31 protein-coding genes and 2 tRNA genes are annotated in these 44,431 nt (G+C 62.5%); 11 read left to right on the forward strand and 22 right to left on the reverse strand.

Features of this window, described 5'->3' with window-relative positions:
* Nucleotides 1-126 precede the first annotated feature (126 nt).
* The 6 genes from ACVOK8_RS11315 to ACVOK8_RS11340 all read right to left on the reverse strand — a co-directional run bounded on the left by ACVOK8_RS11315 (nt 127) and on the right by ACVOK8_RS11340 (nt 7,814).
* Complete coding sequence (locus ACVOK8_RS11315; RefSeq protein ID WP_481566885.1) at nt 127-1,062, reverse strand: TraB/GumN family protein; 936 nt, start codon at nt 1,060-1,062, stop codon at nt 127-129.
* Complete coding sequence (locus ACVOK8_RS11320) at nt 1,059-2,000, reverse strand: DUF1684 domain-containing protein (RefSeq protein ID WP_481566886.1); 942 nt, start codon at nt 1,998-2,000, stop codon at nt 1,059-1,061. The genes ACVOK8_RS11315 and ACVOK8_RS11320 overlap by 4 nt, the downstream gene beginning before the upstream one ends.
* Nucleotides 2,000-3,865 carry a DNA mismatch repair endonuclease MutL gene (gene mutL, locus ACVOK8_RS11325; RefSeq protein ID WP_481566887.1) on the reverse strand — a complete coding sequence of 622 codons (1,866 nt, stop codon included), beginning with the start codon at nt 3,863-3,865 and terminating at the stop codon, nt 2,000-2,002. The genes ACVOK8_RS11320 and mutL overlap by 1 nt, the downstream gene beginning before the upstream one ends.
* Before the next feature lie 318 nt (nt 3,866-4,183).
* Entirely contained in the window at nt 4,184-5,773 is a 1,590-nt protein-coding gene (locus ACVOK8_RS11330; RefSeq protein WP_481566888.1) for an N-acetylmuramoyl-L-alanine amidase, read from the reverse strand.
* Nucleotides 5,774-5,853: 80 nt separating this feature from the next.
* Nucleotides 5,854-6,333 (reverse strand): tRNA (adenosine(37)-N6)-threonylcarbamoyltransferase complex ATPase subunit type 1 TsaE, encoded by a 480-nt coding sequence (gene tsaE, locus ACVOK8_RS11335; RefSeq protein WP_481566889.1) that lies wholly within the window; start codon nt 6,331-6,333, stop codon nt 5,854-5,856.
* Nucleotides 6,334-6,341: 8 nt separating this feature from the next.
* Nucleotides 6,342-7,814: an NAD(P)H-hydrate dehydratase gene (locus tag ACVOK8_RS11340; protein WP_481566890.1), complete on the reverse strand. Its 1,473-nt coding sequence runs from the start codon at nt 7,812-7,814 to the stop codon at nt 6,342-6,344.
* A gap of 23 nt (nt 7,815-7,837) precedes the next feature.
* Between ACVOK8_RS11340 and queG the strand changes: the two genes are divergently transcribed.
* On the forward strand, nt 7,838-8,920 hold the full coding sequence (queG, locus tag ACVOK8_RS11345) for a tRNA epoxyqueuosine(34) reductase QueG (RefSeq protein WP_481566891.1): 1,083 nt from the start codon (nt 7,838-7,840) through the stop codon (nt 8,918-8,920).
* 108 nt (nt 8,921-9,028) lie between these two features.
* Nucleotides 9,029-10,399: an exodeoxyribonuclease VII large subunit gene (gene xseA, locus ACVOK8_RS11350; protein ID WP_481566892.1), complete on the forward strand. Its 1,371-nt coding sequence runs from the start codon at nt 9,029-9,031 to the stop codon at nt 10,397-10,399.
* 245 nt (nt 10,400-10,644) lie between these two features.
* On the opposite strand, the gene ACVOK8_RS11355 is transcribed toward xseA, so the two are convergent.
* Nucleotides 10,645-11,559 carry a M48 family metallopeptidase gene (locus tag ACVOK8_RS11355; protein ID WP_481566893.1) on the reverse strand — a complete coding sequence of 305 codons (915 nt, stop codon included), beginning with the start codon at nt 11,557-11,559 and terminating at the stop codon, nt 10,645-10,647.
* A gap of 66 nt (nt 11,560-11,625) precedes the next feature.
* Nucleotides 11,626-13,575, reverse strand: coding sequence for an SUMF1/EgtB/PvdO family nonheme iron enzyme (locus ACVOK8_RS11360; protein ID WP_481566894.1), 1,950 nt, complete (start codon nt 13,573-13,575; stop codon nt 11,626-11,628).
* An 84-nt stretch (nt 13,576-13,659) separates the two neighbouring features.
* Between ACVOK8_RS11360 and rnd the strand changes: the two genes are divergently transcribed.
* On the forward strand, nt 13,660-14,739 hold the full coding sequence (rnd, locus tag ACVOK8_RS11365; protein WP_481566895.1) for a ribonuclease D: 1,080 nt from the start codon (nt 13,660-13,662) through the stop codon (nt 14,737-14,739).
* A 103-nt stretch (nt 14,740-14,842) separates the two neighbouring features.
* On the opposite strand, the gene ACVOK8_RS11370 is transcribed toward rnd, so the two are convergent.
* From ACVOK8_RS11370 to ACVOK8_RS11405, 8 genes are all read right to left on the reverse strand, one after another.
* Nucleotides 14,843-16,039: an ABC transporter permease gene (locus ACVOK8_RS11370; protein WP_481566896.1), complete on the reverse strand. Its 1,197-nt coding sequence runs from the start codon at nt 16,037-16,039 to the stop codon at nt 14,843-14,845.
* A 47-nt stretch (nt 16,040-16,086) separates the two neighbouring features.
* Nucleotides 16,087-17,397, reverse strand: a complete 1,311-nt coding sequence (locus tag ACVOK8_RS11375) for an ABC transporter permease (RefSeq protein ID WP_481566897.1) — start codon at nt 17,395-17,397, stop codon at nt 16,087-16,089.
* Between the two features lie 68 nt (nt 17,398-17,465).
* Nucleotides 17,466-18,329, reverse strand: a complete 864-nt coding sequence (locus ACVOK8_RS11380; protein WP_481566898.1) for a hypothetical protein — start codon at nt 18,327-18,329, stop codon at nt 17,466-17,468.
* Nucleotides 18,322-19,569, reverse strand: coding sequence for a hypothetical protein (locus ACVOK8_RS11385; protein WP_481566899.1), 1,248 nt, complete (start codon nt 19,567-19,569; stop codon nt 18,322-18,324). Before ACVOK8_RS11385 ends, ACVOK8_RS11380 begins: the two co-directional genes overlap by 8 nt.
* Nucleotides 19,570-19,646: 77 nt before the next feature.
* The gene (locus ACVOK8_RS11390; RefSeq protein ID WP_481566900.1) at nt 19,647-19,952 is read right to left on the reverse strand and encodes a hypothetical protein; all 306 of its coding nucleotides are present in this window, start codon (nt 19,950-19,952) and stop codon (nt 19,647-19,649) included.
* Nucleotides 19,953-20,174: 222 nt separating this feature from the next.
* Nucleotides 20,175-20,546 carry a helix-turn-helix domain-containing protein gene (locus tag ACVOK8_RS11395; protein WP_481566902.1) on the reverse strand — a complete coding sequence of 124 codons (372 nt, stop codon included), beginning with the start codon at nt 20,544-20,546 and terminating at the stop codon, nt 20,175-20,177.
* Nucleotides 20,547-20,950: 404 nt separating this feature from the next.
* A tRNA-Phe gene (locus tag ACVOK8_RS11400) sits at nt 20,951-21,026 on the reverse strand.
* 250 nt (nt 21,027-21,276) lie between these two features.
* Nucleotides 21,277-21,352 (reverse strand) — tRNA-Ala (locus tag ACVOK8_RS11405).
* A 706-nt stretch (nt 21,353-22,058) separates the two neighbouring features.
* Here ACVOK8_RS11405 and ACVOK8_RS11410 point away from each other — a divergent pair.
* From ACVOK8_RS11410 to ACVOK8_RS11425, 4 genes are all read left to right on the forward strand, one after another.
* Nucleotides 22,059-22,469, forward strand: coding sequence for a hypothetical protein (locus tag ACVOK8_RS11410; RefSeq protein ID WP_481566903.1), 411 nt, complete (start codon nt 22,059-22,061; stop codon nt 22,467-22,469).
* Nucleotides 22,470-22,736: 267 nt separating this feature from the next.
* Nucleotides 22,737-24,404 (forward strand): hypothetical protein, encoded by a 1,668-nt coding sequence (locus ACVOK8_RS11415; protein ID WP_481566904.1) that lies wholly within the window; start codon nt 22,737-22,739, stop codon nt 24,402-24,404.
* A gap of 104 nt (nt 24,405-24,508) precedes the next feature.
* Nucleotides 24,509-27,739: an RHS repeat-associated core domain-containing protein gene (locus tag ACVOK8_RS11420; RefSeq protein WP_481566905.1), complete on the forward strand. Its 3,231-nt coding sequence runs from the start codon at nt 24,509-24,511 to the stop codon at nt 27,737-27,739.
* A 147-nt stretch (nt 27,740-27,886) separates the two neighbouring features.
* Nucleotides 27,887-28,207, forward strand: a complete 321-nt coding sequence (locus tag ACVOK8_RS11425; protein ID WP_481566906.1) for a hypothetical protein — start codon at nt 27,887-27,889, stop codon at nt 28,205-28,207.
* 818 nt (nt 28,208-29,025) lie between these two features.
* On the opposite strand, the gene ACVOK8_RS11430 is transcribed toward ACVOK8_RS11425, so the two are convergent.
* From ACVOK8_RS11430 to ACVOK8_RS11450, 5 genes are read right to left on the reverse strand one after another with little or no spacing between them, the layout of a single operon-like run.
* On the reverse strand, nt 29,026-30,468 hold the full coding sequence (locus ACVOK8_RS11430; protein ID WP_481566907.1) for an amidohydrolase: 1,443 nt from the start codon (nt 30,466-30,468) through the stop codon (nt 29,026-29,028).
* A 17-nt stretch (nt 30,469-30,485) separates the two neighbouring features.
* A complete protein-coding gene (locus ACVOK8_RS11435; protein ID WP_481566908.1) occupies nt 30,486-32,297 on the reverse strand; it encodes an amidohydrolase family protein in 1,812 nt (603 codons plus the stop codon).
* Nucleotides 32,298-32,311: 14 nt separating this feature from the next.
* Nucleotides 32,312-33,316 carry a FecR family protein gene (locus tag ACVOK8_RS11440; RefSeq protein WP_481566909.1) on the reverse strand — a complete coding sequence of 335 codons (1,005 nt, stop codon included), beginning with the start codon at nt 33,314-33,316 and terminating at the stop codon, nt 32,312-32,314.
* On the reverse strand, nt 33,300-33,887 hold the full coding sequence (locus tag ACVOK8_RS11445; RefSeq protein WP_296253322.1) for an RNA polymerase sigma factor: 588 nt from the start codon (nt 33,885-33,887) through the stop codon (nt 33,300-33,302). Before ACVOK8_RS11445 ends, ACVOK8_RS11440 begins: the two co-directional genes overlap by 17 nt.
* A gap of 52 nt (nt 33,888-33,939) precedes the next feature.
* A complete protein-coding gene (locus ACVOK8_RS11450) occupies nt 33,940-37,293 on the reverse strand; it encodes a TonB-dependent receptor (protein ID WP_481566910.1) in 3,354 nt (1,117 codons plus the stop codon).
* A gap of 185 nt (nt 37,294-37,478) precedes the next feature.
* Here ACVOK8_RS11450 and ACVOK8_RS11455 point away from each other — a divergent pair, with 185 nt between their 5' ends.
* From ACVOK8_RS11455 to dxs, 4 genes are all read left to right on the forward strand, one after another.
* Nucleotides 37,479-37,955: an LEA/WHy family protein gene (locus ACVOK8_RS11455; protein WP_481566911.1), complete on the forward strand. Its 477-nt coding sequence runs from the start codon at nt 37,479-37,481 to the stop codon at nt 37,953-37,955.
* 37 nt (nt 37,956-37,992) lie between these two features.
* Nucleotides 37,993-39,783 (forward strand): acyl-CoA dehydrogenase C-terminal domain-containing protein, encoded by a 1,791-nt coding sequence (locus ACVOK8_RS11460; protein ID WP_481566912.1) that lies wholly within the window; start codon nt 37,993-37,995, stop codon nt 39,781-39,783.
* A 340-nt stretch (nt 39,784-40,123) separates the two neighbouring features.
* A complete protein-coding gene (locus ACVOK8_RS11465) occupies nt 40,124-40,789 on the forward strand; it encodes an HNH endonuclease (protein WP_481566913.1) in 666 nt (221 codons plus the stop codon).
* 166 nt (nt 40,790-40,955) lie between these two features.
* Nucleotides 40,956-42,866 carry a 1-deoxy-D-xylulose-5-phosphate synthase gene (gene dxs / locus ACVOK8_RS11470; RefSeq protein WP_481566914.1) on the forward strand — a complete coding sequence of 637 codons (1,911 nt, stop codon included), beginning with the start codon at nt 40,956-40,958 and terminating at the stop codon, nt 42,864-42,866.
* Nucleotides 42,867-43,199: 333 nt separating this feature from the next.
* On the opposite strand, the gene ACVOK8_RS11475 is transcribed toward dxs, so the two are convergent.
* Nucleotides 43,200-44,222: a TraB/GumN family protein gene (locus tag ACVOK8_RS11475; RefSeq protein ID WP_481566915.1), complete on the reverse strand. Its 1,023-nt coding sequence runs from the start codon at nt 44,220-44,222 to the stop codon at nt 43,200-43,202.
* Nucleotides 44,223-44,431: the final 209 nt, after the last annotated feature.

Raw genomic sequence — 44,431 nt, forward strand, 5'->3', positions numbered from 1 at the left:
CCGGAGCCCATTAGGCTGGGGGCCGGATACACTTGTGGTTGCGCGCCGCTCCGGCCCGGAGCGCCGTCCGAAACCATCCCTCGGTGCCGCCGGCCTCACCGCCGCTCCTACGACAAGACAAGGCACTCAGCGCTTGCAGGCGCTGCAGACCCGCTCGACCTTGTAGCCTTGCGCGCGCAGCTTCTCGACCACTCCATCGCTACCCAGCAAATGCAACGCGCCGACCACCACCAAGGTATTGCCGCGCCCGGGTTGCAGCCACTGCTGCAGGCTGGGCAGCCAGGCATTGTTGCGGTCCACATTGATCCGCTGATACAGCCCCGGGTACTCACGCTTCATCTGCGCAGCCATGTCCCGCCATAACATCACGTCATCTCCACGGCGCCAGGCATCGTGCAGCTGACGGCTCTGCTCGTCGCCCTTGTCGACCTGCTCCAAGGCTTCGCGCAGCAACTGACGCTGCTCGTCGATGCTCATGCTGTCGAGCATGGTGATCTGCGAGGCAGCGCTTTCAAGTCCGGATGCCGGTTTGTTGGCCTGCGCGGCGCGATCCATCAGGTGCCGATCCAGCCCGGACTTCGGGTCCAGGCCCTGCTGGGTCATCTGCGCGATGCTGACAGTCAGGCCCACGAACCAGGGCTTGAGCCCGGCCAGACGATCAATCGGCATGTTGTTGGCCGCACCCCATCGTTCAAGTCGCTGCCAGGTGGCCGCATCAAGATCATCCTTGAGTTGGCGACCGTCACGACGCAGCGCCGCCTGCATCATCTGCGTGGCCAGCTGCGGCGAGTTCATCTCCTCCGGCGACAGCTCGAACAACAAACGCTGTGCGCCGGTGAATGCGCGATCCACGTCGCTGGACAACGGATAGTCATCCGCCTTGAGCAGATGGAACGAGCCCAGCAGGTACAGTTCACTGCCCTGTGCTCCGCTAACTTTCCACAGCAGCGGTACCGGCGGCTGCTTGGCCGCAGACTTGGGCGCTGCTGCACTTGCCAGCAATGGGCTCGCCACCAGCAGGCTGGTTGCCAACAACATTCCTATGCGCTTGAACCAACTCATGCCGAAGGCTCCTGCTTGGGTTTGGCATAGGCCTTTTCACCCGCGGTGATCTCCATGTCCAGACGGTTCTCCGGTGGTGGCAAGGGACAGGTAGCAAACGGAGTGAATGCACACGGCGGGTTATAGGCGCGATTGAAATCGATCACCACCTGGCTTTTCGCATCCGGCACGTCCACATCGATGTAACGCCCGGCCGCGTAACTGCCACGACCACTGGTGCGATCAGCGACGATCACCTGCAACGGACGACCAACATCACCCAATGCCTCCAGTCGCCAGGTGCGTCCATTACGCTCGAACTCGATGGCGCCTGCATTGGCCAGCTCGCTGGTCAGCCCAGTGATATCGACAATCGGCATGGTTTTATTGACGTCGTGCGGCACGAAACGCGCAGTGATACGCCAGCTTGGATCCGCAGGCCAGTAATCCAGATGCGTGAAACCTACCCGTGCCGGAGCATCGGCGTGCTTCACCCGCAAGCCGAAACGCGGTCCACGCTCGATCAGGCTCAAGGTGCCTTTGTCATCGTCGAAATGAATCAGCGTCGGTGTTTCGGCATGGTCGCTATGCAGTGGAATACGCCCCTTCACCACCTGCCCATCAACCTTGACCGAGATACCAGGCTCAGGCGCAAAGAACCATGCGTCGCCTACCCGCGCGACCATCCCCATACGCGGCGGCCCTGCCGCCAGACGGATGCCGCTGGTACTGCCGCTGCCGATGTAATGCGCTTTCAGATCCAGCCAATGCAGGCCGACCAGGCTGGTCCAGCCGTCCGGGGCCAGCAGTTCGGTCAGGCGTTGCTCACGCCATAGCTCATTGTCATGCGCAAACGCCGGATCCACCTTCGCTGCCGGCGCCGCGTTCTTCGCATCGTCACCGCAGCCACCCAACAGCATTGCGGCGATCAAAGCCACGCTCCCCAATACGTGTTTCATCAACGCCCCCGCAGGAACCAACGATCAATTTCAGCCAAGGAAAAGCGCGCCCAAGTCGGACGGCCGTGATTGCATTGCCCGGAGCGCTCGGTGATTTCCATATCGCGCAGCAAGGCATTCATTTCGGGAATGGTCAGGCGCCGGTTGGCACGCACCGCGCCGTGGCAGGCCATCGTCGACAGCAGCTCATCACGCGCGGTGGCGATGCGGCGGCTCTGGCCGTGCTCGCGCAGATCACCGAGCACATCACGCAGCAGGCCTTCCGGCTCGGCGTTGGCCAGCAGCGCAGGAATGCTGCGCACATGCAGCGAGCCGGGGCCGGAACGGGTGACCTCGAAACCCAGCGCAGCCAAGGTGGCGGCCTCACGCTCCGCGGTATCGGCATCACGCTCACCCACCGCCAGGGTCATCGGCACCAGCAGCGGCTGCGCGTGCAGGCCGATGCCGTCGTGGGCGTTTTTGAGCCGCTCGTAGCCGATACGTTCATGGGCGGCATGCATGTCCACCACGATCAGACCTTCGGCGTTTTCGGCCAGGATATAGATGCCATGCAGCTGCGCGATGGCATAACCCAGCGGCGGCACGCCGGCATCATTGGACGTTGGCGGCAATGACGGACCGCTATCGACCTGACGCAAAACCTCAGCACCACCCTCGACCGGTGAATACAGCGCGGCATACGCCGATGGCGCGTCAGCGACCTGCAGGCCCAGCGGCGATTGCCGCGCCTGCCAATTGCCATTGCCACCGCCGCCGCCCGCACTACCGCCTGGTCGCGATAACAGATAGCCGCCGGCACCTGCATAGCTTGGTGCGGCCTGTGCCTGCGGATCGGCCGGATGTGCCTGCCCTGCAGACGGCTCCATGCCGGCGCGGGTTTCAGCCAGCGCGTCCTTGAGTGTGCGATAGACAAAATCGTGAATCAGGCGCGAATCGCGGAAGCGCACCTCGTGCTTGGCCGGATGCACGTTGACGTCGACCCGGGTCGGGTCCAGTTCCAAAAACAGGACGTAGGCCGGCTGCCGGCCGTGGTACAGCACATCGCCGTAGGCCATCTTCACCGCATGGCTGACGCTGCGATCACGCACCGAGCGGCCGTTGACGTAAAGGTACTGCTGGTCCGCGCTGGCGCGCGAATACTGCGGTTGCGCAATCCAGCCGTGCAGACGCAGGCCGGCCGCGCTGTGATCCACGCGTAACGCTTGGCGTGCGAAATCCTCGCCCAAGGTTTCGCCCAGACGTGCATCCGAATACAGATCACCGGGCTTGTAGCGGCGCGAAGGCTTGCCATTGTGCGAGACACGCAGCTCCACGTCCGGACGGGCCAAAGCCAGCGAGCGCAGCCATTCTTCGATATGGCCGAGCTCGGTGCGCTCGGCGCGCAGGAACTTGCGCCGCGCCGGCACGTTGTAGAACAGCTCGCGCACTTCCACGGTGGTGCCTGGTGCGTGCGCACGTGGCGCCACTTCGCCGAGCTTGCCACCTTCGATCTGCAGCGCGGAGCCGTGCTCGTCATCGGCACGCCGCGAGGCCAGAGTGAAGCGGCTGACCGAGGCAATCGATGGCAAGGCTTCACCGCGGAAGCCCAATGTAGCCACCGACTCCAGATCATCCAGGCTGGCGATCTTGCTGGTGGCGTGACGCGACACCGCCAGCGGCAACTGCTCGGCAGCGATGCCACCACCGTTGTCGCGGATGCGGATCAGGCGTACACCACCCTCTTCCAGATCGATATCGACACGTGTGGCGCCGGCATCGAGCGCGTTCTCGACCAGCTCCTTGACCACCGAAGCGGGACGCTCGACCACTTCGCCAGCGGCGATCTGGTTGATCAGGATTTCCGGCAGCGGACGGATCGCGCTCATGCCGCACCGCCAGAGGATTGCAGCGTCTTGGCGGGCCACGGAAAAGAGGATTGGAGGGGGATCAGGCTGACTTCATGCATGCCGACGATGATAGCCGAGCATGGGCCGATCACCGAGAGCAGCCGATACAGCCCGGGGACTTTCTTTTGTGGGAGCGGCGTAAGCCGGGAAGCCAAAACGGCCTGACGCTGCAGGAGCTTCGCGGCTTACGCCGCTCCCACAAGAAGCAAAAAATCCGACACCAGCGCTCTGGTATCGGATTCAAGGTGTCTGATTGCCAGAAGCTCCGCCAGCGGCGGGCTTCAAGCCTGTGCTGCTTTACTTGCTACCACCAGCAACGGTGCCAGCGGCAGCATCCATCTCGGCCTGAGCGCGGGCGGCAAACAAGGTGCCCGGAGGCGGCTGACGGCTGAAGAAGGTATGCACGCCATCGAGTACGGCGCCGGCAATGCGACGCTGATAGGCCGGATCAATCAGGCGGCGCTCTTCATCCGGGTTGGAGATGAACGCGGTTTCGACCAGCATCGCCGGCATATCGGAAGTGCGCAGCACGGCGAAGTTGGCACGCTCAAGGTTCGGCTTGTGGTTGTTGCCGATGCGCTTGAGGCCGCCGAGCACGTGCCCGGCCGCATCTTCAGAAGCCTTCATGTTGCCGCTCTGGGCCAGATCCAGCAGCACGTTGGCCAAGGTACCTTCGGTACGACTGAGGCTGACGCCACCGATGAGGTCGGCGGCATTTTCCTTGTCCGCCAGCCAACGCGCACGCTGCGAGGACGCGCCCTTGGTCGACAGAACGTAAACCGAAGAACCCGTCGCCGAACGGTTTTCGGCCGCATCGGCGTGGATCGAGATGAAGATGTCAGCCTTGGCCGCACGCGCACGCTGGGCGCGCATCGGCAGCGGGATGAATACGTCGGTGTCGCGCGTCAGGTAGGCACGCAGGCCCGGCGTGGCATTGACCTGGCGGGCCAGCTCACGTGCGACGGCCAGCGTGACATCCTTCTCGCGCTTGCCGGTAGGCCCGACGGCACCCGGATCCTGGCCACCGTGGCCCGGATCAATAGCGACCACCAGATTGCGCATGCCCGGCGCCATACGAATTCGTGACGCGTCACTTGGCATTGCTGGGCGCGGCGCAGGCGTTTGCGCCGCTGCAACAACCGGCTCAGCTGGGCGCGTGATCGGAGCCGGCACACCAGTGGCGATCGTCGTACGAACCGGCGTGCTTTGGCCGCTGAGGATGGCTGCTGCTGAAGACGTGGACGACGCTGCCGACGGAATGGCAGCGGCGACAGTCGTTACCGGCGTCGGCGCTGTTGCGGGATTCGGAGCAACCTGGACAGGCGGCGGCGTGCTCGCCTGCTGGCGCACCGCTGCAGTCAACGCCGCGGTAGCGCGGGCAGCCTCGGCACGGGCCTGCGCAGGATTCACAGCAGGAGCGGCCTGCGACACGGATGCCGGCGGCGCACTCGTAACAGATGCGGCCACAGCAGCGGTCGCACGCGGCGCGGTTTCACCCGGCCATTCGATCAACAACTTGGATTCGGCACCCTGCCCCTGCATCTGTGGCTTGAACGCGGCCACTGATTCCGCCAGGTCGAACACGATGCGGAACGTGCCCGGCACCGGGTTACCGGTGCGCACGGCGGTAACAACACCTACGGCTGCGGGCAACTTGAGGCCGCGCACGCCGGTGGAGTCAGGAAAATCGATGACCAGACGGTTGGGAGCAGCCAGGCTGATGGTCTTGTAGCTACCACCACCGGCCAGCTGGATCTCGGCGCGGGTACCGGTTGCACCGGCACTCAAGCCCAGCCCACGAACCTCACCCGCCCACGCGGAAGCGCTGGCCAGGCACAGGCCGGCGACGGCGACAGACAATGCAAACAGGCGGTTTCCCGTAGTCATGAGCGGATTCAATCACCGGATTTCGGTAATTGCAACATTTTTTCCCTTAATAATCCGCAACCTGCCGTAACTTCCTGTTGTTACAGGGCAGAAAGCCCCTGCAAGTGTCCCGCTTTGCGCAGCCGCTGCAGCCACGCCTCACCGGTCGGGCTATGTGCCTGCAGACGCGCACGGCGGCCATGGCCGTCGATCTCCAGCGCCACCACCAGGTCCAACGGCGGCAATCCGCCTGCCCCGCGCTCGGGCCATTCGATCAGCCACAGGTCGGCGCTGGCATCGTCCAGCCCCAGGAAATCCAGCTCACCGGCGTTGCCAATCCGGTACAGGTCCAAGTGCCAGGCCTCGCCGGTATCCAGCGGATAGCGCTCGATCAAGGTGTAGGTCGGGCTGCGGATCGGCCCCTGCACGCCCAGCGCGCGCAACAGGGCGCGGGCCAAGGTGGATTTTCCGGCGCCAAGATCACCTTGCAGGTGAACCACCGCCTGCGCGGGCCGGGTCTGTGCCAAGGCCTGACCCAGCAGGTCGGTGCTCTCGGCTTGGGGCAAAGACAATTCGATCATGGGAGACATTATGGATTGGCCAGCGCCCGCAGGTGCGGCAACAGATCGCGCGGCAACAGCCCACGCTCACCTTCGGCGGCCGCTGCGTCGCCAGCCAGGCCGTGCAACAGGGCGCCAGTGCTGGCTGCATCCAACAGCGACAAGCCTTGTGCAAGCACTGCAGCAACCGCGCCGGTCAGCAGGTCCCCCATGCCGCCGACCGCCATGCCCGGATTACCGGCGGCAATGACCCGCGGCAACTGCCCCGGCGCTGCGATCACGGTACCCGCTCCCTTGAGCACCACCACCGCCGCATAGCGCGCAGCCAACGCATGCGCTGCGCCGAAGCGATCACGCTGGATGCTGGCGGTATCGGTGCCGAGCAGGCGCGCGGCCTCGCCCGGATGCGGGGTGAGAATCGCCTGCGGAACGGGCCGGGGATCAGCGGCCAACAGGTTCAAGCCGTCGGCATCAAGCACCAGCGGCTTGCCACTGGCCAATACTGCCGACCACAGCGCATGCGCCCAATCGTCCTGGCCAAGACCCGGCCCCAACGCGATGACGCTGGCGCGCGCGAGCAGTGGCCCGAAGTCTTCCGAGCTGTCCACAGCATGCGCCATCGCTTCTGGGCAACGCGCGAGCAATGGCGCCACGTGCAAGGCGCGCGTTGCAACGCTGCACAGCCCGGCACCACTACGCAGCGCCGCTTCGGCACTGAGCAACACCGCACCGCCGCTGCCATGGTTACCGCCCACACACAGCACGTGGCCGGATTCACATTTATGGGTATTGAGCCGCCGCGGCGGAAAAAATTCCAGCAACTGTGGCCGGGCCCAACGCAGCGCGCTTGCGCTGACGCCCTCAAACGCCGCGGCTGGCAACTCCAGATCGGCAAGCAGGCGCTGTCCCGCATGTTCCAGCGCTGCACCAGTGTGCAAGCCTTGATGCGGCACGATGAACTGCAGCACGCGTGCCGCACGCACCGCCGCGCCGGCCACGTTGCCGCTGAGCGCATCAACGCCACTGGGCACATCCAGCGCGAATACCGGCGCCAATGCAGCGTTGATCGCCGCGATCAAGGTCGCGTCATCGGCCTGCGGGGCACGATTGAAACCGATCCCGTATAGGGCATCGACGATCAGATCGGCCTGCTGCAGGCAATGCTGGGCAATCTCGACATGGCCACCAACAGCCAGATAATCGGTACAGGCGCGCTGCGCCAAGGGCGTGCGTGGCGACGCGTCCGGCAGGTGCAGCACGCTGACATCGCGTCCGGACTGGCGGGCGTGGCGGGCCAGCACATAGCCGTCGCCGCCGTTGTTGCCTGGTCCGCAGACCACCACGATGCGCCGGGCCTGCGGCCAATACTGCAGCGCGGTCTGCCAGGCGGCGTGACCGGCACGCTGCATCAGCAGGTAAGCATCACCGCCCAGTGCGGCGGTCGCTTGCCCATCAATCTGACGGGCAGCGGCGATATCGAACAGTTCGACGGGCTCTGACATGCTGGCAATTCTATACTTGCACCATGTCTGAAGCCGTTACCGCCGCAAATCCGGCGCAGTTGTCGCTGCGCATCCGCCAGCTTGCCCGTGAGGCAGGCTTCCAGCGCTGCGGGGTCAGCGGCATCGAGCTGGGCGAGGATGAGGCACACCTGGCCGATTGGCTGGGCAAGGGTCTGTACGGAACGATGGACTGGATGGCCCGCCACGGCACCCTCCGCGCGCGCCCAAATGAACTGCTGCCGGGCACGCTGCGGGTGATCTCGGTCGGCATGGATTACGGACCCAAAGAGGATGCCGAAGCCTGGGCGACGTTGAATGACAGCGAACGCGCCTATGTGGCGCGCTACGCGCTTGGCCGCGACTACCACAAGCTGATGCGCAACCGCCTGCAGAAACTTGCCGAGCGCATCGCCAGCGAGATCGGTCAATTCGGCTACCGGGTCTTCGTCGACTCGGCGCCGGTGCTGGAGCGTGCGCTCGCGCGCAATGCCGGGCTGGGCTGGATCGGAAAGCACACCTGCCTGATCGACCGTAACGGGGGTTCGTGGTTCTTCCTCGGCGAGATTTACGTTGACTTGCCGCTGCCGGTGGATGTCCCGGCCACCGCGCACTGCGGCAGCTGCACGCGTTGCATCGATGTCTGCCCCACCGCCGCCATCATCGCCCCGCATCGGCTGGATGCACGCCGCTGCATCTCCTACCTGACCATCGAACACGAAGGCGCGATTCCGCTGGAAATGCGCCCTCTGATGGGCAACCGCATCTATGGCTGCGATGACTGCCAATTGGTGTGTCCTTGGAACAAGTTCGCCCAGCGTACCGACGAGCCGGACTTCCGCGCCCGCAACAATCTGGATACCGCCACCCTGCCCGAGCTTTTCGCGTGGGAAGAGGAAGATTTCCTGCGCCGTACCGAAGGCAGCCCGATCCGCCGCAGCGGCCACGAACGCTGGCTGCGCAATATTGCCGTGGCGCTCGGCAATGCAGCACCCTCGCCCGCCGCGCAACAGGCGCTGCAAAGCCGCCAGGCGCATGTTTCCGAGGTGGTCCGCGAGCATGTGCAATGGGCCTTGCAGCGACATACCGACGCCACGCAGAAGCCCTGAACCTCCCCGATTTCCCCGGCCGGCGCAGTCGCTCCCGTAAGATAGCGGCCGTCAGCTCGCCTGCGCCGTCGGCGCGGACGGGCGCCCTACCGGCATAGCAGTTGAACCATGACTTCCAGCAACGACGTCCTCACCCCCAACCAGCTCAACACCTTGGCGCGCGACCTTCTGGAGAGCGCGTTCCCGATGGTCTGGGTGGAAGGTGAGCTGGGCGGTGTCAGCCGACCTGCCTCCGGGCACCTGTACTTCACCCTGAAAGATGCCCGCGCGCAGGTGCGTGCGGCGATGTTCAAGCCCAAGAGCCAGTGGCTGAAGTTCATCCCGCGCGAAGGCATGCGCGTATTGGTGCGAGGCCGCCTGACCCTGTACGAGGCACGCGGCGACTACCAGCTGATCCTCGACCACATGGAAGAAGCCGGCGAAGGCGCACTGCGCCGCGCCTACGACGAGCTCAAGGCCAGGCTCGAAGCCGAAGGCCTGTTTGATCCAGCACGCAAGCGTCCGCTGCCTGCGCATGTACGCCGCCTGGCGGTGATCACCTCACCCAGCGGCGCCGCCGTACGCGACGTATTGAGCGTGCTGGAGCGGCGCTTCCCGATACTGGAAGTCGAGCTGCTGCCGTCACTGGTACAGGGCGCAACCGCCGCTCCACAGATCACCTCGTTGCTGCGCCAGGCCGATGCCAGCAACCGCTACGACGTGATCCTGCTGACCCGTGGTGGTGGCTCGCTGGAAGACCTGTGGGCATTCAACGATGAGCAGCTGGCGCGTGCCGTCGCCTCCAGCAACACGCCGGTGGTCTCGGCGGTAGGCCACGAAACCGACTTCAGCCTGAGCGACTTCGCTGCCGATCTGCGCGCGCCGACGCCATCCGTGGCCGCCGAGTTGCTGGTCCCGGACCAACGCGATCTTGCGCTGCGGGTACGTCGGTTGGCGCAACGCCTGCAGCAGCTGCAGGTACACGCAATGAGCCAGGCCATGCAGCGCGCCGACCGTGCAGCCTTGCGGCTGCAGGCGCATAGCCCGCAAGCACGACTGAACCTGCTCAAGCATCACCAGGAAGCCGCCTTCACCCGCCTGCACGCCACCTGGCAGCAGCAACAGGAACGTCGAGCGGCCCGGCTCCGCCACGCTAGCACCGTGCTACGCAGCACCCAGCCGCAACGCCGCTTGAGTGCATTGGCCGAGAAGCTAGCGACCTTGGCGCCACGTGCCCATGCAGCCATGGCGCGCCAGTTGCAGCGCGATGCATTGCGCCTGCGCGGCATCGCCCGCTCGCTGGAAGCGGTGAGCCCGTTGGCTACCGTGGCACGTGGTTATTCGATACTGACCACGCTTGAGGACGGTGCTCTGGTGCGTAGCGCCGAGCAGGTCAAACCCGGCGAACAAATACGCGCCCGTCTGGCCGAAGGCGAACTGCAATTGAGGGTTGAACAGATCAGCGCCAAGCCAGCGCCCGGCGATTCCACACAGGGCTGAGCCGGTGCCGCATCCCAACTATCGACAATGATCCGTGCCAGCCTGCCCGGATCATGATCGAAGCAGCTGCCAGCACAACCAACCGCTTGCTGCCTGCAACCGATAATTCCACCAAGGGCGGCACCAGCCGCGCTGCCACGCACCAAGCCAGTACATCGCATCCGTAACCTCTGGCCACAAGCAAGAACGCCAGCGAGCATCCACCGGCGTTCATCAGGTCTCCTGTGCAGCCCCGGTGATGTTTGCTACCGGGCCGCCGCTCCAGCGGTACAGAAGCGCTGCTTGTACTCCTGCGCCTTGGGCATCAGGGCCTGCAGGTTCTGGATGCGGGTGCCGGGATTTGGATGGGTGGAGGAGAATTCCGGTGGCGCTTGCCCACCACTGGCCTCGCTCATGCGCTGCCATAGCGGCACGGCCTCTTCCGGGTTGAAGCAGGCAGCGGCAGCCAGCATCAGCCCGACTTCATCGGCCTGGGTTTCATGCGAGCGCGCATACGGCAGCAGGTAACCGTAGCCCATGGCCGACATCATCATCTGCTGTTGCTGGCCATCCATGCCGCTGGCGGCGCCGGCCATCTGCCCGATCTGAGTCAGCTTCTGCTGGGCCATGCGCTGGGCACCGTGGCGCAGCAGCGCGTGGGCAATTTCGTGACCCATCACTACTGCCAATGCATCGGCGTTCTGTGCGACTGGAATCAAGCCCGTATAGACCGCCATCTTGCCGCCTGGCAGGCAGAAGGCATTGGCCTGATCGGACTGCAGCACGTTGACATCCCACTCGAAGTCCTTGGCGAAGTGCTGCGGTTGCAGGCCGTGCTCCTGAGCCAATGAGGTCTCCACCACGTCGACCTTGGCGATCAGGCGATTGGCAATCTCGCGCACCTGGCGGGCGATCTGCGAATTGGGGTCGACCGGACGCTCCTGCGCCAGGATCTCCTGGTAGGCCTGCAGGCCCAGCGCCTTCTCTTCAGTGGCATTGAGTGAGCTGTCGATCAGCACCTTCTCGCCGGTATAAGGGTCCACCGAGCGATTGCCGAAGTAATAGCAGCCGCCATAGACCGCGAAGCCCAGCAGGATCACCCAGCGGATATTCCCGAACAGGCCGCCGCCACGCCGACGTTGGCCGCCATTGCCTTGGTTACCGAAAGGATCTTGTCGCATGGTTGGATTCCGTCTTGGCCGGGCTGGCCGTGGCCGATGGTAACGCTAGCGTACGCCGCGGCAAGGTCAAATTCCGCGTACCAGACGGAATCCAATGCGCGCCGAGGTGACATCCGAGTCCTGTGACTGCCGCCACGCCGCGCGGGTCTGCTCCGGCGCATTGGCCCAGTTGCCGCCGCGGATCACCCGTTGCCGGCAACCCGGGTTGTACCAGGCCGCGCCATCGGCCGGTGCACGCCGGTAACTGGCATGCCAGCAATCGGCCACCCACTCGCTGACATTGCCGCTGATGTCGTGCAGGCCCCAGGCATTGGCGCGGAACATCGCCACCGGCGCGGTGCCCCAGAATCCGTCGCCATAGCCGATGAAGGCATTGTTCCAGTGGCGGCCGCTGGGCGATACGTCGAGGCTGCCGGTGAAGTTGCCGCTGTTCTCAGGTGGCGTCATCGAGCGCCCCCATGGGAAGCGCCCCTGGCTGCCAGCACGCAATGCATACTCGAACTCCGATTCGCTGGGCAGCCGGTAATAGCGCCCCGTCTGCTCGCTCAGCCAGGCCGCGTAGGCCTCGGCGTCGCGCACGCTGACATGCATTACCGGGCTGTTGGGTGCGGCCTTGACGCCGTTGTAATCGGACTGCCAATCCACCCCACTGCGGCGGATGAAGTTGCCGCTGCGCTCGTCATAGACAATGGAATGGCCGCGCCGGGTCGCACGCGGGCGCGCCTTGGCCGCTTCCACAAAACGGCGAAAATCAGCCACGGTAACCTCGGTGATCGACATCGCAAAGCCGCGTTCGAAGTTCACCCGATGCTGCGGGCGCTCGGCGTCGCTGCTGCCGATCTCGCCCTCGGTCGCCCCCATCTGGAAGCTGCCATACGGCACCACCACCATCTGTGGACCACGACTACCGTCGCCCAGCGCATCACTGAACACCTGGCCCGGGCGGAAGCTGCCGTAATGGGTGACCAGTTCGATGCGTTCACGCAGCAGGGCCACGGTACGGTCGCCGGGCAGCGCGATGCGTTCGGCCTGGGCCAGCTTCAGCCGCGCATCCTTCAAGCCCTTGGACGACACCAGATCACGCAGCCCGCCTTCGCGCAGCGCATCGAGTTGGGCGGTGCGAATGCCCTCGATGCGCGCCCGGGCGTCCTTCAAGGTCACCGCTTCGCCGCGGATGGTGGTGGCCTTGTCCAGCCAGCGCGCGGCCGCAGCGAAATCCGACTCCATCGCGGCGGCATGCTCAGCGCGGCGGATCAGGCCACTTTCCACTGCCGCCAAGCCCTGCCTTGCACGGCTGTTGAGCGGGTCGGTAGCCAGTACTTCGCGGAACGCCGCTTGCGCGCCGCCGCCGTCCTCACCAAACTGGTGCTGGCGCAGTGCCTGCTCGCCGGCGCGGTTCAATGCCAGCAGCCGCCGCGCCACTGCAATGCGCTGTTGCAAGGCCTGCTCGGCCTTGCCCTCGGGTGCCAAGGCAACCGCTACGCCAGCGATCTCGGCGGCCTGTGCCAAGGCCTGCCGCTGGTTCTCCGGTTGTGCCATCAAGGTAGTGGCCTGCGCGCGCAGGCGTTGCCGGGCCTTGTCCAGGCCGCGCTGCGCAGCCCTGTCGTTCGGCTGCTGGGCCAGGATCGCAAGGTAGAGCGGAATGGCGTCCTCGGCCTCGCGGTACAGCCTGTCCTCGGCCAGCGCCTTGTCGGCCGCCTTGCGTGCTTCGGCCGCCTGCCCGGGCTGCAGGCTGACTTCCGGCGCGTCCCAGACCGGCAGCGTGATGTCCTCAACCTGCGGCGTGGGATCGGGCGTTGCAGGCTCCGCCTGCGTAGCCGCGGCCGCCTCGGCCTTGGCTTCGGCGCGTGCTTCAGCCCTTGCTTCCCGCCGCTCGCTCAAGCTGGGTTTCTTTGCAGGCTCCGCATTTGGCGCAGCCGACGCCGGCTGCGGCGCACTGCCGCTGCACCCCGCCAACGCCAACAACAGCGCCATCAGACCCAACAATTGGCCGGTTTTACCCAAAAACGCCTCCATTACCTTGCACACTTTTCCGGGAGCGGCCCGACGTTAGGCTATTCTCGCCTGCCTGAGCAAACCCTGCAGTTGACGGAACCCCACGTGGCTTACTGGATCAAACACCCGGCGGAGTTGGAAGAACGCTACCGCCAGCGCCCGAGCCGGATCGGGCTGGACACCGAATTCATTCGCGAACGCACCTATTGGCCGCAGCTGGCCCTGGTGCAGATGGCCGTTGGCGATGAAATCCTGCTGATCGACCCGCTGATACCCGGCATGTGCGAGGCGCTGAAGCCCTGGCTGACCGACACCTCGATCACCAAGGTCATGCACAGCGCCAGCGAAGACCTGGTCGCCTTCAAGTGTGCCTGCGACGCGCTGCCGCGGCCATTGTTCGACACCCAGATCGGTGCCGCACTGGCCGGCATCGGCGGCGGCATGGGCTACCAGAAGCTGGTCGCCGAGATCACCGGCGTTACCCTGCCCAAGGGCGAGACCCGCTCGGACTGGCTCAAGCGCCCGCTCAGCGACGCGCAGCTGGAATACGCCGCCGACGACGTCGAGTACCTGTTTGCCATGCACGACGCCATCAGCGCCAAGCTGCAGGCCACAGGCCGCATGCAGTGGCTGCAGGACGATGGCGAGCGTCTGTTGGCCAGCGTCGAGGGTGACCAAGGCGAGCACTGGCCGCACCTGTCCATGCGCTCCTCACAGGTACTGGAGCGCGACGCCCAGCTGCGCCTGTTGCGCCTGTTGCGCTGGCGCGACCAGCAGGCCCGCAGCAGCGACAAGCCGCGCAGCTGGATCCTGGACAATGAACTTGCCAACGTGCTGGCGCGCACCCCGCCAACCGACTACGACGCCATGCTGAAGCTGTTCGGCCGCTTCCCCAAGGCCCCGCGCAAGCTGGCCCAGCAGGTATGGGAAGCACTGAACACCCCGCTTGCCGACGAAGCCGACGCACCGATGGCCCTGCCGGCCACCGACAGCAACAAGAACACACTCAAGCGCCTGCAGGACGCCGTCAGCAAGCGCACCGCCGAGCTGGGACTGCCGGACGGCCTGCTCGCCTCGCGCAAGCACCTTGAGGCCCTGCTGGAAAGCGGCAACTGGCCAACCGCGCTGGCCGGCTGGCGCCGCGAACAGCTGGAGCCGGTGCTGCGGCCGTTGTTGCCCGCCTGATCCTCCGCGCCGGGTGCAGCCCGCTGCACCCGGCACCTTGTCGCCGATCACCAATCGCCGATGGCATGGGCGCCGGGCACCTGCGGGCACTGCAAGCAGGGGCTCAATCACCGCGAAGGGACACGACAGGATCATCCTTGACCGCACGCCAGGTGGGCAGGAACGTCGCCACCTGCCCGACCAGCACGACCACCAGAACACCGCCCAGCAGATAGGCCGGCTGGAGCACAGGCACTTCGTAAAAGCGCGCCAGCACCAGATTCAGCAGTACCCCAGCAGCAGCGCCAAGCAGCCCGGCAAAGACCGATATCATCAGGCTCTCAGACAAAAAGTACTGCAGCACATCGCGCCTGCGCGCACCCAGCGCCCTGCGTATGCCCACCTGTGCATAGCGCTGCCGCACCCAGAAACTAGCCAGCCCATAGACGCCTATCCCGGTGACCAGCAGTAGTGCACAACCTGCACCGATGAACAGCGCAGCCATCGTCATGTCGTGCCTGAAATAGTTTCGACGCAGGTCTGGATAGCCCATCGATCGCCGCAACACCCGATTGCCCTCCACCCGCTTCATCGCAACGCCCCCCTGCGCCAGAACGGCCTGCAGATGCGAAGGCTCCGTGCGGACCGCATAGATCACACGTGCAGCATCGGGTACCAACGGAAGCAGCACGCTGACGTCGTTGTCGCCCCCGGCGCTCAACACCGGCCGCGCAAGATGCGCCACCACACCGACGATCTGCAGCGGATGGCGACCATCGGCGTACATTATCCGGCCCACTGCATCCTGACCTGGAAACAAGAGATCAGCAGTCGCTCTGGAGACAATCACTTCCCCTGCCTGGTAAAGGCCCGAGAAGTAATCATCGGCGCGCATTGGAACGTAGGCATCGGCGCTGAAATCGCGACCGGCCTCAAGACGCAAGCCCAGCGCTGCCAATCCGCCGTTCGATACCGCAAACACAGAAACACTGGTATCGACCAGACCCACCGCATCGGCTCCATCACTGGGCAGATTGGTCACACCTATCGTCCAACCGCTCTGCCCCAGCGGCAATGATGAAACCGCCGCGACCGTTGAGACACCAGGCAGCTCGCGCAACGCCTGCAGATCTGCCTGGACTGCGCTTGCAACACGGCCCACCGCCTCACCGACAAATTCTCCCTCGATGATGGCCAGCCCGGGTTCCTCCAGGCCGGTCTGGTAAGAAAGTACGCCCAACCGCTGCACGAACAAGAACGCGATATTCGTCACCACCGCCACGGTCACGATGACCTGCAACGCGACAATGGCGACGATCAAACGGTGTCGACGTAACGCTCTTGCAACCAAGGGCAACTGCGATACATTCATTGCGCGGCCTTCATCTGCATGACGATACGGGTAGACGCGGCGCGTAGCGCGGGCAGGCTGGCAGCAATAAAGCTGCACACGCACGCCATCACCAGCGTGACCAGCACCATGCTCCAATCCATCACCGCCAATGCAGCGTAGCCATCGGGCTGCGTGCGCAGGAACCACAATCCCGACTCTGCCACCAGCACTGCAAAGCCCCCCCCCAGCGCACCGATCAGCAACGCTTCAATCACCAACTGCAGCACGATATCCACGCGCCGGGCCCCCAATGCACGGCGGATCGCGATTTCATGATTGCGTCGACTCAAGCGCGCGTAAAGCAGCGCGCAGATGTTGACCACGCATACAAACAGGAAAGCCAGCGCCAGCGATAGCTGCAGCTTCACCTCGGCAGGCACGATATGGCGTGCCTGCAGGTAGGCGCGCAAGGGCAGGATGGCGGGCGCCTGCGGCCGCTGGAAACGCCCTGAATCGGTTTGGCTCTGTGCGTAGTTCTGCAGGAATTGACTGTACTCATCACGCTTACTGTCGCTGTCCAGCTTTATCCAGAACTGCAACCAGGTCGCCGATGGTCCTTGCAGATTGCTGGAGTTGGCAACGTCACCCCAGGAGAAAATCGCATTGCGTACTTCCAGCCCCAACGCAATGGCCGTTTCAAGCGGAATGTAGAAGTCATCCTTGCCGGCAAACACATCGCGCATCATATCGGTGTGGAAGCGAGGCGCCGGCACCCAATCGGCTGCAATGCCAACTATCCTGAAACCATGCCCGCTCAACGTGATCTGCTGGCCGACCAGGGGCGCTTGGCTGGCCAAGCGCCGCGCAAGGCTGGCGCTGAGCACGATCACATTGGCGTGATCGGCGTCATCGGCGTCGGTCCATCCGCTGCCTTGCAGCAGTTGGATACCAAACAGGTCAAATACCCGTGACGTCGCGAACTGGCCCTCCACATAGGACAGATCATCACCCGGCGACTGTGCGGGAAGCAGCACCCTACCACTGGCCAAGGCCACTTGCCCGTCCGCGGGCCCGCCATCCAACAAAGCCTTGGCATCCACCCAGGTCAGGGAGATGCGCGGATCGGAGCCCTCTCGGGGCTTGGCCGTCAGCGGCAATGGATCAATGAACGGGTGGTACAACTGCGCACTGCGCCCGGGCAGTGGATCCCAAGACATCACCCTGACCACGGTGAGCATGGTCATGCTTGCTCCAACCCCCAACGCCAATGCGACCAATAGCGCAGCACTCATCATTGGCGACTTGGACAGGTTGCGCAGAGCCAACGCAAAATAGTGGGCAATCATTACCTATCCTCGCTACGTCAAACAATTTCCCGGAAACCCATCGTCTTGTTGCTGCAGAAAGCAGCTTGTCAGCAGGCCAGTACCGACCCTCGCGCCGATGACAGCGCTTGCAGCCATGCAATCGCATCCAGCTCGAACTGTGGAAGTACCTGTGCGGACCGCATGTAGGGGGAGAACGCATGGAACACCAGCCGTTGCGCTTGCTGGTACAACAGCAACTCACCGGCCTCGGCGCGGAAAGCCTTGCGTGCCGCCATGCATATCCGCTGCAGCTCAGCGTCGTCGGCGGCTCCTGCCCCGCCAGGTTGATCCGAGCGACCCACACTGTCGCCGAAGAAATATGCAATCAACGGCTTGCCGACGGGACGCTCAACGAAAAACTGGTGCCGTGATTCTTCTGCCGCTGGCAGGTGGCGTTCATCCTTCCAGTCGAACAGTGACCAGACTGACTTCTGCATGGGGTTGTCGAGCCCTGCAATATCCGGCCTTTGATAACCAAATCCATAGCTGAAACGAGGGACGCTGATGGAGGGAAGCGTCTGTTGAATCGACAACCATTGCGCGTTCAGCGGCAGCAATGAGCGCGACACACCACGTACGCCCTGGTCGTAAGCAAGGCTCATCGCACCTGCAAAATAGTTCTGAAGGCGCACATGCAACCACCGCTCATCACGTAGGTTCGCCTTGAGATAACGCCCTATTCCGGTCCCGGAAAGGCTGAACAACCTGTTGATGACTTGACCCGGGCCAGAGGCACTGCCTTGATCACCCTCGACGGCCAAGTGCAGCATCTGTGGCCAAGCTCGGACTTCTACACAGGGCAGCAATGCATCCACCTGCAAGATCTCCACATCGAGACTGTCGCGAAGTGTGGCGGCAATCCTGGCCACCGGATCTTCTGCATCGGCGTGAAGGATTGTGATCTTATTCATGAGCAGCTCCAACGCGATATTCGCTACGGATATCTGCCTGCATTTCATCAAGCAACGCGCCAAGCTCAGGATTCAACGGTGCGCGACCGAGGAAAAGCGTGCTCAACCGCTGCTGCACGAGAAACCCCGCAGCGCATACCGCCAGCCTTTCCGTGAGATATGCATGCACCTGGCCGTTGAGGCCCTCGGCGATTCCAAGTCGCTTCCGATGCATCCGGTGACATACGTAGTAGACGAATGCGGCATGGATGAAGGAAGAGCCTGGTATCGGATTGCCCGACCAAGGCGATACAACCCGGCAGCTGTCGTCATTGGCAGCAAAAAAACCGTTCGCCAGTTCCCACGCCCCCAAAAAACTGTGCGTACTTTCGTGCATGACTGATTCCATGCAGGCTTCAATGCTCACCTGCTGGCGGTGCACATTCAACAGACGCAGCGCCCCTGGATGACGCACGGCATGTTCGGAACCATGATGCACGGATGTCTCACTTTCTTCCTGAGACTTGCGGACAATGATCCGCCGCACAAACGTGCGGACGATCTGGCCATAGACCGGCTCGGCCTGGTCGATCATCTGCAACGCCTGCTCCAGCTTGCAAACGAGCGCCGTACGCTCGTCTGCAGTGAACGCAATACAGCGTTGACTCAGCACACCCGATCTACTTTCATGGAACCTCGCAGCGGGACTCTCCAGATCGATCGCCACGCAGTCTCCAATTGTCGGCAATGACCGGATAGCCCAATCACCACGATCATCCTTGGCTGCCAGGATGTCTCCTGCAGGGCTGTACACCTCCCACTGCAGGGCCTGCTGCAGATACGGACTGTCAATCCCTGACGCCACCTGCGCCAGCGCCAGCTCCCGGGAAACCAGATCATGGATGTCCAACAACGGATTAATCTGATCGAGAAGTAGCAGCTCACTCACACCATCCTTCGCGGACGACCCTCTTCTGAACGCGTGCTCCCATGCCATGCCTCTGTCGCAGAATTCGGGACTCAGCAGGACCCGAGCCTGGTGTCTTGGGGACAGCCGCGCGTAACTCGCGCGCAGGTTTTCCACCAGCAGCTGGCCCTGACCGGCTGCAAACAACGCCGACAAACGCTGCCGCATCGTGTCCAATCTGGCCCACAACATGGTGTCCGCAACGGCTGCGGCATTGCCTGCGGCTCGCGCCATATCCAACAATCCGCGTACCGCATCCGTACTACTCACTGCCCGATTGATCGCCGCACCCATGTTCACGCTCAGTCCTTGTCAGCTCCGCATCGCACACGACAGCCCCGACCATGCGGGGCTGCCGGACCATCACCGCGTCAAACGTTGAATGTGGCCGCGTCGGAGCCCAAGCTTGCGTCATCTTCCAGCGCAGCCAGCGACACCACGCCGTGGTGATGGATCTCATCAACGTGCTTGGGTTCGTCTTCAGCTTGCGCGTTGTCACCCACCACTGCCGTAAAGCCAGCTGTACCTGTGGCCGGGCTGATACGTGTTGCTGCAACCAGTTGCTGGTCAAGCGACGGAGAATCAACCGTGTTTGCGAATGCACCGCCGGCCGCACTACCAGCTACAACCATTGCCAGCGCGGAGAGGGCTTTTGGAAGCGTACGATTGTCAGACATTGCAGTACTCCTTCTTGGGGGAATGGAACCACTACGACCGTCATGAGCAATGGATATCGCGAGCAAGCGCCTTTCGCGCCTTGTAACAACACCTGCCATGACGATCGGCGGCAGGGGCTGCGTTGCTGCACCGTCCGCACCCTCAATAGAAACAATCCCGGCCTGCGCTGCAAACGCTTTGCTGCGCTATGCACAGCAGCGATTTCCCAACCTGATGGCAACTCAGAAATAGGCTTTCATGCTGGCCATCAGCGCTACCACGTGGGCGACAAACGACATCGGCAATTGTCGTGACAGTTCCAGCATTTCCTCTTCAGCCATGGCGCGGGATGAAGGTGGCCCGGCGGTATCCACCACCGCAACCATGCGCCCTTGTTCGCCATTGGCAAGCCAATCCAGGCTCACTTGCAACGTCGTGCTGAGTGCATGCAGATGTGCGCGACTCGGCGCGAATGCACCGCCGCGTTCCCAATGACCAACCGTTGCCCGGTTCACGCCAATTGCCTTGGCGAGCTCGGTCTGCGACAAGCCCAAGTTCACTCTGGCCGAGCGGATGCGCTCGGATATCGCCCAGGTATCCTCACCACTGTCCATGCTGCCTCCATGGCCGACACAAGCACCAACAAGACGGAAAGAATTCCGAGCGCAGACGCCCGCGTCCAATCATGTTTGGTTCTATACCTCACCGCAGCCAGCGGAGAGCCTCTGCAAACAGCAGCACCAGCAAACAGACCCTGCGTGCTGAGCGGCACAGTGGCAAACATGCTGCCCATTCTGGTTAACCGTGCCCTGTGCGACAGAGGTAAACCTGTCCAAGCCAGCGAGCACCCCAGACGCTCAGGACGACGCCCCCCGGGCAGAGGGAGCGCGCACCCACCGCCACCGTCACCGCCATACCAGCCTGTCATCCCCAGAGATCCGCACCTGGGATTGGCACACAAGACGAGCAATTCTGAAAACAAAAAAAACTCGCATTTCTGCGAGCTTTTTGAAATTTTTGGTGGCCGAGGACGGAATCGAACCGCCGACACGGGGATTTTCAATCCCCTGCTCTACCAACTGAGCTACTCGGCCACTTTGTTTTGTTTTCGTCGGCGTTGCTGCCGTCGAGGAGGCGTATATTACGGAGCTATTTCGGTTTCGGCAAGCCAATTTCACAAAAATTTTCACATCTGCCGAAAATTCCCCGAAATGCCTTGTGTAGCGAGGCTTCAGACGCAGAAGCCGCGCCGCCACATGGCGAAAAATTCGCCAAGCCGCCTCTTCCCAGCGCAAAAAAGCAAAGAAGCCGCATCTTCCGATGCGGCTTCTTTGCTTGAAGACTTGGTGGAGCGGAGGAGGATCGAACTCCCGACCTTCGCATTGCGAACGCGACGCTCTCCCAGCTGAGCTACCGCCCCACGCGGCGAACCGAGCATAGCGCTGTTGCCCGCGTCACGCAAAAGCCCCTCACTGGACTGGCAGGACAGTTCGCCGAGCGAGGGGCTCGGTCAGCCTGCCAACGGCGCGCTGATCTGCCATCCAAAACCGATGGCGGCACGGCAATACCGGGTTCTGCAGCAGAAATCCAAAGTCACGTTGCGGGCGACACCCAACGCCCGCATCACTTCGAGGTCGTAAGACGTTCACCAAAGCGGCACTGTTACGCATGCGAATCACAACACGGCCCGCCCAGATGACTCCGCAAGCGCGCCGATCATCGTAGCCAAGCGGCTGATTGGGTGCATTTGCCCATGTAAAGCCCAATCCAAACGCATGCTAGATATATGCAGCGCGCTGCATGTGGGCCGCGGTGGCTTGGCGGATGCCTGTAACAGTGCGGGTTGCGGGGTATGTATGAAGTGCTGTGGTGGGTTTGACTTTGTACCTGCGGCAAAATCAGCCGCTTCCACAAGCGACAACCGCAGTACGCAAGCCAAGCTCGCCCTGCAATGACATCAAGATTACGCGGAGCGACTCGAAGCATCGGGACTATGTGACACACCGCGCAAATGTCGCCGCGAACCTGCGGCATTGCGTCATGCAACCAATCAAAGCCATGGCTACACTCCGTTCATGTCCAAGGATGCGGCGTTGGACGGTAGTGGGGACTTCCGTGATCGGAGCTTGGCCGTAGCCATCTCTGTGGCGTTGCATGTTGCCGCTGTTACATGGATTTGGTTCGTAGGCGATCTAGCAGGCAGCGGAAAACCAGAGGCGCAAGGTCACTCAGGAGGCGACGGGATGTCGGCGAGCTTCATTTCGACGGATGAATTTCGTCAGCGCATCGAAACCAAGTCGACTCTTGCAAGTCCGGAATTAGCCGCAGCATCCGAAAAATCGTCGGAAAGTGTGCTGAGCACACCTACCGAGGCGGCTGTTGATTTACAGCATAGTACGGATCATGCGGATTCCGATGCCTCCTCCATGCAACAAGCAATAACAGCCGAAGAAAAAGAAACAGCTCCGACTGAATCCATGGAAGCAGGTCTGACTCAAGGGGAGATAGTACTGGCGGCAGCAATGACGATGGCCTAAGTGCAGCATATCTGGCTGTTTTACGCGCAGCGATCCGTCAGCACTGGAACTACCAAGGACCTCTACATCAATGCAGCCTGACCATCAAGCAATCCCCTGGCGGCTCGGTACGCAGCGCCGTCGCGGGCGAATGCCCACTCTCCACCGAGGACCGTCGCGCGTTCGAACTCGACTCATTGGTATTAGATATCGCACAGCATTAAACCAAAAGCGAAAGTCTTGAAATCCGCATCTTGGTCGAAAACAAAATATCAAAGGATGACAACGGTGAAACGGAAACTCCCAGTTGTTCTGCTCGGCATCTGCCTATCTGCTCTGACACCACAACTGGCTGCACAAGCAAACTACGGCCTTCATGAGAAGGGGATTGAACGTTTAAATGCAGCCCGCGAGATCGCACCCATTTCAATCGACAACGCTTTCGGCGATTCAATCAGCTTATTCAATGGCGGCGGTGAGTTTTCGAATACGGATATTTCGATCCCAGGAAACTCCGGACTATCAGTGAGTCTTTCGCGATCACTAGTGATTGACGACAGGTCTCGACTCAATGGCTTGCATCGTGGAGGGTTTGGCGAGTGGGACCTTGATCTTCCGAACATCCACGCCGTGATAGGCGTTGGCTTGGGCTGGAGGCCCGCTGGTGGGACGGTGGCACAGCGATGCAGCCTTCCAAGTGAACTCCCTTACAGCGCAACAATCGCGCCGGAGGACTATTGGGACGGTTACAAAATGCACATCCCTGGCGCAGGAACGCAAACAATGCTTGCGGCGTCCGCATCGGCCATCCCTTCACCCAGCGATGGCACGATATATCCATGGATAACAAAGAGCTTCTGGCGTATCGGATGTAAGGCGTCATCAAAAAATGGATATGCAGGCCAAGCCTTCGTTGCGCTTTCCCCCACCGGGGAAAAATATCATTTTGATTGGGCCGCAGTCAGAAGTCACTCCGGAGTTAAGAGCGAGATCAATTCCGGAATACTCAGCAGGCAGGCGGTATTTTTCCTAGTATCCAGAATAGAAGACAGGTCTGGCAACTGGGTGAATTACACGTACTCAGGCGAAAAGCTGACGGGAATTACCTCGAATGATGGAAGATACATAAATCTATCGTGGTCCGGAAATAACATCACTTCGGCATCGTCGTCCGTTGGAAGCTGGAGTTTCGGCTACTCCGGCACAAAGTTAGCCAATGTAAACCTGCCAGACGGAAGCAGATGGACTTATGCCTCCAGCGGCGCACTAGCCATCTATCCGGGCGCTCCTTCAGGCAGTTTCGAGGACCCAAGCGGATGTCCCGAAGTTGCCACCGATCCAACTGGCGCATATGGACTGACCATCTCAAACCCGTCCGGGGCCACAGCCACCTACAACTTCGGCATCATCTTTCATGGTCGCTCGAACATTCCCGAGCATGCCTGCTATATCAACAGTCCGCAGTACTGGTTTATGAAAGTGCCAAGGAGCTATTCAAGCCTTACACTGCTCGCAAAAAGCGTTACCGGGCCAGGGCTATCAACCATGAACTGGACCTATTCCTACGGGCAGTACGATCCTCTTGGCGATGGCAACACTACTGTCAACACAATCTCCGGCCCCGCGAATTCCTACACCCGGCGTACGTTTGGGATCGGATACAACCTGAACGAGGGCCAGCTTCTTCGAGTTGAACAAGGCAGCGGACCCGCTTCGATCCTGAGCGTCGAAGAAACCAGATACATGACCAGTCAGGAAGTGGTCGGCCAACCCTTCCCGAGCAGCGCAGGGGAGGATCCCCGCCTTTGGGGTGACCTCCTATCAACCCAGTGGCTCCGCCCGATCAAAGTTGTGGAAAAAAAACAAAACGGAACGACTTACACGCGAACGACCACAGCATTTGACCAACTTGCTCGCCCTTTGACCATCACATCCAATAGCACCCCAGGCCCGTAGTCATTTGTCATAACCCGAACCACGACTGATCCGCTATAAACCGGTTGCTTCGTAGCACCGTGACGGATTACCCAACTCGATGACTACCAATGGAATTGCAGCTAATGAAACGGAATCTTATACGGGGATGTTCGAAAGGATTGCAAGCAACATTGATTTCACTTCTTGGCATTGGCTTTGCACAAGCCCAAAGCTATAGCCGTACTGAGACCATCACCTACCACGACAACACCGCGAAATGGGTACTGGGCCAAGTAGCCAGCCGCACCATCAATGGCGTGGTCGCCGAGCAGACGACCTACGACGCCAGCACAGCATTGCCGCTGCAGTCCCGTTCGTTCGGCAAACTCAAGCAGACGCTGACCTACAACGCCGACGGCACGGTTGCCACGGTCAAGGATGGCAACAACAACGTCACTACATTGTCCGGTTGGAAGCGTGGTATCCCGCAGCTGATTACCTTCGCCGATGGCAAGACCCAGTCAGCAGTCGTGAACGACAATGGCTGGATCACTCAAGTAGCCGATGAAAACGGCTTTGCCACCAACTATGGCTACGACGCCATGGGGCGCTTGGCCAGCACGACCTATCCGACTGGCGACAGTACGACATGGGCGACGACCACTCAGGCGTTCGTCCAGGTGGCCGCTGCGGAGTACGGCATTCCGACCGGTCACTGGAGACAGACGGTTACCACCGGGAACGGCGTCAAGGTCAGCTACTTCGATGCCCTGTGGCGCCCGTTGCTGGTGCGCGAATATGATGCTGGAAATGTCGCCGGCACCGAGCGCTTCGTCGGCTACGAATACGATCACGATGGTCGTGTCGTATTTGCGTCCTATCCCTCTGCTGTCAGCAATCCCGACAAAGGCGTCTGGACAACCTACGACGCACTTGGGCGAACCCGCTCGGTTACACAGGATTCCGAGCAGGGCTTGCTGACAACGACCACAAGCTATCTAAACAACACCTCCGGCGCGTATACCCTTGTGACCGTACCCGGCGGCGGCCAAACCCGCACCTGGTACCAGATGTTCGATCAGCCCAGCTATGACGCACCGGTCAAGATCACCCATCCGGAAGGGGCGGTCACCACCATCACCCGCGATGTGTTTGGCAAACCGACATCCATTGCTCGGGGGAATAGTGGGAATACGGTGCAAGCCACTCGTTCCTATACCTACAACGCCAATCAGGAGTTGTGCCGTGTAATTGAGCCAGAGACCGGCGCAGCAATCATGGGCTATGACGGCGCGGGCAATCTGTCGTGGTCGGCAGGTGGTTTGGGCGCGGCGACAACCGTATGCCACGAGACTGGCCTTGTTACCGGCGTCCAGAACCGCCGAATCGCGCGCACCTATGATGTCCGGAATCGCCTCAAAACCATTACTTTCCCTGATGGCAACGGAAATCAAAATTGGACGTATACGGCCGATGGGTTACCACTGAGCGTCACCACACTCAACACTGAAGGTGCCTCCCAGGTTATTAACAGCTATGTCTACAACAAGCGACGTCTTCTTACGCAGGAAACCCAGAACCAGCCCGGTGAGCTGGTCAGCACCTTCAGCTACGGCTATAACGCCAACGGGCATTTGAGCAGTCTCAGTTATCCCTCTGGCACCTTGGTTGACTATGCGCCCAATGCCTTGGGGCAACCCAGCAAAGCGGGAACATATGCCACCGGCGTGAGCTATTTCCCCAATGGTGGCGTCAAGCAGTTCAACTATGGGAACGCTATCACGCACACCCTGAGTCAGAATGCTCGTGGCCTACCCCAGCAGAGCTGCGACAGCTATGGTGCATGTGGTGCCGCAGCGGTGCTCAACGACACCTATGCGTACGACGCCAATGCGAACGTCAGCAAGATCACCGACGGTCGTACGGGCGGACGCGCCACACGCACCATGACCTATGACGGGCTAGATCGGCTAAAGACGGCTACGTCCACGATGTTTGGCAACTCTGCCTACACCTACGATGTGCTGGACAACCTGACACGGGTAACGGTAGGGGCGACGCCAAATTTGGCTGCGCGCGATCATTACTACTGTTACGACACCAAGTGGCAGCTGACCAATGTCAAGACAGGCGGATGCACTGGCGCCTCCGTGATTGGTCTGTCGTATGACATGCAAGGCAATCTGGCAAACAGAAACGGCACCACGCATACGTTTGATTATGGCAACCGGCTGCGCATTGCACATTACGCGGGTGCGACGGTCGAGAGCTACCGTTACGATGTCCATGGACGGCGAGTACGCTCCTGGAATGCAGGAGGGTCGTTGCGGTCGGTGTACTCGAACGCGGGCGAGTTGTTGTACCAACGCAATGACCGCACTGGGAAAGCGACGGACTACATCATGCTCAATGGCGACCTTGTCGCCACGATTGAGCGGCCGTTGGCTGGCGGCACCGCAACAGTGACCTATCAGCACACGGATGCGCTGGGCAGTCCGGTGGCAGTGACGAACGCTTCGCGCACGGTCATTGAAAGTAGTGAGTACGAGCCATTTGGTCGGGCAGGTAATCGCGCTGCGCGCGATGGCGCAGGCTACACAGGGCATGCAGAAGATGCTGCGACCGGCCTGACCTACATGCAGCAGCGCTACTACGATCCGCAGATCGGACGGTTCCTGTCGGTGGATCCGGTGACAGCGTATAGCAATCCGGCTGGGGCGTTTAACCGGTATTGGTATGCCAACAACAATCCGTATCGATTTACGGATCCGGATGGCCGTCAAACTATCAACGAAGAAGCTCGCAAGGCTGCGAATTTCGTTGTAAACATTGCCAAGGGTGTTCAACACGATGTCAATACGTTGGTGAGTACTCCGGGCAATGAACCGTTACCCATGGGGCCCCTACTCCGCACTGCCACGTTGCCCCTGGCTTTTACTGGCGGAACGGCTACCCGAGCTGCAACTGCAAGCATAGATGCTGGAAGTGCCGGGGCAAGTACGCTGGCAACTAACGCAGCACGCACGGCCGCTAGCGCTGCAGGGGAAGCCGGTGCTACAAGGGGAGCTGCAACAGGAATCGCCACAGGATCTGGCCAAATTTTCACCGGTCTAAGCAGCAGAGCCGGCGGTCCTGGCATTGCAACCAACCCCGTCGTACAGAAAGTCATGGACTCACTCTCGCCCAGCTTGCGTTCATGCTTCCATGGTGGATGTGGAGAGGTCAATGCTGCAAGTAACGCTCTAAATGCAGGAGCCAAGCTTGAGGGTAGTACAATGACGACCATAAATTTGAGTACCAGGGAGGTCATGGCCCCCTGCCCAACCTGCGCCCAGGTTGCCGACCGACTTGGAATCAATACGATTCCAAATTAAAGGAACATAGATTTGATTCTTCCGTGCCCAAGCAGAGATGACCTAAAACGGATCACGAAATTAATCGGTACAGAGGACTGTTCAGGCGAATACATTTATAAACTAGCCCTAGATATTACCGGTAGCGAGAATGTTACCAAACGTGCATTGGACTGGATCCCCGAGGTGTTCGGCCTCATCTTGGCTTCTCGCATTCCTGATGTTGTACCACCGAAGACCTTCCAAGTAAGAGACTCCAAAGATGTCTGGCATGAACTTCCGTTGGCAGCGGAACCACTGGTCCAGGAGATAACCAAGTTAGCGGAGGAAATAATCTCTACCGGGGAAGTATCTCTTTTCGCGAAGGTATCGAAAAAAAGCTCTATCGTCGCCGCACTAAATTCAGCACTTAATGCTGATGTCGCGACCGCCGACATAAATCTGTCTGGACCTGCCTTTATTAATCTGCCCGCAGATATATATATATGAGTAGATACGGAATGAATCGCGCAGGTTTTGGGGGTGATCAACGCTCGTTTGGTGACAGAAATGGAGCCAAATCTGGCTTGACCGCGCCACGCCGGTTTTTTTCTTGTGAGGTTGCAATCCACTGACTACTCCTCAGCATCCAACTAATTCATTGTTTCGCAAAATAGTAATTTAATTTTTAACTTCGCATGCCTTTGTCTTCATGATGAACCACTACGAAGCCTCGGCAGTGCAGCAACGCGCTTCAACGCTACTGGAGACCCAGCCTACCGGCTTACCACCGGCTTCCCTTTCCCCGCATATAGGCCAACCTGCTGATCCGCAAGGATGCCCACTCACTCGCCAGACGCATGGCACATGCGACGTTCTGAGGTTCAAGCGATTAACGAGACCAGCCCATGCCAATGAGGCTGGTCCTCGTTCTCGTCCGCATTGATCCCGTACCGTAGAAGTCGGCGCAAGTGTCGGCGACTCCGCCCGCCCTCCCCGACCGCCTTACCCAAAACGCCCGCTGATGAGCGGGCGTTGGTCTAATTCTTAATCGGTGAGGCGATTCCGGTTTTTACCGGCCAGCTTGCGAACGCGACGCTCTCCCAGCTGAGCTACCGCCCCACGCGGTGAACCGGGCATAGCGCTGTTGCCCGCGTCACGTAAAACGCCCCGCCCCAATCGAACACGAGCGACGACCCGATGGAGGGGATCGGGTCGCCGCCCGAGGGCGCGATGGGCTACCCAGCAACATCACTCCGGCCGCCACCTTGCCCACGCAGCGGTGAAGCCCGCGTAGAACCAAGATTGCAATCGCGCGACAGCGTGCCTCAGTCCTTGGTCTTGCGCCGATAGTCCAGCGGCGGTGCTTCCCGCTGCAGCAGCGGCACATAGCGGAAGCCTGCGCCGCGACGCTCGTCGAACTCCTGCTTGGCCTTGACTACCAGCTCTGGCGACTGCAGCAGTTGCACCCCGGCCAGTGCCATTACCTTGGCCGCGTTCAACGCGCCTTTGGCACCGATCGACATGCCCGATGCCGCTACTGCCTGCCAGCTGTGCGCCGGGGTTCCTGGCACCCAGGTTGCGGTGCTGACGCCAGCCGTGGGGACGCTCCAGCTGACGTCGCCAACGTCGGTGGATGCGCTGCCGGCCTGGTCTGCCCGATAGGGCTGCAGCTGTGTTGCCACCTGCAGGTCCGGGCGCTTTTCCAGACTCTCCTGCAGCTTCTTCGCAAATGCCTGCTCGGCCGGATCGTATTGCACGCCGCCAACCTGCTGCAACGCTGTCTGCATCACCTGCCCAAGCGTGTCATTGGGCAACAGCGAGTACACACCACCGGTCGGCTCGAATTCGACCGTGGTACCCGTGCCCATTGCTGCGCCTTCGGCTGCCTTCTGCAGGCGCTCGATCACATCGCGCACCACTGCGGGGTCGGTATGTCGCACGTAGTAGTACGCCTCGGCCGCATCCGGGACCACATTGGGAGCGGCGCCGCCGTTGCTGATGACGTAGTGGATGCGGGTGTGGTCGGGCACGTGCTCGCGCATCAGGTTGGCCATGTAATTGAAGGCTTCCACGCCGTCCAGCGCGGAGCGGCCGCGCTCTGGGGCGATGGCGGCGTGGGCGGCACGCCCGTGGAAACGGAACTTGCCGCTGATGTTGGCCAGCGTCGTGCCTTGCGCAGCTGAGTTCTCGGCGGACGGATGCCAATGCAGCACCACATCCACATCATCGAACAGCCCCGCCTTGGCCATGTACACCTTGCCGGAGCCACCCTCCTCCGCCGGCGTTCCGTACAGCCGCACTTCGCCGGGCGTTCCGGTCTGCTGCATCCACTGCGCCAAGGCGCGGGCTGCGCCCACCGAAGCCGCACCAAACAGATTGTGGCCGCAGGCCTGGCCGGCATCCTGGCCGGCGATGAGGCTGCGCACCGGCTCCGCTGCCTGGGCCATGCCGGGCAGCGCATCCATCTCTGCCAGCAGCCCGATCACCGGGCCCTTGCTGCCATTGCGGAAGCTTGCGACGAAGGCCGTCGGCATGCCTGCGATATTGGCCTGGATATGGAAGCCCGCCTGCTGTAGTTCCTTCTGCAGCAAGGCCGAGGATGCATGTTCCAGATAGCCGAGCTCGGGCTGCTGCCACAACTGCTGCCCAAGCTCAGCCTGCCGCTGCGCGTAGCTGTCCAACGTACTGATCACGTCCGCGGCAAGTGTGGTTCCTGCAAAAGGAAGCAACGCTGCCAGCAGAGCGGCACGCAGATAACGGGTCTTCATCCAGCCAGCCTCACGCATCAATAGAAACTGACGTTGTCGATCTCGAACCACAGCTTGCTACCGGGTTCGCCGCTGCCGGAGACAACCAGCTGCTGCAGGTCATCGCCCTTCCACACCGCCACGGGTGCCTTGGCGCGATACGGCGGCTGGCCCTGCAGTGCGGAGAATGGAATCTCCACCGTCTGCCATTGCGCCCCGGCCTGTAGTGGTGCGATGAAACGACGGTTGCCCAAGGCCCGCACTTCCAGTCGCAATTCCGGTGCGCTGCCGCGCAGCTCCAAGCGGACGCCGCGATAGGCACGCGCATCCACCGGCGCCACCGAACCACGGCTCAGCGGCAGGATTGTCGCAGCGAAGGCGGTGTCCTTGCTGGACAGCTTGGCCTGGGTCGCCAGTGCATTGCCGCCAGTTTCGCGTGCGACGATCTCGGTTACCTGCGCGGTGCGGTCATTGCCGCCGTCAGCCTCGTCTACGCGCAGCGTGTCCAGAGCGGTACGGCCATCGGTGCGCTCGAAGTCATCAACCAAGGCCTGCACCGGCTGCGCTGGCAAGGCCAAGGCCTTGTTGCCGGCCGGCAACACCGCGCCCTTGCCTTGCACCTGGCGACCGGCCACGTACACCTGCTGCGTATTGCGAACGTCGCCGATGCGCTCCCACGGGCGACCACTTACCAGCAACAGATCCGCACGCTTGCCAACTTCGATGCTGCCGCGGTCATTCACGCCCAGCGCCTTGGCGCTGGCCGAGGTACCAGCCAGCAGCGCCTCGCTCGGGGTCAGCCCGGCCTGCACCAGCAGCTCCAGTTCGCGCAGGGTCGATGTGCCATGCGGCGTACCGGTCATGCCGGCATCGGTACCCACCACTACCGGGATACCGGCATCGTGCAGCGTCTTGACGTTATGCAAGGCGTTGGCGAAGTTCTGTTCGCGCTGGGCCAACACATCCGGCTTGCCACTGTTGCGCCCGCTGCCATCGACGCGCTCGGGCAGATACACCGCCAGCGAAGGTGCGTAGGCGGTACCGTGCTCACGCATCAATGCGATCAACTCGTCGTCAACCGCACCGTCCTGAACGCTGTGCGCGATGACGTCCACGCCTGCACGTGCGGCGGCCTTACCGCGCTTGACCATCACTGTATGGGTGAACACCTTGAGGCCGTTCTTGTGGGCCTCGTCGACCAGCGCGGTGAGGGTTTCCTCGTCCATGCTGCTGTTGTCGGCAGCATTGGAATAGCGCCAGCCATCGGTGAAGGCCTTGATGAAGTCCGGCTTGTAGGCGGCAACCGCACGCACGCCAGCTCGCGCAGCCTCGGGTGAGTTCACCCAGCGGGTGGTGTTCTCGTCACCCCAATCCGCGCCATGGCCAAGCGGCGTACTCATGCGCGCGGCGAACTTGACGTCGGGTGCGGCAATCGAGGCCAGCCATGCACGGCGCGGCGCATAGGCTTCTGGCGGCTCGTGGAAATCGCTGACCGTGGTGACGCCGGCCGCCATGTAGAGGTTCGCCACCTGCGGCAGTTCCGACGGCGTAGCATTCGGCGTCCAATGCGTGTGCAGATCGAACAGACCCGGCAGCAACGCCTGGCCACGTGCATTGACCACGCGTGCGCCCTTGGGGGCTGCCAGTTCAGCGCCGATGGCCGCGATACGACCGTCCTCGACCAGCACGCTGGCCGCATAGGGTGCGCGGCCGGTGCCATCGAACACCATGGCATCGCGGATCAACACAGCCTTGTCGCCGGCAGTAGCGGCCACGCTGGCCTGCCCTGCCCCCAGTAATGCCGCGGTGAGCACCGCCAAGGCGAAACCACGCTTGCTGTTGTAATGCATGTTCTTATCCAGATTCATTGCATGGACCGCGCCGCCTGCGGCGCGGCATCAGGGGAGCTCAGCCGCACCACGTCTCCGCGCTGCTGCACCACCAGGCCAAGGCTCAGCGCGACACTGTTGGCGAAGCCGCGCGGGTCACTGGCCGAATACAAGCCAACGATGCGGCGGCTGCCCACCAGCGGGTCATCGATGACGATGCGGGTATCGCTGTAACGCAGGAACTGCGCCGCCGCGACCGACAAGGTGTCGCCGTTGAAGGACAACATGCCTTCGCGCCAGGCCAGTTGTTGGTCCACATCATCCGTGGGCACGGCCTCGATGCGGATGCCGTGGCTGCGGTTGGCCAGCGCGCGGTAGTTGGCCACCAACCGCGCTGGAGCGACCGCGCCCTGGGTATCGGTCACATCGACGATGCCTTCGCGCACCAGCACTTCCACACCACCGCTGCGGCGCTCGGTGAGGCTGACCGCGAAACTGGTGCCTACCGCGGTGACATCGGTTTCCTCCGCGCGCACCACGAACGGGCGTTGCGGGTTCTTGGCCACGTCGAACAAGGCCTCGCCCTGCAGCAGGTGGATATCACGGCGGGTAGCGCTGAACTGCACCCGAACCTGCGAGTCCGAATCCAGTGTGATCGCCGAGCCGTCCTGCAGCGGCACGCGCAGGATCTCGCCCTTGCGGGTGGCGAAGTACTCGGCCCCATCGTCCTGACGTTGCACGCCGATGGCGAGCACGCCAACCACGGCGGCCAGGCCCACTGCCCAGCGCAGCACACGCCGCGCCCGTCGTGGCGTGCGCGCGGTGAATGCACGGTCCATTTCGCCGGCCGACAGCGCGCGTGCGCGGTCGGTACGCGCCAGCACCGCATGGGCGCGGGCATATGCGCCGAAATGACGCGTATCGGCTTCCAGCCAGGCATCACGTTGCGCACGTTCCTCCACCGTGAGTTGCGCGCGATCCTCGCGCGCCACCCAACTGGCGGCTACATCATCAATACTCGCATCAGCGCCGACGCGCATGCCTTGCTCCTTCCGCGGCGAACCGCTCACTACTCTTCTGCATTACGTCGTCATCACGCTTCATCGAATCCATCAATACCCGGATTCCCTTGCAGATGTGCTTCTCCACGGTGTTCTCGCTGATCTGCATGCGTTCAGCGATCTCGCGCTGCGAGTAGCCTTCCACACGCCGCAGCACGAAGGCCTGCCGACACTTGTCCGGCAAGCTCTCGATCAAGGCGCCGATGCGCGCCAGTTCCTGTCGTGACGACGCCATCCGCTCCGGGCTGACTTCGTCGCCAACAATGGCGACACGGTCGATCTCGGCAACGGCCTCGATCGACACCACCTGCGCACGCCGCAACTGCTGCAGCACCACCGAGTGGGCAACCGAGTACACGTAGGCCTTTGGCTGCAGGATGTGCGAAACATCCGCCATGCCGGCGAGGATGGCGTAGGTCTCCTGGATCACGTCATCCACGTCCTGGCGCAGCGACAGGCGCCGCCGCAGCCAGTCGCGCAGGGCAGGCTCACAAGGCAATATGTGCTCGGCCAACCAGCCGGCACGCTCCCGCGCAAGCGCCGCGTTCATCGCGGCACCTGCCCGGCTCCCGCCACATGGCGGAATGGAACGTTTTTCTGCATCAGAACGCCTTGCTCACGTTGACGTACCAGTAACGCGGATTGGCCTGGTAAACACCCGACGGGTAACCGAACACATCGTCGGAGATCGGCGGGCGCTTGTTGGCGATGTTGTTGGCACCAACCTTGACCGCCACGTTGTTGAGCCAGCCTTCGCGAGCGAAGTCGTATTTGACGAAAGCGTTAGCCAGCGTCTGCGACTTCACCGTCCACGGCGTGCCATCGGCGAGGGTCAGGCCGTTCTCGACGTAGGAGCTGGCATAACGCGCGCTCGCGCCCACCGACAACTGCTGGTAGCGCCAGGTCAGCGTGCCGGACCACTTCCATTCCGGGTTGCCGCCATTGCCGATCAGGTCACCACCACCGGTGATGCGGATCGACGGATCCACCAGCCCTGCGGACTTGGCATCTTCCAGCGCCTGCAGTGCCGGCGAACGCTGGCGGTAGAACTCGATCAGGTGGGTACCGGTGACCGAAAGATCGAAGCGGCCGATCGCGGTTTCCGGCGAGTTCCAGCTGAAGTTGTAGTCAACGCCACGCAGGGTCTGCGGCTCCAGGTTGACGTACTGGTCGGTGACGTACAGCACCTTGCCGGCAGCAGCCAGACCGGTGCCGGCGAAGCGGGCGATGTCGTCAGCGGTCGCATCTGCACGCACCACCGCCGAGTTGCTGCCGCCCTGCTGGCGCAGCATGTAGTCCAGGATCAGCGCATTGCCTTCGCCGAACAGGCCGATGATGCCCTCCTGCTCGTACTTGTAGTAATCGACGGCGAAGGTGAAGCGACCGTAGTTTTCCGGGATGAAGCGCGGCTGGAAGACCAAGCCGGCGCTGGTATTAGTCGAGGTTTCCGGCTTCAGGTCCGGGTTGCCCGAGCGGCGCGCGGTGGTGGAGTAGCTGTAGCCGCCGCAGTTGGCGAAGGCCGGCTGTGTACCGCTGCGCTTGTCCGCCTCGCACTGGATGTAGTCGGTGCGGGTGTTGGAACGGCTCACCACCGTGGCGTTGATCTGCTCCAGGTTGGGCGCACGGAAGCCCTTGGCCCAGGACGAACGCAGGGTCAGGCCATCAAACACCTGCCAACCCAGCGCCAGCTTCGGCTTGGCCACATTGCCGAAGTCGTTGTAGCGCTCGGCACGGCCAGCCAGCTGCAGGTCCAGCGAGCGCACCAGCGGGATGTTCATTTCCGGCGATACCAGCGGCACCGAGAACTCGGCAAACAGACCGGCGACGGTACGCGAGCCATAGGTGTCCGGCGTCGGGCTGACGCCATACATGTCGCTGGGATAGGCAACGCCGGTGATCGCATCGGTGAAGGTCACCGAACCATCAACACGCGCATCGCGATCATCGCGCTGGGTTTCGTGGCGCACTTCCAGGCCGGCGGCCATACCAACATCGCCAGCCCAGGTCTTGAACAGGTCCGCGCGCGAGGCCTTGAAGTCCCACAGGAACAATTCGGTCTTGCTCTGGCGCTGCGCCTTGTAGAAGAACTGGTCCAGCTTGTCCCAGTCATTGCAGCCGCCGCAGAACGGGTTGTAGGCCGATGCGGTGGGATTGGCCAGGGCTTGCTGGAACAGCGACATGCTTACTGCATCCTGCGTGTCCTTGACCCTGGCTGCCGAGTACAGCGCAGCGCTTTCCCAGTCAAAGCCGTAGTGGAAGCCACGCAGGCCGGCCAAGGCACGCACCTGGGTGTTGTTGACCTCGATGCGGGTCGGCCGCTCGAAGCGGTAGCTGGTGATGGTCACCGGCACGCCGTTGGCGTCGATGTTCAAGCCCTGCAGGCGGTTCGGGTTGAGCGAACCGTCGGGCAGGTACATCGCGCCGAAGGGGTTCCAGTAGTTGCTGGCTGCCACCGTCATCGGCAAGGCGGTGATGGTGTTGACGCCGTTCTGCAGGCTGTAGGCGCGCGAGTTGTAGATACCAGCCTCGCTGAAGAACGACAAGCCGTTGTCGAAATCATGCTTGCCGGTGACGAACAGGTTCAAACGACGCACGTCCGGACTGATCGACAGCGGATATTGGCCCTGCTGGTTGTCACGCAGGTTGGCGTCGGCACCGGAAGTCGCCTTGCTGCCGGACTGCACGCACAGGCCATCGGCGATGGTCGCCGCACAGCCGCTATTGCTGGTGGGCTGCACATGGAAGGCACCGGCGGTGGTGGTCAACCAGGTGCCGTTCTGCGACACGCGCGGGCCAACCACGGTGAAGTTGCCCCACGGGCTGTTGGTGTTGCGATTGTCGGTGCCGGCCAGGCCTTCAAACGGCGTGCCGAGGAAGTCGGCCGCACGGTTACCGTTCTTGGTCCAGTCCTGGTCCAGCGAGTTCAAGCCGGTGGTGTTGTAGTAATTGAAGGCGATGGTGATGTTGGAGCGCAGGTCTTCGGAGTTCTTGCCCCACATGCCATTGACGCCGATATCGCGCAGGTCGGTGCCTTCACCGAAGCCCTTCTGCACGCTGATGGTGCCGCCGTCCATGTCGTCGCGCAGCACGTTGTTGACCACACCAGCCACCGCATCGGTGCCGTAGATGGCGGCCGCGCCGTCCAGCAGCACTTCAACGCGACGCAGGTTGGACACCGGCACTGCATTGGCGTTGTAGGTCAGCACCGGCACCAGGTTGCCATCGGCCTGGCTGGTGGGATGGACCACGGTGCGGCGGCCGTTGATCAACAGCAAGGTATTGCCAACGCCAAGGCCACGCAGATTGACCGAGGCGATGTCGCCGCGCGCGTAGTTGGAGCTGTTGCCACCATTGGTGCCACTGAACGAGACATCGCCCATCTGCGGGATGGAACGGTACAGCTCGTCGCCGGACACAGCGCCAGTTGCCTCGATCTGCTCGGCCTGCAAGGTCGCCACCGGCAGGATCGCGGCGGTCTTGGCGCCCTTGATCTGGCTGCCGACCACGGTGATCTGGTCCAGCGTACTGACGGTCGGACTGGCTGCCGGCGGCGGCACTTCAGCGGCCTCCGGCTGCACCGCCTGCCCTGCCGCCAAGCCACCCAGGCCGGAAAGCGAGGCCAGCATTGGCGCGGCCGCACGCAAGGTGATGGTGCGACCGTCGTCCGAGGCAACGCTCAGGCCGGTACCGGCCAGCAAACGGGCAAGCGCTTGGCGCGGCTCCATCTGCCCCTTCAATTCGGACACTTCAATCCGCTGGGCCCCGCCTGAATGCGCCGGAGCGATGATCTGCACACCGGCTTGACGGGCAAATTCGGGCAATACGTCCTCGATGCTGCCTGCTTGAAGGTCGAACTGCGGTGGCGCGGCCAGCGCCGGAACGGAGGCGCACAGCGCCACAACTGCCAGACCGCCGCGGATAGCGCTTGCAAGCGGCAACAACTTGAATGAACGCATTGATGAATCCCCAGAAAATGACGCGAATGACGGCAACCTCTGCCCCCTGCATGACTCGATGCATGACCGCGCCGGTTCCGCCATCCCTCCGTCATATTGGCTGATCTGGCGGCCCTGTACCCAACAGGTCGCCATACGCCGTAGTATTCTTGGGAGATAAGCTCAGGACCCGAGGACCACGCCCCATGCGTTTTCGCCCCCAGTACGCCTTGATGGCCGTACTCGCACTTGTACTCACCGCCTGCGGCAATGGCCCGGTGAAGCGCGTCTCCGAACCTGCGGCCAGCATCCAGCAGTTGAGCGTCGGCAATGACGGCAACTGGGAAGTTGAATTGCGCCTGCGCAACTACAGTTCCATGCCGATGCGTTTTGACAGTGTGGCGCTGGCGGTAAAGGTTGGCGACGAAGCCGCCGGTACGCTCAATGCCAGCCCGGCCCTGTCGATCGGCCCGGAGTCGGCCGATGTAATCAAAGTGCGTCTGCAGCCTTCGTCTTCAGCACGCATTGTCGTAGCCGACGCACTGGCTGGTGGCCGTTCGCTGTTCTACGAACTGGAAGGCAGCGTCAGCGCCACCCCGGAAGAAAAGAAGCAACGCAGTTTCGACATCAAATCGCGCAACAGCCTCAACCAGGCCCCCGGCCTGCCCGGCGTGCTGCGCTGATCCCCCATCCGTTCCCGCATCGTTCGAGAGCCGCCTGATGAGCAACTACAAAGCCCCTGTTACCGATCTCCGTTTCGCCCTGCACGACGTGTTGAAGGCCGAGTCCCTGTTTGCATCGCTGGGTTTCGAAGATGCCAGCGCCGACGTTATCGATGCGGTACTGGAGGAAGCTGGCCGCTTTAGCACCAGCGTGCTTGCCCCGCTCAATGCGATCGGCGACCAGACCGGCTGCAAGCTCGACAAGGCCACCAATGAAGTGACCACCGCACCGGGCTTCAAGGAGGCCTATGCGCAGTTCGTCGAAGGCGGCTGGACCGGCCTGACCGCATCGCCGGATTTCGGCGGCCAGGGCATGCCGGAAACCATGGGCATGGCCTTGAGCGAAATGGTGTCCTCGGCCAACCTGGCCTGGAGCCTGTTCCCGATGCTGTCGCATGGCGCGGTTGAAGCGCTCAAGCACTACGGCGAAGACTGGCAGAAGGAAGCCTTCCTCAAGCCGCTGGTGGCCGGCAACTGGACCGGCACCATGTGCCTGACCGAGCCGCACGCCGGTACCGACCTGGGCCTGCTCAAGACCCGCGCCGAGCCGAACGCCGACGGCAGCTATTCGATCACCGGCACCAAGATCTTCATCACCGCCGGCGAGCACGACCTCAGCGACAACATCGTGCATCTGGTGCTGGCCAAGCTGCCCGACGCACCGGCCGGCCCGAAGGGCATCTCGCTGTTCGTCACCCCGAAGTACAAGGTCGACCGCGACGGCAAGCAGGGCGAGCGCAACGAACTGCATTGCGGCGCGCTGGAACACAAGATGGGCATCCACGGTTCGTCTACCTGCGTGATGAATTTCGACGGCGCCCAGGGCTACCTCGTCGGCCAGCCGCACAAGGGCCTGCAGGCGATGTTCGTGATGATGAACTCCGCCCGCCTCGGCGTTGGCGTGCAGGGCCTGGCGCAGTCCGAGCGTGCCTACCAGGGCGCACTGGCCTATGCCCGCGAGCGCCTGCAGTCGCGCGCACCCAAGGGTGCCGTGCAGCCGGACAAGCCGGCCGACCCGATCATCGCCCAGCCCGATGTGCGCCGCATGCTGCTGACCACCAAGGCACTGACTGAAGGTGGCCGCCTGCTCGCCGCACACGCTTACACCCAGCTCGATGCCGCACACAGCAGCGGCGATGCGCAGGCGCGCGCCGACGCCGACACCCTGGTCAGCTTCCTCACCCCCATCGTCAAGGCGTGCCTGACCGAGTGGAGCATCGAGGCTACGTACAACGGCCAGCAGGTCTTCGGCGGCCACGGCTACATCGCCGAGCACGGCATGGAGCAGTACGCCCGCGATGCCCGCATCACCACCTTGTATGAAGGCACCACCGGCATCCAGGCGCTGGACCTGATCGGCCGCAAGACCGCCGCCTCGCAGGGCGCCGGCCTGAAGCTGTTCCTGGCTGAGATCGAGCAGTTCATCGCTGCCAACGCCAGCAACCCGGCCGTGGCCGAGTTCCTGCCGGTGCTGGGTAGCAAAGCGCAGGAATGGGGCAAGCTGACCATCGACGTGCTGCAGCGCGCCGCCGCCAATCCGGAAGAACTGGGCGCAGCGAGCTGGGATTACCTGTTCTACAGCGGCTACATCGCCGTGGCCTACTGGTGGGCCCGCTCGGTGGTCGCCGCACAGGCTTCCAGCCACCCGGAAGCCTTCAAGCAGGCCAAGCTGGAAACCGCGCGCTTCTATTACGCCCGCATCCTGCCGCGCACCCTGAGCCACGCTGCCGGCATCGCCGCTGGTGCCGACTCGCTGATGGACATGGACTCGGTCCGCTTCGGCGACTGATCCAACAGCAAAAACATAGCAAAGCTCCCCTCATCCGCGCCTTCGGGGCACCTTTCCCCAAGAAGGGGGCTGCAGTCCCGCACGCGGGAGAAGGGAGAGATCAAGCAAGGCTGCGATCTGAAAGCCCCTCTTCCGCGTGCGGGAGAGGGGTTGGGGTGAGGGCAGCTCTTGCTTAGAGCCCCCTCCCTTGCGCCGAAGGCGGAGGGGAGTGCTGGGGAGGGATCAGCTTTTAGGCGACTGAAACACACCCAGCTTCGCGGCTCACGCCGCTCCCAAAAAATCACCGGCTTCACCCGCCTTTACACAAACTGTCACGCATCGTGTATAAGCTGTTAACCCGATGGAGACAGACACTACACCGCGTAGTCTGATCGATACCGGAGCCGGGACTTCCGCTCCGATAGACGGGTTTTCACTTCCGCCCTCCCTGCACCGCCTCGGCTCCGTGCGACTGCTGTCGCTGGATGCGCATGGCCGCGTGCTGGACTGGATCAACTGGCAGGACGCTGCCTGCCTGTATGCACGCGGTGCCGTCGCCTGGACCATGGGCGACCCCTGCCTGCACGTGCACGGCGCGATGTCGCGACTGACCGGCCTGCGCAGCGGGATGGACCTGCACCCGATCATCGCCTCGCGCGGCCACGCCCGCTCGCGCGCGATCGATCCCACACCCAACCTCACCAATCCCGCGCTGTTCGCCCGCGACGCCCAGCTCTGCCTGTATTGCGGCCAGCACTTCAACCGCCCGCAGCTGACCCGCGACCACGTCCTGCCGGTCTCCAAAGGTGGCAAGGACACCTGGGAGAACGTGGTCAGCGCCTGCTTCCACTGCAACTCGCGCAAGAGCAACCGCACCCCGGCGCAGGCCAATATGCCGCTGCTGGCAGTGCCGTACCGGCCCAGCTGGATCGAACACCTGATCCTGTCCAATCGCAACATCCTGGCCGACCAGATGGCCTTCCTGAAGTCGCAGCTGCCGCGCAAAGCCTTGCAGCGCGGGCTCTGAGCCCAGCATCGCAGCCCCGCGTATTCATGCGGAACTGCCATCAAGACTGAACACGGCCTTCAGCTTGGCGGCAAACCACCTCATCCAGCACTCATTGATGATGTGCTTTGCTTGCCCCACCCTCTCAGGACGGGGAAAATACCGTTTCGAGTGAAACGCGAAGACCATGATCGACTCTGCCAGCTATCCGCGCCTGTCGCGCATCAAGACTCCCGATGACCTGCGTCTGTTCGACGAGAGCGAACTGGGGGCCATTGCCGGCGAATTGCGCGCCTACCTGATCGAATCGGTTGGCAAGAGCGGCGGTCACTTCGCGGCTGGGCTTGGCGTGATCGAGCTTACCGTCGCCCTGCACTATCTGTATGACACGCCGGTCGACCAGCTGGTGTGGGACGTGGGCCACCAGACCTACCCGCACAAGATCCTCACCGGTCGTCGCGACAGCATCCACACCGTCAAGCAGAAGGACGGCGTTGCGCCGTTCCCCAAGCGTGAGGAGAGCGAGTTCGACACCTTCGGCGTCGGCCATTCCTCGACCTCAATCTCCGCCGCACTGGGCATGGCCATCGCGCGCCAACGCCAGGGCGATGAGCGCAAGGTGATCGCGGTGATCGGCGATGGTGCGATGACCGCCGGCATGGCGTTTGAAGCGCTGGCCCATGCAGGTGGCATGGACGACGAGCCGAACGTGCTGGTCATCCTCAACGACAACAACATGTCCATCTCCGAAGCCGTCGGTGGACTGACCAAGATGCTGGGTCGGGCAACCGCCAGCCGCACGCTCAACGCCCTGCGCGAGAGCGGCAAGAAGATCCTTGGCGACAAGCGCCACAGCCCGCCTGCGCGCTTCGTGAAGCGCTGGGAAGAGCAGTGGAAGGGTATGTTCGTGCCCTCCACCGCCTTCGAGCAGATGGGCTTCCACTACACGGGCCCGATCGACGGCCATGACCTGCCGCTGCTGGTATCGACCCTCAAGCACCTCAAGGATGCCAAGGGCCCGCACCTGCTGCACATCATGACCACCAAGGGCAAAGGCTACGAGCCGGCCGAGGACGACCAGATCGGCTACCACGCCGTCGGTCCGTTCGACCCGAGCAAGGGCCTGCCGGAAAAGGGCGCGCCCAAGAAGCCGACCTATACCGACATCTTCGGCGATTGGCTGTGCGACGCCGCAGCAGCCGATCCGAAGCTACTGGCGATTACCCCAGCGATGCGCGAAGGCTCGGGCCTGGTGCGTTTCAGCAAGGAATACCCGCAGCGTTACTTCGACGTCGCCATCGCCGAGCAGCACGCAGTGACGTTGGCTGCCGGCATGGCCACGCAGGGCTCCAAGCCCGTGGTCGCCATCTACTCCACCTTCCTGCAGCGCGCCTACGACCAGCTGGTACATGACGTCGCCACCCAGGACCTGGACGTACTGTTCGCCATCGACCGCGCCGGCGTGGTCGGCCCGGACGGCGCCACCCACGCAGGCAACCTCGACCTGAGCTACCTGCGCTGCGTGCCGAACATGGTCGTGATGGCACCGGGCGATGAAGCCGAGTGCCGGCAGATGCTGAGCACCGGCCTGCAGTACAAAGGCCCGGCCGCAGTGCGCTATCCGCGCGGCACCGGCCCCGGCGCCGCCGTCGGCACCGATCTATCCACGCTGGAGATCGGCAAGGCGCAGCTGCGCGTACAAGGCAGCCGCATCGCCATCCTCGCCTTCGGCGCGGCCCTGCCAGCGGCAGAGCAAGTTGGCCGCGAGCTCGGCCTGAGCGTGGTCAACATGCGTTTCATCAAGCCGCTGGACAAGGCGATGCTGCTGGAGCTGGCACGCACACACGACGGCTTCGTCACCGTTGAAGACAACGTGGTTGCCGGTGGCGCGGGCTCGGGTGTTTCCGAACTGCTCAACGCCGAAGCCGTGCTGATGCCGATGCTGCACCTCGGCCTGCCTGACAGCTACCAGCACCACGCCAGCCGCGAAGATCTGCTGGCCGAAGCAGGGATTGATGCGGCAGGCATTCGCGCAGCAATCCTGAAGCGCTGGCCGAAGTTGCAGGACAGCACCGCACCGTTGAGTGCTGCGAGCTGAGCTGGACTCCAATTTGCGACTATCCCGAAATCCGATGCCAGTCCCCTGACATCGGATTTTTCTTTGTGGGGGCGGCGTAAGCCGCGAAGCAAAAGCACCATCCGGCAATGCGAAAACTGGCTGCTCGAGCTATCCCAGCTTCGCGGCTTACGCCGCTCCTACAAAACAGCAACAACGTAGCCCAAGTAAGCGCAGCGCGCCCGGGCAAATCACTTTCCAGCGGCCCCTCAGATCACCGCGAACAGCCCCGGGTGCGCTTCCGCTTACCCGGGCTACTTGGGGTGTGCACGCCGTCCTTGCATCAGCTCCGCGCTGTCACCACAGAACTGCGCTTCAGGGCGACTCAACCTCATACCCACGCGCCTGCAGCGCTGCCAGATAGCCATCGGCTTCCAGCAACCGATCCACCGGCAACATCGCAAACGTTTCTTCATTGCGCTGCACGGCAGTCTCCGCAATCGACAACCAATGCTGGCGCACACCCGCCTTAAGATCACCGAAACCGCGATTGCGCACGAAGCCCGACTGCGTGATCGCCTGCATGCAGGCCGCACCCGCGTCCTCATACGGTGAGCGTCGCAACGCCTCCACATCGCCCATTGCCCAGGCATTCGCACGCTCGACCAAAGTCGGCAGATCGTTCTCAACCAAGTCCACGGTCCGTTCAAGGCACACCGCATCATCCATGCCACCCTCGCGGAACTCGCGGACCGCGGCCTTCGGGTCCTCGATCTTGATCTTCCAGCTCGTTGAGGTGGGCGTGATACCCGCCGCCTTCGCGGCAGCTTCCACAACCGGCCAGACCACCGGCTTCTGACCGAGGCCGATGGATTTCATCGCCGCCGCCTGCAACTCACCGGCGGCGAACATCGGTCGCTTACGTTCGACGCCGCCATCGCGCGGCAGGTAACGTTGCTTGACCGCACGCCAACGCGCATACAGCGGCGGCGCCAGCACATCACCCAGCTCCGCGCCGTCTTCGTTACGCATTACCTTCCAGACCGATGGCGCCAACGCCAGCTTGCCGAAGAAACCCACGTCGGCGTCAAACACCACACCGGGTGACAGCAATACCTGCCCCGAGCGCGCGATCACCGCTCGCACCTCATCGGCCCGCCAATCAATCTGGTTGGGCAAGGGCGACACCGTGCCCAGTATCCAAAGCACATGCCCGTCCTTGCTGACCCGCCACAAGCCAGGCCCGGGCTGCACGCCATGGACGACGACCGCGTCCATATCGCGGATCGGTGCCGCTCCCGCGTCCGCAGGCACGTCCATCGCTTCCTGCGCCGAAACCCGTCCTGCAAGCAAGCACATCAACAGACAGCAACCACGCAAGCTCTGCACTACCGACATACCTGTCTTCCTTGGGACGACCTGGCTGGCGACATTAGCCATTTCGTTGCAGCAATGCGTTAGAACATCGTTCTTCGGATGCAATGAATTTCCAAGCTGCAGGTGTAGTGGCGCGGCCGGGTGCGGGAGATGGAGTTATATAGAAAAACCAGCCCCCGCAGGCGGCGCGCGTAACCCCGACCCCCCCGGACAACCAGCAACAAGACCGC

This window comes from Stenotrophomonas sp. STEN083, assembly GCF_056759195.1.

Bases quoted from the DNA above. Each gene is read 5' to 3' on its own strand.
- xseA (WP_481566892.1), top strand. From the start codon at position 9,029: ATGACTTCCAGCAACGACGTCCTCACCCCCAACCAGCTCAACACCTTG.
- dxs (WP_481566914.1), top strand. From the start codon at position 40,956: ATGATCGACTCTGCCAGCTATCCGCGCCTGTCGCGCATCAAGACTCCC.
- ACVOK8_RS11380 (WP_481566898.1), bottom strand. From the start codon at position 18,329: ATGAATAAGATCACAATCCTTCACGCCGATGCAGAAGATCCGGTGGCC.
- ACVOK8_RS11375 (WP_481566897.1), bottom strand. From the start codon at position 17,397: ATGATTGCCCACTATTTTGCGTTGGCTCTGCGCAACCTGTCCAAGTCG.
- ACVOK8_RS11455 (WP_481566911.1), top strand. From the start codon at position 37,479: ATGCGTTTTCGCCCCCAGTACGCCTTGATGGCCGTACTCGCACTTGTA.
- ACVOK8_RS11435 (WP_481566908.1), bottom strand. From the start codon at position 32,297: ATGCATTACAACAGCAAGCGTGGTTTCGCCTTGGCGGTGCTCACCGCG.
- ACVOK8_RS11460 (WP_481566912.1), top strand. From the start codon at position 37,993: ATGAGCAACTACAAAGCCCCTGTTACCGATCTCCGTTTCGCCCTGCAC.
- ACVOK8_RS11450 (WP_481566910.1), bottom strand. From the start codon at position 37,293: ATGCGTTCATTCAAGTTGTTGCCGCTTGCAAGCGCTATCCGCGGCGGT.
- ACVOK8_RS11360 (WP_481566894.1), bottom strand. From the start codon at position 13,575: ATGGAGGCGTTTTTGGGTAAAACCGGCCAATTGTTGGGTCTGATGGCG.
- ACVOK8_RS11385 (WP_481566899.1), bottom strand. From the start codon at position 19,569: ATGGGTGCGGCGATCAATCGGGCAGTGAGTAGTACGGATGCGGTACGC.
- ACVOK8_RS11475 (WP_481566915.1), bottom strand. From the start codon at position 44,222: ATGTCGGTAGTGCAGAGCTTGCGTGGTTGCTGTCTGTTGATGTGCTTG.
- ACVOK8_RS11355 (WP_481566893.1), bottom strand. From the start codon at position 11,559: ATGCGACAAGATCCTTTCGGTAACCAAGGCAATGGCGGCCAACGTCGG.
- ACVOK8_RS11315 (WP_481566885.1), bottom strand. From the start codon at position 1,062: ATGAGTTGGTTCAAGCGCATAGGAATGTTGTTGGCAACCAGCCTGCTG.
- tsaE (WP_481566889.1), bottom strand. From the start codon at position 6,333: ATGATCGAATTGTCTTTGCCCCAAGCCGAGAGCACCGACCTGCTGGGT.
- ACVOK8_RS11420 (WP_481566905.1), top strand. From the start codon at position 24,509: ATGAAACGGAATCTTATACGGGGATGTTCGAAAGGATTGCAAGCAACA.
- ACVOK8_RS11395 (WP_481566902.1), bottom strand. From the start codon at position 20,546: ATGGACAGTGGTGAGGATACCTGGGCGATATCCGAGCGCATCCGCTCG.
- ACVOK8_RS11445 (WP_296253322.1), bottom strand. From the start codon at position 33,887: ATGAACGCGGCGCTTGCGCGGGAGCGTGCCGGCTGGTTGGCCGAGCAC.
- queG (WP_481566891.1), top strand. From the start codon at position 7,838: ATGTCTGAAGCCGTTACCGCCGCAAATCCGGCGCAGTTGTCGCTGCGC.
- ACVOK8_RS11430 (WP_481566907.1), bottom strand. From the start codon at position 30,468: ATGAAGACCCGTTATCTGCGTGCCGCTCTGCTGGCAGCGTTGCTTCCT.
- ACVOK8_RS11340 (WP_481566890.1), bottom strand. From the start codon at position 7,814: ATGTCAGAGCCCGTCGAACTGTTCGATATCGCCGCTGCCCGTCAGATT.
- ACVOK8_RS11330 (WP_481566888.1), bottom strand. From the start codon at position 5,773: ATGACTACGGGAAACCGCCTGTTTGCATTGTCTGTCGCCGTCGCCGGC.
- ACVOK8_RS11440 (WP_481566909.1), bottom strand. From the start codon at position 33,316: ATGCGCGTCGGCGCTGATGCGAGTATTGATGATGTAGCCGCCAGTTGG.
- ACVOK8_RS11320 (WP_481566886.1), bottom strand. From the start codon at position 2,000: ATGAAACACGTATTGGGGAGCGTGGCTTTGATCGCCGCAATGCTGTTG.
- ACVOK8_RS11465 (WP_481566913.1), top strand. From the start codon at position 40,124: ATGGAGACAGACACTACACCGCGTAGTCTGATCGATACCGGAGCCGGG.
- ACVOK8_RS11390 (WP_481566900.1), bottom strand. From the start codon at position 19,952: ATGTCTGACAATCGTACGCTTCCAAAAGCCCTCTCCGCGCTGGCAATG.
- mutL (WP_481566887.1), bottom strand. From the start codon at position 3,865: ATGAGCGCGATCCGTCCGCTGCCGGAAATCCTGATCAACCAGATCGCC.